The sequence below is a fragment of the Streptomyces sp. NPDC053048 genome, assembly GCF_044547045.1.
In the GTDB taxonomy this organism is placed as follows: domain Bacteria; phylum Actinomycetota; class Actinomycetes; order Streptomycetales; family Streptomycetaceae; genus Streptomyces.
Genome location: NZ_JBITZS010000010.1, coordinates 1 through 49,731, shown reverse-complemented (window position 1 = coordinate 49,731; position 49,731 = coordinate 1). Strand labels below are relative to the sequence as shown.

Annotated in this window: 44 protein-coding genes; 23 read left to right on the top strand and 21 right to left on the bottom strand. The window is 73.4% G+C overall.

The window, feature by feature from the left end; translation table 11 throughout:
- Positions 1–120 precede the first annotated feature (120 nt).
- Positions 121–906: a glucosamine-6-phosphate deaminase gene (gene nagB / locus ACIG36_RS26025; RefSeq protein ID WP_399933366.1), complete on the bottom strand. Its 786-nt coding sequence runs from the start codon at positions 904–906 to the stop codon at positions 121–123.
- Positions 907–1,018: 112 nt separating this feature from the next.
- Between nagB and ACIG36_RS26020 the strand changes: the two genes are divergently transcribed.
- Both ACIG36_RS26020 and ACIG36_RS26015 read left to right on the top strand, forming a co-directional pair.
- A complete protein-coding gene (locus ACIG36_RS26020) occupies positions 1,019–2,068 on the top strand; it encodes an SIS domain-containing protein (RefSeq protein WP_399932460.1) in 1,050 nt (349 codons plus the stop codon).
- Positions 2,069–2,356: 288 nt separating this feature from the next.
- Positions 2,357–3,826: a sensor histidine kinase gene (locus ACIG36_RS26015; protein ID WP_399933364.1), complete on the top strand. Its 1,470-nt coding sequence runs from the start codon at positions 2,357–2,359 to the stop codon at positions 3,824–3,826.
- A gap of 133 nt (positions 3,827–3,959) precedes the next feature.
- On the opposite strand, the gene ACIG36_RS26010 is transcribed toward ACIG36_RS26015, so the two are convergent.
- Together ACIG36_RS26010 and ACIG36_RS26005 are read right to left on the bottom strand one after the other, a co-directional pair.
- The gene (locus tag ACIG36_RS26010) at positions 3,960–4,217 is read right to left on the bottom strand and encodes a WhiB family transcriptional regulator (RefSeq protein ID WP_004937597.1); all 258 of its coding nucleotides are present in this window, start codon (positions 4,215–4,217) and stop codon (positions 3,960–3,962) included.
- A 324-nt stretch (positions 4,218–4,541) separates the two neighbouring features.
- The gene (locus tag ACIG36_RS26005) at positions 4,542–5,510 is read right to left on the bottom strand and encodes a diacylglycerol/lipid kinase family protein (protein WP_399932457.1); all 969 of its coding nucleotides are present in this window, start codon (positions 5,508–5,510) and stop codon (positions 4,542–4,544) included.
- An 82-nt stretch (positions 5,511–5,592) separates the two neighbouring features.
- On the opposite strand from ACIG36_RS26005, the gene ACIG36_RS26000 reads away from it, so the two are divergent.
- Positions 5,593–6,066, top strand: coding sequence for a hypothetical protein (locus ACIG36_RS26000; protein ID WP_399932455.1), 474 nt, complete (start codon positions 5,593–5,595; stop codon positions 6,064–6,066).
- 9 nt (positions 6,067–6,075) lie between these two features.
- Here the strand turns inward: ACIG36_RS26000 and ACIG36_RS25995 are convergent, their stop codons facing one another.
- From ACIG36_RS25995 to ACIG36_RS25980, 4 genes are all read right to left on the bottom strand, one after another.
- Entirely contained in the window at positions 6,076–7,008 is a 933-nt protein-coding gene (locus ACIG36_RS25995) for an RNA polymerase sigma factor SigF (RefSeq protein WP_399932452.1), read from the bottom strand.
- A gap of 16 nt (positions 7,009–7,024) precedes the next feature.
- Complete coding sequence (locus tag ACIG36_RS25990) at positions 7,025–7,441, bottom strand: anti-sigma regulatory factor (RefSeq protein WP_126915983.1); 417 nt, start codon at positions 7,439–7,441, stop codon at positions 7,025–7,027.
- A 198-nt stretch (positions 7,442–7,639) separates the two neighbouring features.
- Positions 7,640–8,197, bottom strand: a complete 558-nt coding sequence (locus ACIG36_RS25985; protein WP_399932449.1) for a GNAT family N-acetyltransferase — start codon at positions 8,195–8,197, stop codon at positions 7,640–7,642.
- Positions 8,198–8,307: 110 nt separating this feature from the next.
- The gene (locus ACIG36_RS25980) at positions 8,308–8,568 is read right to left on the bottom strand and encodes a UBP-type zinc finger domain-containing protein (RefSeq protein ID WP_399932446.1); all 261 of its coding nucleotides are present in this window, start codon (positions 8,566–8,568) and stop codon (positions 8,308–8,310) included.
- Between the two features lie 56 nt (positions 8,569–8,624).
- On the opposite strand from ACIG36_RS25980, the gene ACIG36_RS25975 reads away from it, so the two are divergent.
- Positions 8,625–10,217, top strand: a complete 1,593-nt coding sequence (locus ACIG36_RS25975; protein WP_399933361.1) for a Na+/H+ antiporter — start codon at positions 8,625–8,627, stop codon at positions 10,215–10,217.
- A gap of 368 nt (positions 10,218–10,585) precedes the next feature.
- On the opposite strand, the gene ACIG36_RS25970 is transcribed toward ACIG36_RS25975, so the two are convergent.
- Positions 10,586–11,503, bottom strand: coding sequence for a 1-aminocyclopropane-1-carboxylate deaminase/D-cysteine desulfhydrase (locus ACIG36_RS25970; RefSeq protein ID WP_399932443.1), 918 nt, complete (start codon positions 11,501–11,503; stop codon positions 10,586–10,588).
- A gap of 47 nt (positions 11,504–11,550) precedes the next feature.
- On the opposite strand from ACIG36_RS25970, the gene ACIG36_RS25965 reads away from it, so the two are divergent.
- The gene (locus tag ACIG36_RS25965; protein WP_399932440.1) at positions 11,551–12,462 is read left to right on the top strand and encodes a glutaminase; all 912 of its coding nucleotides are present in this window, start codon (positions 11,551–11,553) and stop codon (positions 12,460–12,462) included.
- Between the two features lie 314 nt (positions 12,463–12,776).
- Here ACIG36_RS25965 and ACIG36_RS25960 read toward each other — a convergent pair whose 3' ends face one another.
- The 3 genes from ACIG36_RS25960 to tatA form a co-directional block, all read right to left on the bottom strand.
- Positions 12,777–13,715, bottom strand: coding sequence for a beta-ketoacyl-ACP synthase III (locus tag ACIG36_RS25960; protein ID WP_399932437.1), 939 nt, complete (start codon positions 13,713–13,715; stop codon positions 12,777–12,779).
- Positions 13,716–13,891: 176 nt separating this feature from the next.
- Positions 13,892–15,262, bottom strand: coding sequence for an alkaline phosphatase (locus ACIG36_RS25955; RefSeq protein ID WP_399932435.1), 1,371 nt, complete (start codon positions 15,260–15,262; stop codon positions 13,892–13,894).
- Positions 15,263–15,356: 94 nt separating this feature from the next.
- Complete coding sequence (gene tatA / locus ACIG36_RS25950) at positions 15,357–15,572, bottom strand: Sec-independent protein translocase subunit TatA (RefSeq protein ID WP_399932433.1); 216 nt, start codon at positions 15,570–15,572, stop codon at positions 15,357–15,359.
- Between the two features lie 156 nt (positions 15,573–15,728).
- Here tatA and ACIG36_RS25945 point away from each other — a divergent pair, with 156 nt between their 5' ends.
- Together ACIG36_RS25945 and ACIG36_RS25940 are read left to right on the top strand one after the other, a co-directional pair.
- The gene (locus ACIG36_RS25945) at positions 15,729–16,988 is read left to right on the top strand and encodes an LCP family protein (protein WP_399932430.1); all 1,260 of its coding nucleotides are present in this window, start codon (positions 15,729–15,731) and stop codon (positions 16,986–16,988) included.
- Between the two features lie 105 nt (positions 16,989–17,093).
- Positions 17,094–18,470 carry a hypothetical protein gene (locus tag ACIG36_RS25940; protein WP_399932427.1) on the top strand — a complete coding sequence of 459 codons (1,377 nt, stop codon included), beginning with the start codon at positions 17,094–17,096 and terminating at the stop codon, positions 18,468–18,470.
- 21 nt (positions 18,471–18,491) lie between these two features.
- On the opposite strand, the gene mgtA is transcribed toward ACIG36_RS25940, so the two are convergent.
- Positions 18,492–21,047, bottom strand: coding sequence for a magnesium-translocating P-type ATPase (gene mgtA / locus ACIG36_RS25935; RefSeq protein WP_399932424.1), 2,556 nt, complete (start codon positions 21,045–21,047; stop codon positions 18,492–18,494).
- Positions 21,031–21,453, bottom strand: coding sequence for an ArsR/SmtB family transcription factor (locus tag ACIG36_RS25930; RefSeq protein WP_399932421.1), 423 nt, complete (start codon positions 21,451–21,453; stop codon positions 21,031–21,033). Before ACIG36_RS25930 ends, mgtA begins: the two co-directional genes overlap by 17 nt.
- Before the next feature lie 142 nt (positions 21,454–21,595).
- Between ACIG36_RS25930 and ACIG36_RS25925 the strand changes: the two genes are divergently transcribed.
- The gene (locus ACIG36_RS25925; protein WP_399932417.1) at positions 21,596–21,859 is read left to right on the top strand and encodes a GlsB/YeaQ/YmgE family stress response membrane protein; all 264 of its coding nucleotides are present in this window, start codon (positions 21,596–21,598) and stop codon (positions 21,857–21,859) included.
- Between the two features lie 26 nt (positions 21,860–21,885).
- On the opposite strand, the gene ACIG36_RS25920 is transcribed toward ACIG36_RS25925, so the two are convergent.
- Positions 21,886–22,521 (bottom strand): HAD family acid phosphatase, encoded by a 636-nt coding sequence (locus ACIG36_RS25920; protein ID WP_399932415.1) that lies wholly within the window; start codon positions 22,519–22,521, stop codon positions 21,886–21,888.
- Between the two features lie 96 nt (positions 22,522–22,617).
- On the bottom strand, positions 22,618–23,778 hold the full coding sequence (locus ACIG36_RS25915; protein ID WP_399932412.1) for an MFS transporter: 1,161 nt from the start codon (positions 23,776–23,778) through the stop codon (positions 22,618–22,620).
- A 100-nt stretch (positions 23,779–23,878) separates the two neighbouring features.
- Here ACIG36_RS25915 and ACIG36_RS25910 point away from each other — a divergent pair, with 100 nt between their 5' ends.
- A complete protein-coding gene (locus ACIG36_RS25910) occupies positions 23,879–24,781 on the top strand; it encodes a LysR family transcriptional regulator (protein ID WP_399932409.1) in 903 nt (300 codons plus the stop codon).
- A 12-nt stretch (positions 24,782–24,793) separates the two neighbouring features.
- Here ACIG36_RS25910 and ACIG36_RS25905 read toward each other — a convergent pair whose 3' ends face one another.
- The 4 genes from ACIG36_RS25905 to ACIG36_RS25890 all read right to left on the bottom strand — a co-directional run bounded on the left by ACIG36_RS25905 (position 24,794) and on the right by ACIG36_RS25890 (position 31,349).
- Positions 24,794–27,445, bottom strand: coding sequence for an ABC transporter substrate-binding protein (locus ACIG36_RS25905; protein ID WP_399932407.1), 2,652 nt, complete (start codon positions 27,443–27,445; stop codon positions 24,794–24,796).
- Positions 27,446–27,586: 141 nt separating this feature from the next.
- Entirely contained in the window at positions 27,587–29,014 is a 1,428-nt protein-coding gene (locus tag ACIG36_RS25900; RefSeq protein WP_399932404.1) for a cellulase family glycosylhydrolase, read from the bottom strand.
- Between the two features lie 7 nt (positions 29,015–29,021).
- A complete protein-coding gene (locus tag ACIG36_RS25895; RefSeq protein WP_399932401.1) occupies positions 29,022–29,984 on the bottom strand; it encodes a zinc-binding dehydrogenase in 963 nt (320 codons plus the stop codon).
- A 150-nt stretch (positions 29,985–30,134) separates the two neighbouring features.
- Positions 30,135–31,349 (bottom strand): NADP-dependent malic enzyme, encoded by a 1,215-nt coding sequence (locus tag ACIG36_RS25890; RefSeq protein ID WP_399932398.1) that lies wholly within the window; start codon positions 31,347–31,349, stop codon positions 30,135–30,137.
- A 581-nt stretch (positions 31,350–31,930) separates the two neighbouring features.
- Here ACIG36_RS25890 and ACIG36_RS25885 point away from each other — a divergent pair.
- The 4 genes from ACIG36_RS25885 to ACIG36_RS25870 all read left to right on the top strand — a co-directional run bounded on the left by ACIG36_RS25885 (position 31,931) and on the right by ACIG36_RS25870 (position 35,790).
- On the top strand, positions 31,931–32,902 hold the full coding sequence (locus tag ACIG36_RS25885) for an ABC transporter substrate-binding protein (protein WP_399932395.1): 972 nt from the start codon (positions 31,931–31,933) through the stop codon (positions 32,900–32,902).
- A gap of 458 nt (positions 32,903–33,360) precedes the next feature.
- Positions 33,361–34,257: an amino acid ABC transporter permease gene (locus tag ACIG36_RS25880; RefSeq protein ID WP_399933358.1), complete on the top strand. Its 897-nt coding sequence runs from the start codon at positions 33,361–33,363 to the stop codon at positions 34,255–34,257.
- Positions 34,254–35,015: an amino acid ABC transporter ATP-binding protein gene (locus tag ACIG36_RS25875; protein WP_399932393.1), complete on the top strand. Its 762-nt coding sequence runs from the start codon at positions 34,254–34,256 to the stop codon at positions 35,013–35,015. Before ACIG36_RS25880 ends, ACIG36_RS25875 begins: the two co-directional genes overlap by 4 nt.
- A gap of 127 nt (positions 35,016–35,142) precedes the next feature.
- Positions 35,143–35,790 (top strand): CGNR zinc finger domain-containing protein, encoded by a 648-nt coding sequence (locus ACIG36_RS25870; RefSeq protein WP_399932389.1) that lies wholly within the window; start codon positions 35,143–35,145, stop codon positions 35,788–35,790.
- Here the strand turns inward: ACIG36_RS25870 and sodX are convergent.
- Positions 35,676–36,146: a nickel-type superoxide dismutase maturation protease gene (gene sodX / locus ACIG36_RS25865; protein WP_399933355.1), complete on the bottom strand. Its 471-nt coding sequence runs from the start codon at positions 36,144–36,146 to the stop codon at positions 35,676–35,678. The two genes, ACIG36_RS25870 and sodX, sit on opposite strands and share 115 nt — an antisense overlap.
- A 149-nt stretch (positions 36,147–36,295) precedes the next feature.
- On the opposite strand from sodX, the gene sodN reads away from it, so the two are divergent.
- The 3 genes from sodN (at position 36,296) to ACIG36_RS25850 (ending at position 38,544) form a co-directional block, all read left to right on the top strand.
- Positions 36,296–36,691 carry a superoxide dismutase, Ni gene (gene sodN / locus ACIG36_RS25860; protein WP_399932386.1) on the top strand — a complete coding sequence of 132 codons (396 nt, stop codon included), beginning with the start codon at positions 36,296–36,298 and terminating at the stop codon, positions 36,689–36,691.
- A 242-nt stretch (positions 36,692–36,933) separates the two neighbouring features.
- Positions 36,934–37,635, top strand: coding sequence for a VC0807 family protein (locus ACIG36_RS25855; RefSeq protein WP_399932383.1), 702 nt, complete (start codon positions 36,934–36,936; stop codon positions 37,633–37,635).
- Positions 37,636–37,713: 78 nt separating this feature from the next.
- Positions 37,714–38,544 (top strand): hypothetical protein, encoded by an 831-nt coding sequence (locus tag ACIG36_RS25850; RefSeq protein WP_399932380.1) that lies wholly within the window; start codon positions 37,714–37,716, stop codon positions 38,542–38,544.
- An 87-nt stretch (positions 38,545–38,631) separates the two neighbouring features.
- Here ACIG36_RS25850 and ACIG36_RS25845 read toward each other — a convergent pair whose 3' ends face one another.
- Complete coding sequence (locus ACIG36_RS25845; protein ID WP_399932378.1) at positions 38,632–38,811, bottom strand: DUF6104 family protein; 180 nt, start codon at positions 38,809–38,811, stop codon at positions 38,632–38,634.
- Positions 38,812–38,971: 160 nt separating this feature from the next.
- On the opposite strand from ACIG36_RS25845, the gene ACIG36_RS25840 reads away from it, so the two are divergent.
- The 7 genes from ACIG36_RS25840 to fxsT all read left to right on the top strand — a co-directional run.
- Positions 38,972–39,424 (top strand): CU044_2847 family protein, encoded by a 453-nt coding sequence (locus tag ACIG36_RS25840; RefSeq protein ID WP_399932375.1) that lies wholly within the window; start codon positions 38,972–38,974, stop codon positions 39,422–39,424.
- Entirely contained in the window at positions 39,421–41,568 is a 2,148-nt protein-coding gene (locus ACIG36_RS25835) for a trypsin-like peptidase domain-containing protein (RefSeq protein WP_399932372.1), read from the top strand. Before ACIG36_RS25840 ends, ACIG36_RS25835 begins: the two co-directional genes overlap by 4 nt.
- 158 nt (positions 41,569–41,726) lie before the next feature.
- On the top strand, positions 41,727–42,734 hold the full coding sequence (locus ACIG36_RS25830) for an AAA family ATPase (RefSeq protein ID WP_399932369.1): 1,008 nt from the start codon (positions 41,727–41,729) through the stop codon (positions 42,732–42,734).
- Positions 42,735–42,740: 6 nt separating this feature from the next.
- Entirely contained in the window at positions 42,741–45,878 is a 3,138-nt protein-coding gene (locus ACIG36_RS25825; protein WP_399932366.1) for an SAV_2336 N-terminal domain-related protein, read from the top strand.
- Between the two features lie 101 nt (positions 45,879–45,979).
- Positions 45,980–46,195 carry a hypothetical protein gene (locus ACIG36_RS25820; protein WP_399932363.1) on the top strand — a complete coding sequence of 72 codons (216 nt, stop codon included), beginning with the start codon at positions 45,980–45,982 and terminating at the stop codon, positions 46,193–46,195.
- Positions 46,196–46,254: 59 nt separating this feature from the next.
- Positions 46,255–47,568, top strand: coding sequence for an aKG-HExxH-type peptide beta-hydroxylase (locus ACIG36_RS25815; RefSeq protein ID WP_399932360.1), 1,314 nt, complete (start codon positions 46,255–46,257; stop codon positions 47,566–47,568).
- Positions 47,569–47,629: 61 nt separating this feature from the next.
- The coding region (fxsT, locus tag ACIG36_RS25810) for an FxSxx-COOH system tetratricopeptide repeat protein (protein WP_399932357.1) at positions 47,630–49,731 on the top strand (2,102 nt) is incomplete at its 3' end.

The following is a 49,731-nucleotide window of genomic DNA, read 5'->3' as shown; positions in this document are numbered from 1 at the left end:
CGGGTTCGAAAGGGGCGAACCGTGCCCCTTTCGAACCCGCCGCGACGGCGTTCGGCCACAACGGCGGAATCCGGCGGTGCCGAACCGTCGGCAGCGCCGGATGTCCCGCCCTGGCAGGGGCTACAGCCCCTGCCAGGCCGGCTTTGCCGCGTACGTGGCGCGGAAGTAGTCGGCGAGCTTCAGCTTCGAGGCCGCCGCCTCGTCGACGACGACCGTCGCGTGCGGGTGCAGCTGCAGCGCGGAGGCCGGCACCAGGGCCGAGACCGGGCCCTCGACGGACGCCGCCACGGCGTCGGCCTTGCCCTCGCCCGTGGCCAGCAGCACCAGGTGGCGGGCCTCCAGGATGGTGCCGATGCCCTGGGTGATGACGTGGTGCGGCACCTGGTCGATGTCGCCGTCGAAGAAGCGCGCGTTGTCGACGCGGGTCTGCTCGGTCAGCGTCTTGATGCGGGTGCGGGAGGCGAGCGAGGAGCACGGCTCGTTGAAGCCGATGTGCCCGTCGGTGCCGATGCCGAGGATCTGCAGGTCCACCCCGCCGGCCTCCGGCAGCGCGCGGTCGTACGCCTCGCACGCGGCCTGGACGTCCTCGGCGGTGCCGTCGGGGCCCAGGAAGGACTCCTCCGTCAGGCCCAGCGGCCGCACGACCTGGCGCAGCACCGTGGAACGGTAGGACTCGGGGTGGTCGGCCGGCAGTCCGACGTACTCGTCGAGCTGGCAGATGCGCGCGCGGGAGGCGTCCACGGCGCCGGCGCGGACCTTGGTCTCCAGCGCCTCGTAGATGGGCAGCGGGGTCGAGCCGGTGGCCACGCCGAGCAGGGCGTCGGGCTTGCGGTTCAGCAGGGCGCCGATTGCCTCCGCGATCAGTTCGCCGCCTGCCTTGGCGTCCGGAACGATGACAATTTCCACGCTGGGCCTGCCGATCTGAAGAAAGAACTCGGTGGTATAGACCAATCTAGCAGAGTGCCGACGGCCCGTTCCCGGCTGGCGGGCGGGCGGCGGCCCGTGGTCGACTGAAGGCATGAGCAGGGAGCGGCCGGGCCTGATCATGTCCGGTGAGATGGCCGAGCAGCCCGTGGTCCTGCGCCGCATCCTCGACGAGGGCGCGCCCGCCGTCCGCGCGACCGCGGAGCGGATCGCCGCACGGGCCCCGCGCTTCGTCCTGCTCACCGCCCGCGGCACCTCCGACAACGCCGCCCTGTACGCCAAGTACCTGCTCGAGGTGCTGCTCGGCAAGCCCTGCGGACTGACCTCGATGTCGACGATCACCGCCTACGGGGCCCGGCCCGACCTGACCGACGTGCTGGCGATCACCGTCAGCCAGTCCGGGGGCTCCCCGGACCTGGTGGCCTCCACCAGGGCGGCCCGGGAGGCCGGGGCCGTGACCCTGGCGGTGACCAACAACCCGGACTCGCCGCTCGCCGCGGTCGCCGAGTTCCACATCGACATCCTGGCCGGACCCGAGAAGGCGCTCCCGGCCACCAAGACGTACACGGCCTCGTTGCTCACCCTCTACCTCTTCGTCGAGGGCCTGCGCGGCGGCGACGGTGCGGCCGCGCGGGTACTCCCCGGGCTGGCCCAGCGGGTGCTGGCGCGGGGTGAGGAGGTCAGGCAGCTCGCGGGCCGCTACCGCTTCGCCGGGCGCATGGTCCTCACCTCGCGCGGCTACGGCTACGCCACCGCCAAGGAGGCGGCGCTGAAGCTGATGGAGACCAGCTACATCCCCGCCCTGTCCTACTCCGGCGCCGACCTGCTGCACGGGCCGCTGGCCATGGTCGACAACGTCTCGCCCGTCATCGCCATCGTGGCCGAGGGCAGGGGCGGCAGGGCCCTCGGGCCGGTGCTCGAGCGACTGCGGGGCAGGGGCGCGGACCTGGTCGTCGTCGGTGACGAGGCCGAGGTGGCCAGGGCGACGGCCGGGTTCGCGCTGCCGACGGAGGGAGTGCCCGAGGAGCTCCAGCCCGTGCTGCAGATCCTGCCGCTGCAACTGCTGGCGTACGAGGTCACCCTCGCGCGGGGACAGGATCCGGACGCGCCGCGGGCGCTGGCGAAGGTGACGGAGACCCGCTAGCCGCGGCCGCGCGGGCCGGGCCCGCAACGAACTACGGGCCGCGGCGCCTGGCCGGGACCCTCAACCCGACCGGCACCGCAGCCCGGAGCGACGTCGGCCGGCGCCCGGTGCCGCGGGGTGTGCGGGCCCCACGGCCGAACGGGCCGACTTCGCCCCCTTGTGCGGAGGGGGCGAAACTTTGCTCGTTCATTGTGGACTAGACCATTCGTCGATGTCCATGCCCATTCACCCCGCCGGGGAAAATCCCCGCCCGCCGGGCCCGCGGGTAGGCTCGGGCCCGTGCCCTCCATGAACGATCTCGTACGCCAGCACACCGCACTCGACGACTCCGACCTGGAGTGGCTGCACCTGCTGGTCTCGGAGTGGCAGCTGCTCTCCGACCTGTCCTTCGCCGACCTCGTCCTGTGGGTGCCCACCCTCGACGGCACCCGCTATGTGTCCGTCGCCCAGATGCGGCCCAACACCGGACCCACCTCCTACCAGGACGACATGGTCGGCCACCTGGTGCCGCGCGGCCGCCGCCCCATGCTGGACGCCGCCCTCGACGAGGGCCGCATCGTGCGCGAGGGCGACCCGGAGTGGCGCGAGGAAGTGCCGGTGCGGGTGGAGTCCATCCCCGTCCGCCGCGAGGGCCGGGTCCTGGGGGTCATCGCGCGCAACACCAACCTGCTGACCGTCCGCACCCCCAGCCGGCTCGAGCTGACCTACCTCCAGAGCGCTTCCGACCTGGCCCAGATGATCGCCGCCGGGGCCTTCCCGTTCCCCGGCCAGCAGGTCGACATGGACGCCTCGCCACGCGCCGGCGACGGGCTGATCAGGCTCGATGCCGACGGCATCGTCCAGTACGCCAGCCCCAACGCGCTCTCCGCCTACCACCGCCTCGGCCTCGCCGCCGATCTCGTCGGCCACCATCTGGGCGAGACCACCGCACAGTTGGCCCCCTCGCGCACCCCCGTCGACGAGGGCCTGGCCAAGCTCGCCAGCGGCTGGGCGCCGCGCGAGTTCGAGGTCGAGGCCAACGACGGGGTCATTCATCTGCGCGCGATCCCGCTCAAACCGAAGGGCAGCCACATCGGTTCGCTCGTGCTGCTGCGCGACGTCACCGAACTGCGACGTCGCGAGCGCGAGTTGATCACCAAGGACGCCACCATCCGGGAGATCCACCACCGGGTGAAGAACAACCTGCAGACCGTGGCCGCCCTGCTGCGCCTCCAGGCCCGCCGGATCGGCTCCGCCGAGGGTCGGGAGGCGCTGGAGGAGGCGGTGCGCCGGGTGGGCTCGATCGCCATCGTCCACGAGACCCTCTCGCAGAATCTGGACGAACGGGTCGAGTTCGACGAGATCGCCGACCGGGTCCTCGCCATGGTCGCCGAGATCTCCCCGGGCCGGGTGGCCGCCCGCCGCACGGGCCGCTTCGGGATACTCGACGCCGAGGTGGCCACGCCCCTGTCGATGGTGCTGACCGAGCTGCTGCAGAACGCCCTCGAGCACGGCTTCGGGCCGGGGGAGCAGGGCACCGTCGAGGTCACCGCCGTGCGCGGCGGCACCCGCAGGGACGCCCGCCTGCTCATCTCCGTCCAGGACGACGGCCGCGGTCTGCCCGAGGGATTCGACCCGCACCGCGCCGGCAATCTCGGACTGCAGATCGTACGGACCCTGGTGGAGGGGGAGTTGGGCGGAAAGTTCGACATGGTGCCCGCTTCCGGGCAGGGAACGCGCGTCGTGCTCGACATCCCCGTGCGGGCGGAGAAGCCGTAACGCTTCACGCGCGGGCGCGAAAAGCACTGAGCCCCGGACCTCTCATGTGAGAGGTCCGGGGCTCAAAGCTTTGTTGTGCTTAGCGCACGGGTGGGGGGTGCTGCGCGCTGCGGCTCGGGGGCCGAGGGGTGGGTCAGGCGGTCGCGTTGCGCGCCCGGTTGCGAGCGGCGCGGCGCTTCATGGCGCGGCGCTCGTCCTCGCTGAGGCCACCCCAGACGCCGGAGTCCTGGCCGGACTCGAGCGCCCACTGCAGGCACTGCTCCATGACGGGGCAGCGGCGGCAGACGGCCTTGGCTTCCTCGATCTGCAGCAGCGCAGGACCGGTGTTGCCGATGGGGAAGAACAGCTCGGGGTCTTCCTCGCGGCAAACGGCGTTGTGACGCCAGTCCATGGCTGCTCCATCTCCTCGTGTTACGGCTACGTGGCTTGTGAATGTGAACGCTTTCACGAATCCCCCCGCAAGGGAAGGGCCGACCTCCAGCCAGGCAGACTGGTGCGGTCCAAGGAAGATAAGGAGGGGGTTCGGGCTCTTCGGGGAAGCCTTGATGGCGGGCTGTCCCGATCGCCATGAAGAGACTCGCAAACCTCGGCGACGGATACAACCCCTTCTGGAAAGTTTTTTTTGATTCCTCGGTGTCGGCTAGGTCACAGCCGTCATTCCAGGGGGTGGAACCCAGTCTAAACGTTCGAGTGGAAGGACTTTAGGCCCTTGCACTCACACAATCACACGCAGTGCACGGCGAACGCCTGTGAACGTCACGCTTCTGCGCAGCCCGAGGTGGTCGCCGTCCATCTGGAAGGGCAGGGGAGCCTGCGATTTCAAGGTGAACGAGTCCTGGTCATGCAGTGACACAGCGTGGCGGCCCTGTGGCCCACGCTCCGGCGTCGAGGTCAGCAGCTGGGTGGCGTACCGGGTGGCCGTCACCGTCGACAGCTTGGTGAATCCCAGCACGTCAAGCGCCGTGTCGAAGGAGGCGTCCGGCAGCGCGTAGACCGGCCGGTTGCCCAGGTAGGTCCATGGCGCGGTGTTGCAGATTATCGACATGACGAGATTCTCGAGTGGCTGCTCGCCAGGCCGTTCGAGGGTGATCGTGCCGTGCCGGCGGTTCGTTTCTCCGAAGAACTGGCGCATCGCCTGTCGCACGTACAGGGCGTGGGTCGAACGCTTGCCGCTCTCCCGCTGCTGCTCCACCCGGCCGACGACCCCCGCGTCGAAGCCGAAGCCCGCGCAGAAGGTGAACCACCGCTCGGGCACCCCCTCGTCCTCCGTCCCCGGGGTGCCGGCCGCCAGGCCGAGGCCGACCGTGCGCTCCGAGCCCTCGCGCAGGGCGTCCAGCAGGGCGCCCGTGGCCTCCACGACGTCGTTGGGCAGCCCCAGGGCGCGGGCGAAGACATTGGTCGAGCCGCCGGGCACCACGGCGAGCCGCGGCAGGCCCTCCGGGTCGGGCCCGCCGTGCAGGAGTCCGTTGACCACCTCGTTGACCGTGCCGTCGCCGCCGAGCGCGACGACGAGCTCGATGTTCCCGCTCTCGGCCGCCCGGCGCGCCAGGTCCCGGGCATGCCCCCGGTACTCCGTGGTGGCGACGTCCAGCTTGAGGTCGCTGGCCAGCGCGTGCGCCAGGACATCACGGGTACGGGCACTGGTGGTGGTGGCCGACGGATTGACCACGAGAAGCGCACGCATGCGCGCCAGCCTACCTACCTGTCGGTACACGACCCATCCCAGGCCCGGCTTCCGAGGATTTGCGTACCGATACCCTGCAGGGGTGAGCAGCAAGCAGTCCGCCCCGAAAACCGCCCGGACGAGCGCCCGCGGGGGCGCCCCCGCGCCGGCCGCCGAGCCCGCCGGGCCCCGCCCGGCCCGGCTGACGGCCGCCGCCGTGCTCGCCGGCCTGGAGGGCGTCGCGCTCGCCGCCTGCGGCGTCTACCTGCTGGTGATGGGCCTGCTCGGCAAGCCCGACAGCCCGCAGCAGGCGGAGACCGGCGGCCTCACCGTGATCGCCCTGGCCGTGCTGCCGCTGGTGGCCGCGCGCGGCCTGTGGCTGCGCCGCCGCTGGAGCCGCGGCCCCGCCATGATCACGCAGATCATGGCGCTCCCGGTGGCCTGGACGCTCTTCAACGGCGGCGGCGCGCTGATCGCGGCCGCCGTGGCCCTGGCGCTGGCCGCCGTGGTCACCCTCGTGCTGCTGGTGAACCCCACGGCGACCGAGGCGCTGGGCATCGGGCCCCGCGAGTCCTGATCCCTCCGCTCACTCCTCGATCAGCAGGCGCTCCCGGAGCTGGGCCAGCGTGCGGGCCAGCAGCCGGGATACGTGCATCTGCGAGATGCCGACCTCCTGGGCGATCTGCGACTGGGTCATGTTGCCGAAGAAACGCAGCAACAGGATCTTCTTCTCGCGCGGCGGCAGATCCTCCAGCAGCGGCTTGAGGGACTCCCGGTACTCCACGCCCTCCAGCGCCTCGTCCTCCGCGCCGAGGGTGTCGGCGACCGCCGGGGACTCGTCGTCCGTGTCCGGCACGTCCAGCGACAGCGTGCTGTAGGCGTTGGCCGACTCCAGCCCCTCCAGCACCTCCTCCTCCGAGATCCCCAGGTGCTCGGCCAGCTCGTGGACCGTCGGCGCGCGGCCGTGCCGCTGGGAGAGCTCGGCGGTGGCCGTCGTCAGCGCCAGGCGCAGCTCCTGCAGCCTGCGCGGCACCCGCACCGCCCAGCCCTTGTCGCGGAAGTGCCGCTTGATCTCGCCGACGACCGTGGGCGTCGCGTACGTGGAGAACTCCACCCCGCGGTCCGGGTCGAACCGGTCGACGGACTTGATCAGGCCGATCGTGGCGACCTGGGTGAGGTCGTCCAGCGGCTCGCCGCGGTTGCGGAACCGCCGCGCCAGGTGCTCCACCAGCGGCAGGTGCATCCGCACCAGGTGATTGCGCAGCTCGGCCCGTTCCGGCGAGCCGTCCGGGAGCGTCCGCAGCGTGACGAACAGGGCGCGGGCACCGCTGCGGTCGTGCGGATCGGGGTGCTGGTGCCGCTGCTGGTGCTGATCCATGTGGTCCGCCCGCTCTGATGGGTCGCCCGCCTGGTCCGGCTCCGGACCCGTGCGGTCCGGCTCGAGTTCCTCCGGGTGCGGCCGGGCAGGCTGCTGCGGGATGGCCGGGGTACGTACTCCCCGCGATGACGCAGTACTCACGGAGCCCCCTCTTCCGTCACGGCTGCCCGGGGCCGGCGCCGCGCTTCTTGTGCAGGCTGATGCTGACCGTCCGGTCCTCCGCGACCGTGGAGTCGACCTCGCCGGCCAGGGCGGAGAGCACCGTCCAGGCGAAGGTGTCGCGCTCGGGCGCGCGGCCGTCCGTGGTGGGCGCCGAGACGGTCACCCGCAGCGCGTCCCCGACCAGGCGGAAGACGCAGCTCAGCACGGAGCCGGGAACGGCCTGTTGCAGCAGGATCGCGCACGCCTCGTCGACGGCGATGCGCAAGTCCTCGATCTCGTCGAGGGTGAAGTCCAAGCGGGCCGCGAGGCCGGCTGTCGCCGTCCGCAGCACCGACAGGTAGGCACCCGCAGCGGGCAGCCGGACTTCCACGAAGTCCTGGGTCGTCCCAGGCTCGCCTGCGATTGGGGACACCCTCACCTCCAAGGTGGCACAAGCTTCTTGAGCTGTCGGAGCGTCGGTCCGCTGCCTTCCGGTGAAGGGCGGGGCGGGCCGGCGCGGCACATGGTCCGGCTGAGACGCTATCGCGATCTGCGGCTCCGCGCCGCAGGCCCACGACTGTCACTCATGGTAAGCCCATGAGCACGGACAGTGGCTAGAGGTCTGCCGGTCTCAATTCGAAAGAGAAGTCGCCCTGTTGGGATTTTCGTCACTCTGCGCGAGCGCCGCAAGGTCCCGGAGGGAATCTCCGGACAATCGCCGCACCGTCCACTCGTCCATCGCTTCCGCGCCGAGGGATTTGTAGAAGGCGATCGACGGCTCGTTCCAGTCCAGGACTGACCACTCGAAACGCTGATAGCCGCGTTCCACGCAGATCCGGGCGAGCTCCGCGAGAAGTGCCTTGCCGTGACCGCCGCCCCGGGCGTGCGGACGCACGTAAAGGTCTTCCAGATAAATACCGTGCGTGCCCGTCCACGTCGAGAAGTTGCGGAACCAGAGCGCGAAGCCGAGCGGTCCGGTGGCGGCCGGGGTGTCGGCCGACGGCGTTTCGCCCGGCGTTTCGTCACTCTCCGCTATCAGCGCGAAGACCGCCGGGTGCTCGCCGAAGAGGGCCTCGCGCAGCTGTTCCTCGGTGGCCTCGGCCTGCTCCAGCGCCCGTTCGTAGTCCGCCAGTTCGCGGATCATCGCGTGGATCGCGGGGACATCGGCCGGAGTCGCGGATCGGATCATGCGTGCATGCTAGCCGGGCGTGGCGGGCGCGCCGGGGCGCGTTCCGATCGGTTCCGGTACGTTCCGGGCGCGTTCCGGGCGCACGGGCGCGCCGGTTCAGGCGCGCCCGTTCAGACGATGTGCTTGTCCACGTAGCACCAGCGCCAGCTCTGCCCCGGCTCGAAGCTGCGCATCACCGCGTGGCCCGTCCGCTCGAAGTGCGCCGTCGCGTGCTTGTACGGCGAGGAGTCGCAACAGCCCACATGACCGCACTCCAGGCACAGCCGCAGCTGCACGGGGTGGCTGCCCGCCGCCTCGCACTCCGGGCACGTGGGGGTCAGCGGCGCCGGTTCGGGGCGCGGCAGCGCGGGAACGTGCGGGCAGTCGATCATGATTGCCAGGTTAGCCGGGGCTGCTGGTTCGACGGGAGTGGTGATCTGTGGACGTCATGCCACTGCTGATGCTCGTGGCCGGTGGTGCCGCCATCGCGGGCGCGGCCCGCCGCACCCCCGTGCCGGCGCCGCTGCTGCTCGTCGCCGCCGGGCTCGTCGCCTCGTACGTGCCCGGGGTGCCGGACTACACACTCGACCCGGACATCGTGCTGCCGCTCCTGCTGCCGCCGCTGCTGCACACGGCCGCGCTCGACAGCTCGTACCTGGACCTGCGGGCCAACATGCGGCCCGTGGCACTGCTGTCCGTCGGCTACGTGCTCTTCGCGACGCTGGCCGTCGGATACGTCGCCGCGCACGTGGTGCCGGGGCTGCCGCCCGCCGCCGCGCTGGTCCTCGGCGCCGTCGTCGCACCGCCCGACGCGGTGGCCGCCACCGCCATCGCGCGGCGGCTGGGACTGCCGTCGCGCATCACCACGATCCTGCAGGGCGAATCCCTCGTGAACGACGCGACCGCCATCACCGCCTACCGGGTGGCACTGGCGGCCGCCCTGGGGGAGGGCGTGGGCTGGGCCGAGGGCATCCGGGAGTTCGCGGTCGCCGCCGCCGGGGGCATCGGGGTCGGGCTGGTGCTGATGGTGCCGATCCACTGGCTGCGCACGCATGTGCGGGAGCCGCTGCTGCAGAACACCCTCTCCCTTCTCATCCCCTTCGCCGCGTACGCGGCCGCCGAACAGGTGGAGGCGTCCGGGGTGCTGGCCGTGGTGGTCGTCGCCCTGTACCTGGGACACCGGTCCTGGCAGGTCGACTTCGCCACGCGGCTGCAGGAGGAGGCCGTGTGGAAGGTGGTGGCCTTCGTCCTGGAGTCCGCCGTGTTCGCGCTGATCGGGCTGCAGCTACCGGTGGTGCTGCGGGGGCTGGGGGAGTACGGGGTGGCGGAGGCCGCCGGGTACGCGGTGGCGGTCTTCGGGGCCGTGGTGGTGATCCGGTACCTGTGGGTGTTTCCCGCCACGTTCGTTCCACGCTGGCTGTCCGGCCGCATCCGGGAGCGGGAACCCGAGACCAACTGGAAGGCGCCGGTGGTCGTGGGATGGGCCGGGATGCGGGGCGTCGTCTCGCTGGCCATCGCCTTCTCGATTCCCGTGGCGACGCATGACGGGGTGCCGTTTCCGGCGCGCAATCTGATCCTGTTCCTCACGTTCACGACCGTGATCGGGACGCTGGTGGTGCAGGGGCTCACGCTGCCGGTGCTGATCCGGTGGCTGCGGTTGCCGCGGCGGGACGCGGGTGCGCTGACGCTGGCGGAGGCGCAGGCGCAGAGCGAGGCGTCGTCGGCGGCGGAACGGAGGCTGGAGGAACTGCTGGCCGACGAGCGGAACGCCCTGCCGGAGCCGCTGGCGGAACGGCTGCGGGCGGTGCTGGAGCGGCGGCGCAACGCGGTGTGGGAGCGGCTGGGGGCGGTCGACGAGCGGACGGGGGAGTCGGTGGACGACACGTACCGGCGGCTGGCGGGGGAGGTGATCGCGGCGGAGCGGGGGGTGTTCGTGGCGCTGCGGGACGCTCGGCGGATCGACGACGAGATGCTGCGGACGTTGTTGCGGCGGTTGGATCTGGAGGAGGCGGCGGCGTATCGGGAGGGTGGGCGGCGGTAGGTGGGGGTGCGGGCTTGTGCGGTGCGGGTGCGTTGTGGGGCGGGGCCGGGTCGGTCTGGGCCGGGCCCTTCTGGGGCTGGATTATTTACGGCCCCCCTCCTGCGCAGACGTGGGCCGGAAGGTCGCCGCAAATAACCCTTACGCCCCTGCCAGGGCCCGTCCCAGCCCGCCCCGGCCCCTCCGGTCCGTACGCCGGGTGCGGGCCGCCGGTGGTCCGGCGACGACGTCGGTTCGTGGGCGGTCACGCCGCCCGTCGGCCGGTTTGTGGGCAATCGTTCCGCAGGGCGGAACGGGTGGGCACAAACCCGACCACCGGGCCGCACCCGGAACTGGGCCGTATCCCGAACAGTGGGCACGGGGCCCGGCCCCTACGGCGCCCCCGTGATCACGGCCACAACCCTCGTGCCGGAGGCGAAGGCCCCCTCTTGGGCCAAGGCCGTCAGGCCGTACAGCATCTTCGCCACGTACAGCGGCTCCGGCTCCAGGCCGTGCCGCGCGGCGAAGTCCGCCGCGAACGTGTCCAGCCCAGCGGAGCGCTTCCCGTAGCCGCCGAAGTGGAAGCGGTCGTCCAGCGTCCATTCGCCCGTCCGCCCGCCGAAGGCGGCCTCCTGCAGGCGGAGCGTTTCGGCGCCCAGGAAGCCGCCCTTCAGTACGGGGAAGCCGATCGCCCGCGCATCCCCGGCCAGGCCGGCCGCCAGGCCCGCCAGCGTGCCGCCCGTGCCGCAGGCGACGCCCACCACGTCGGCCACGCCCCGCAGCTCGCGTCCCAGCTCCGCGCAGCCGCGCGCGGCGGCCGCGTTGCTGCCGCCCTCGGGGATGACGAAGGCCCCCGGCGGAACCAGGGCGGCCAGGACGTCCGGCTCGGTCTTGCGCCGGTACGTCGCGCGGTCGACGAAGCGCAGCCGCATCCCGTCGGCCGCGCAGCGCGCCAGGGACTCGTTGAGCGGGCGGTCCGCCAGTTCGTCGCCGCGCACGACGCCGATGGTCTCGAAGCCCAGCAGCCGGCCCGCCGCGGCCGTCGCGCGCAGGTGGTTGGAGTAGGCGCCGCCGAACGTGAGCAGCGTGCGGGCGCCCGACTCCGCCGCGGCGCGCAGGTTCGGCTCCAGCTTGCGCCACTTGTTGCCCGGCAGGGCCGGGTGTATCAGGTCGTCGCGCTTGAGCAGGAGCCGCAGGCCGTGCCGGGTGAAGCGCTCGTCCGTCACCTCCGTGAGAGGGGAGGGCAGGCAGGGCCGCAGCGACGCCATTTCGGCCGCGCCGGGGGGATTGTCGCTGGTCACGCTACCCATTTTGTACTCTTGCCCGGCCAGCAAGGAGAAACAGGAAGCACACCACCGTGGACTACCAGGCCGTACTCGAGGAAGTCGCCGCTTTCGCGCAGCCGCTGGTCGGCCGTGGACAGGTGGCCGACTACATTCCGGCCTTGGCCGAGGTGGACACCGCCCATTTCGGGATGGCAGTCGCCGACGTCGACGGCGGCGTCTACGGCGTGGGCGACTGGCAGCGGCCGTTCTCCGTGCAGTCCATTTCCAAGGCGTTCAGCCTCGCGCTGGTCCTGGCCGAGGGCGGCGACAAGATCTGGGAGCGGGTCGGGACCGAGCCGTCCGGCAATCCCTTCAACTCCCTGGTGCAGCTCGAGTACGAGCACGGAATTCCGCGCAATCCGTTCATCAACGCCGGTGCGCTCGTCGTGACCGACCGGCTGCAGACGCTGACCGGTGACGCCAGTACGACGATGCTGGAGTTCCTGCGGGCCGAGAGCGGCAATCCCGACGTCGCGTTCGACGCGGCCGTCGCCAAGTCCGAGTCCGAGCACGGCGACCGCAATGCGGCGCTGGCGCACTTCATGGCCAGCTACGGGAACCTGGACAATCCCGTCCCCACGGTGCTGGAGCACTACTTCTGGCAGTGCTCCATCGAAATGAGCTGCCGGGACCTCGCCCTCGCCGGCGGATTCCTGGCCCGCCACGGCCTGCGCGCCGACGGCACGCGCCTGCTGCCCCGCCGCGAGGCCAAGCAGATCAACGCCGTCATGCTGACCTGCGGCACGTACGACGCCGCCGGCGACTTCGCCTATCGGGTGGGACTGCCGGGGAAGAGTGGCGTGGGGGGTGGCATCGTCGCCGTCATACCGGGGCGCTGCACGCTGTGTGTGTGGAGTCCGGGGCTGGATGCGCGGGGGAATTCGGTGGCCGGTGTCGCCGCCCTTGACCACTTCACCACCTTGACCGGGTGGTCCGTTTTCTGAGCACCGGTGCGTTGCCGGGTGCGGCCCGGTGGTCGGGTTGTGCCCACCCTCCCCCAGCTACCGCTGGGAGGTGCCCCCAGCCCAGCGGAACGACTGCCCACAACCCGCGGCTGACAGGCGGCGGGAGGGGCCGGGGCGGGCTGGGACGGGCCCTGGCAGGGGCGTAAGGGTTATTTGCGGCGACCTGCCGGGTGAGCTCAACACGTAACCCGAGGCCGTAAATAATCCAGCCCCAGAAGGGCCCGGCCCAGACCGACCCGGCCCCGCCCCACAACGCACCCCGAACACGGGCCCGCACCGCACCCCCGCCCAAACTACGGGCAGCGAATCACCTGGCCCGCATACGACAGGTTCCCCCCGAACCCGAACAGCAGCACCGGCGCCCCCGGCTCCACCCTGCCGGAGGCAACCAGCTTCGACAGCGCCAGCGGAATGCTCGCCGCCGACGTGTTCCCCGACTCCGTCACATCGCTCGCCACGATCGCGTTGACCGCCCCCAGCTTCCGCGCCACCGGCTCGATGATGCGCAGATTCGCCTGGTGCAGCACCACCGCCGCCAGATCCGCCGGCTCCAGCCCGGCCCGCTCGCACACGCTGCGTGCGATCGGCGGCAGCTGGGTCGTCGCCCAGCGGTAGACGGACTGGCCCTCCTGCGCGAAGCGCGACGGCGTGCCCTCGATGCGTACGGCGTGCCCCATCCCGGGCACCGAGCCCCACACCACCGGGCCGATCTCCGGTTCCGCCGACGCCGTGACGACGGCGGCGCCGGCCCCGTCGCCGACCAGGACGCACGTGGTGCGGTCGGTCCAGTCGGTGACGTCGGTGAACTTCTCCACGCCGACGACCAGCGCGTTCCGGGCCGCCCCGGCCCGGATGGCGTGGTCGGCGCCGGCCAGCGCGTGGGTGAAGCCGGCGCAGACGACGTTGACGTCCATGACGGCGGGCGAGGGCAGCCCCAGCGCGGCGGCGACGCGCGCGGCGGTGTTGGGGCTGCGGTCGACGGCCGTGCAGGTGGCGACGAGGACGAGGTCGATGTCGGCGGCGGCCAGGCCGCTGTTGGCCAGGGCCTTTGCGGCGGCCTCGGTGGCCATGGAGGCGACGGTCTCGTCGGGGCCGGCGACGCGACGGGTGCGGATGCCGACGCGGGTGCGGATCCATTCGTCGCTGGTGTCCACCATGGTGGCCAGCTCGTCGTTGGTGAGCACCCTGGCGGGCTGGTAGTGACCGAGGGCCAGTACGCGAGACCCGGACATCGGCGGTTCCTCCTGCGCGCGAGTGATGCGGAAGCAACAGTCTTGACGCTCGGCGGGCCGTACCGGGTATGTGATCCGCCCAATGTTCCGGCTGGATCAGTGGCCGGTTTTCACAGGAACGCAGGGGAACGCCAATGGCCCCGGCCGCGAAGCGGCCGGGGCCATTGTGATCCTCGTCAGCGCAGCGAGAGGGCCGTGCGGAGGGTGGTGAACAGCTCGGTCTGGTCCGTCAGGCCGAGGACGCGGTGGGCCTGCGGGCCCTGGGCGGCGATGCGGACCTGGGTGCCGGTGTGCTCCTGGGCCTTGCCGGGCGTGTTGCTGGAGTAGTTGACCTTCAGCTGCTGACCCTCGTTGGTGATCAGCGTGGAGGACAGGCCGGGCGGGTTGGCCTCGAGCGGCACGATCTGGCTGGTGTGGCCGTGGTCGGCGGTGGTGACGACCAGGGTGTCGGGGTGCTTGGCGGCGTAGTCGCGGGCGACCTTGACGGCCCGGTCGAACGCGGCGGTCTCGCCGATCTGGCCGCAGGGGTCGGCGGCGTGGTCGCGCTTGTCGATGGAGGCGCCTTCCACCTGCAGGAAGAAACCATTCTTCTTGGCCTTGGGGGTGTCCATGAGGGCCAGGGCCTTGCGGGTCTGCTCCTCGAGCGCGGGGGTGCCCGCCTTGCGCTCGGGGTTGTTCGTCACACAGCGCTGGGCGGCGGTGCCGCCGACGGCCGCGTTCTTGCCGGTCCACTCGACGGGGACGTTGCCGTCGGCGAACAGGCCGAGGAGGGGCGTGCCGGGCTTGGCGGCCTTGAGGCCCTTGGCGTCGGTCACGACCTGGTAGCCGAGCTTCTCGGCCTGCTGGGTGACGGTCAGGCCCCGGTAGCGGCCCTCGGTGATCTTCTGGTCGAAGCGGGCCTTGCCGCCGCCCAGCAGCACGTCCACCTTGTGGTTCACGCTCTGCTCGGCGATGGAGCCGGGGCCGCCCTTGGCGATCGTGTCGTTCGGGCAGGCCTTCATGTCGGCCGGGCCCTGGCAGCTGCGGTCCGTGGCGTGCGAGGCGAGGGCGGCCGGGGTGGCGTCGGTGAGCTCGGCGGTGGTGACGCTGCCGGTGGCCAGGCCCTTCTTCTGGGCGAGCTCCAGGATCGTGGGGATCGCCTTGTCGGTGCCGGGGGTCTTGGAGAGCCGGCCGTTGACCGTCTTCTGGCCGGTTGCCCAGCCGGTGGCGCTGGCGGCGGAGTCGGTGACGTAGTCCGGGCGGCCGTTCTTGTCGACCGCGTAGGTGGTGTACGAGCCGGTCATCGGGAACCGGTCCATGTTGAGGCGGCCGGCCGCCCCCACGGTGTAGTCCCGGGCCAGGGTGATCTCGGAGTCGCCCATGCCGTCGCCTATGAGCAGGATGACGTTCTTGGCCTTCTTGGCGCTCGAGCCGTGGCCGGCGGCGGCCTGCGCCACGTCCGACCGACCGCCCTCCGTCGCGGCGGCCGCGGCCGGGACCGCGACACCGGCGGCGAGGAGTGCGGCGGCGCCCCAGGCGAGACGGCGGCGGTACGGACGAGAACCCATGAATTCCTCCTAGCTGGACCGTGGCGGAGTGCCCGGCAGAAGGAAGCTCACCAGGGGTGGGTGTACCGCGGGGGACGTCCAGGTGAAGTCGAGGTCACCTGGTGCTGTCGACAGTCCGCGGCGGAGTGCCGACCGGAGCGTCGGGCGCGTTGTCGTTGTCGTTCTTCATCGCCTTCGCCTCGCTCCTGAGGATGCGCAGGGACCTGCCCAGCGCGCGGGCCGTGTCGGGCAGGCGCTTCGACCCGAACAGGACGATGACGACGAGCACGACCACGAGGACGTGCCAGGGTTCCAGGGCATTGCGGAGCACGGACGCCCCACCACCTCTCATCCGACGCTTGGACCTGATGCCGTAACGGTGGTCCACACCATACTTGCTAGATTGCGCAACTGGACAACCAAAGTCTCCGGCAGGCCGTCTCACCGGGCGACAGGCACGGAACGGGGGAGCGATGAGGGCGCGGATATGACTGGCAGGCGGAGGAAGCCCAAACACCGGCGGATGCGGGTCGTCCTCGTGGTGGTGGTGTCGTTCGCGGTGCTGGTGGCCGCGGGGGCGGGGTGGTTCTACCTCAAACTCAACGGCAACATCAGCACGTTCGACGCCGGCGGACTCTCCAAGAACCGGCCGGGGGCGAGCGCCGCGGGCAGCAACGTCCTGGTCATCGGCTCCGATTCGCGCTCCGGCGACAACAGTTCGCTGGGCGGTGGCGACGGCGACGTGGGCCGGTCGGACACCGCCTTCCTGCTGCACGTGTACGGCGACGGCCGGCACGCCGTCGCCGTCTCCATCCCCCGGGACACGCTCGTCGACATCCCCTCCTGCAGGAACCCCGACGGCAGTTGGACGGAGGAGCGGCAGCATGCCATGTTCAACTCGGCCTTCTCGGTGGGCGGCTCACCCAAGGGCAACCCCGCCTGCACCCAGAACACCGTCGAGCGGTTGACAGGGCTGCGCGTGGACCACACCGTCGTCGTCGACTTCGCGGGCTTCTCCGCGATGACCTCGGCGGTGGGCGGCGTCGACGTGTGCGTGCCCACCGACGTCTACCAGGGCGACCTCGATCCCCACCGCGGCAGCCGCGGGAACCTGCTCTTCCCCAAGGGCCGGCAGAGCGTCTCGGGGCAGAAGGCGCTGGACTACGTGCGCGTACGGCACGGGATCGGCGACGGCTCCGACATCGGGCGAATACAGCGGCAGCAGGCCTTCGTCTCCGCGATGGTCAAGAAGGTGCGCGCGCAGGGCTTCAACCCCACGACGCTGCTACCGCTCGCCGACGCGGCCACCAAGTCGATGACCGTCGACCCGGGGCTGGGCTCGGCCGACAGGATGCTGTCGTTCGCGATGTCGCTCAAGGACATCGACCTGCACGACATGAAGTTCGTGACCCTGCCCTGGCGCTACGACGGCAACCGCGTCGCGATCGTCCAGCCCGACGCGGACGCCCTGTGGGCCGCGCTGCGGGCGGACCGCACGGTCGACGGCAAGGACGCGGGCAAGGGTGCGGGCAAGCGCGGCGGCGAGAGCGGCGCGCCCTCGGCCCCCGCCTCCCGTCCCACCGCCTCCGATCCCGCCGTCTCCGATCCCGCCGTCTCCGGCGTGACCGCCCCCTCGCCGTCCGGCTCCCCGGTGACCTCCGCGCCGCCCGGAACGTTGTCTTCCGGTGTGGTGGGCGGCGTCCGCTCGGCCGACGACGACCCCTGCGCCAACCTTTCCTACGGCTGACGGGCGCCGGGGAGTGGGCAGCATGGGCGAGCGGGAACGCAAACGCCTGAATAGTCCGTTTTCATGGTAGGTGCAGAGCAATCCGTGACCGCAAGGAGCCATGCCATGTCCGCCACTGCTGTCGCCCGAGGGCTGACCAGGCCGGTACTGGCCCTGATCGTCGTCCTCCTCGCGCTCCTCGCCCCGGTGGGCGTGGCGTCCGGCGCCCCCGCGGCCCCACCCGCCGCGAGCACCACCACCGCCGTGACCGGGCTGGACACCGCGGCCGAGGCGCTGCGCAAGAACCCCGTCTACGTCGACCCGGCCGTCTCCGAGCGGCTCCCGGCCGCCGACGCCGAGGCCCTGGCGAGGAAGATCAAGGACGCGGACAAGCCGGTGTTCGTCGCCGTCCTGCCCGCCACCCCCGAGTACCCCAAGGCCACTGTCCTGCGGGACCTGCGCACCAAGGTCGGGCTCGCCGGCGTCTACGCCGTCCATCTCGGTGACGACGCCTTCAACGCGGCCGCCGACCGCACGGTGATGCCCCGCAGCGCCGTCGCCAACCTCGTCGGAGCCGTCCAGCGGTCCGGCGGTGACACCGCCACCCAGCTGGAGAGCTTCGTCGACCAGGCCGGCCGGCTCGCCAGGGGGCACTCACCCGGCTCCTGGGGCGGCACCACCGACGAGGGCATCGGGGCCACCGGCCTGATCACCGGTGGCGCGATCGTCGTGGCCGGCGGCGCGGGCGCGTACGCCGTCTACCGGCGCACCAAGCGCCGCAGGGAGGAGCGCGAGCGGGCCGAGCTGGACGCGCTGCGCGTGGTGGTCGACGAGGACATCACCGCCTTCGGCGAGGAGCTCGACCGGCTGGACTTCTCGCCGTCCGAGGCCGGCGCCACCGACGAGATGCGGGCGGACTACGAGCGGGCGCTGGACGCCTACGAGGACGCCAAGACGAGGATGGCCGCGGCCACCGGGCCAGGCGACGTCCGCGGGGTGACCGAGGCGCTGGACAACGGGCGGTTCGCCCTCGCCACCCTCGCCGCGCGGCGCGGTGGCGCACCGCTGCCCGAGCGGCGGCTGCCGTGCTTCTTCGACCCGCGGCACGGACCGTCCGTCGAGGACGTGCAGTGGGCGCCGCCCGGCGGCGCGGCGCGCACCGTGCCGGCGTGCGCCGCCGATGCCGCGCGGCTGGCGGACGGCCAGGAGCCCATGTCCCGGCAGGTGCAGACGGCGGAGGGGCCGCAGCCCTACTGGAACGCCGGGCCCGCCTACGCGCCGTGGGCCGGCGGCTACTTCGGCGGCGGGCTGCTGCCGGGTCTGCTGATGGGCACCATGCTGGGCGGGATGCTGCACGGGCCCGCGTACGCGGCCACCCCGGAGGCCGGCCCCGAAGGGGGCGAGTACACCGGTGCCGACTACAACCCGGACGACTTCGGGGGCGGGGGCGACTGGGGCGGCGGCTTTGGCGACGGGGGCGGGTTCGGCGGCGGGGACTGGTGAGCTCCCGGCTCCCCGTTCGCCTCAGGCGCCTGCCCGGCCGGCATCGGCCGGCCGGCGCCTGAGGCCGAAGCGCAGCAGCCCCGCCCCGTACAGCGCCAGCACCACCGCCAGCAGCCCGTAGTACAGCGGCGGCAGCGGTGTCATCGACAGCCATGCCCCCACCGGCGACAGCGGCAGCAGCAGGCCCGCGGCCGCCAGGCCCGCCACCGCGGCCCGCACCGGCCCCGGCGCGCGGGACGGGCGCAGCAGCAGGATCACCATCGCCTGCGTGAGCAGGTTCTCGGTGAACCATCCGGCGTGGAACGCCTCCTCGCCCCCGGCCCCGCCCAGCGAGCGGACCGCCGCGAACAGCACCGCGAACGTCGCGAGGTCCGCGGCGGCGTTCAGCAGGCCGAATCCGGCGACGGAGCGCAGCAGTGCCCGGGGCCGCAGGACCGCCGGGCGGGCGTGGGCCCGCTCGTCCGGGCGGTCGAAGGCCAGGGCCAGCTGGGCGGCGTCGAAGAAGAGGTTCTGCACCAGTACCTGGGCGGGCAGCATCGGCAGGAACGGCAGCAGCAGTCCGGCCACCAGCATCGCGATGACGTTGCCGGCGTTCGACGACAGTGTGATGCGCAGGTACGAGGCGATGTTGGCGGTGCTGCGCCGGCCGGTGACGATGGCCCGGTCCAGGGCGGTGAGGTCCTTCGAGGCCAGGACGACGTCCGCCGCCTCCCGGGCCACCTCCACGCCGCCGCGGGGGCAGACGCCGACGTCGGCGGCGTGCAGGGCTGCCAGGTCGTTGACGCCGTCGCCCAGGAAGCCGGTGGTGTGCCCGCCGGCGCGCAGCGCGCGCACGACGCGGGCCTTGTGCTCGGGAGCGCAGCGGGCGAAGACGGTGGTCCGGGCGGCGAGCGAGGCCAGCGCGGCGTCGTCCAGGGCGTCGATCCGGTCACCGGTGACGGGGTTGCCGGGCTCCAGGCCCAGTTCGCGGCAGGTGCGGGCGGCGGTGCCGGGGTGGTCGCCGGTGAGGACCTTCACCGTGACACCGTGCCGGGTGAGGTCGGCCAGTGCGGTCGCGGCGGTGGGGGCGGGCGCGTCGGCGAGGGCCACGAAGCCGGTGAAGGTCAGGTCGTGTTCGTCCGCGGACGTGTACGGGCGTTCGCGGGCGGGCCGTTCGGCGCGGGCGACGGCCAGGACGCGCAGGCCGTCGGCGGCCAGCGCGTCCGCGCGGCGGGTCAGGCGTGCGCGTTCGGCGTCGTCCAGGGCGCAGCGGGCCAGGATGTCCTCGGCGGCGCCCTTGACGACCAGGGTGTGGGTGCGTGCCAGCGCGAAGCGGGGGTCGCCGGGGCGGCGGACGACGGCGGTGGACAGGGGGCGGCCGGGCCCGCAGGGCAGCGCGTCGACGCCCTCGTACCCGGCGTCGTCGTCCCCGGCGGCGTCGAGGATGGCCTCGTCCAGGGCGTCCGGTACGGGCAGCTCGGCGAGGTGCAGCGTCCACAGGGCGTTGACGGCGGCCCAGTGGAGCACGCCGGGGTCCTCGTGGCCGTCCGCGTCCTCGGCGCGGGCGAGGACGGGCCGGTCCTCGGTGAGGGTGCCGGTCTTGTCCACGCACAGCACGTCGACCGCGCCGAGGTCGTGCAGGGCGGGCAGCCGTCTGACGATCACCTGGCCGTCGCGGGCGAGCAGCGCGGCGCCGCGGGCCAGCGCGGTCGTCACGATCACCGGCAGCATCTCGGGCGTCAGCCCGACCGCCACGGCGACGGCGAACGGCAGTGTCTGCGGCCCGTGGCCGCGCAGCAGCGCGTCGGCGATCAGGAAGAGCGGGGCGGTGAGGAGCATCAGCCGCACGACGGTCCGGGCGATGCCGTTGACGGACCGGTCGAAGGGGCCGGGCGGGCGCGGGCGGTGGGTGTGCCGGGGGAGGGCGCCGGAGAGCAGGGTGTGGCCGCCGGTCGCCACGACGACGGCGCTCGCGGTGCCGGAGACGACGCTGCTGCCCTGGAAGCACACCTCGCCCGCGGCCGCGGACTTCGGGGCCGGTGCCGACTCGCCCGTCAGCGCGGCCTCGTGCACGGTCAGGCCCGTCGCGCGCAGCAGCCGCAGGTCGGCCGGGACGAGGTCGCCCGGGGCGAGCAGGACGACGTCGCCGGGGACGAGCTGGTCGACCGGGACCTCGCGGGTCGTGGCGGGCGTGGTGCCGCTCGCGCGGCGGCGGACCGTCGCCGTGCCGGCCACCAGCTCGCGCAGGGCGGCGGCCGAGCGGTCGGCGCGGTGTTCGCCGGTGGCGCGCAGCACGCAGCTGATCGTGGCCAGGACGGCGATCACGGTGGCCGTGCCCCAGGCGGCGACGGCCGCGGAGACGAGGCCCAGGCCGAGGAGGACGGCGGTGAAGGGGTCGCGCGCGGCGCGGGCGAGGCGGCGGGGCCAGGAGTCGGGGCGGCGGCCGGGGAAGACGTTCTCGCCGTGCCGTGCGAGGCGGGCGTCCGCTTCCGCCTCGGTCAGTCCGCGCGGCCCGCTGTCGAGGGCGCGCAGCACTTCCAGGGTGGTGCCGCCCGCGCCCGTCCGGTGGGCCGTACGGGCCTCAGGCGCCCAGGCCACGGAGGCGTCCGGCGCCGGCCGTGTCCCGGCCGGGCTCGGTGGTCCTGCGGTCGGCGAGCTGGCCGACCATGAGGCGCACGATGGTCACCACGTCGGGGTCGTCCACCAGGTACACCACCCGGCGGCCCTCGCGCCGGGAGCGCACGAGCCCGGCGAGCTTGAGCTTGGCCAGGTGCTGGCTGATCGCCGGCAGCGCGCCGCCCACCCGCTGGGCCAGGCCGCTGACGTCGCTCTCGCCCTGGGCCAGTGCCCAGACCAGGTGCAGGCGGGCGGAGGAGGCGAGCAGGCCGAAGGCGGCGGCGGCCTCGGCCAGCACCTCCGCGGAGGGGTCGGCCTTCTCGCGCGCGTCGCGGGGGTCGTCGAAAGACCCTTCGACACTCTCGAAGCTTCCGACGCCTGCCGTCACTGTCGCTCTCCCGTCCCCAGCGGTCGGGCTCATGCCCGGGAAGGCCCCAGTCTAGGCACCGTGGCCGGGCCCGGCCGTCCGACATGCACCTGCCGCGTACTGGGCAGATGTATCCGCAGGAATCGGTTGTAAGGGGGAGGGTGTGGCAATCTCAGGAATTATCAGTGCGATCGTGATCGGCGCGGTCATCGGGCTCCTGGGCCGGCTGGTCGTGCCGGGCCGCCAGCAGATCGGGGTACTGGCGACGATCGTGGTCGGCATCGTGGCGGCCTTCGTGGGCGCACTGATCGGCCAGGCACTCGGCCTGTACGACTCCAAGGGCATCGTCTGGCTCGTCTGGATCATCCAGATCGGCCTGGCCGCCCTGGGCATCGCGGCGCTGGACCGTCACAAGCGGCGGTCCTGACGCCCCCGGGCCGGCCCCCGCCGCGGTCAGGAGAGCTTGCCGTCGTAGTCCGGCAGCTTGAACGTCCGCTCCGCGTGCCCGCCCACCAGGTCGGTGGTGTTGTTCCCGATGTTGGCGATGATCGTGTAGCCCTTCGCCTCGATCTCCGCCCGCTTGGCGGTCTTGTACGTGCTCACGCCCTGGAAGAGGTCGGGGAGGTGGCGCACGTACAGGCCGCTGACGGGGTAGCCGACCTGCCGCAGGTTCCAGTCGGTGACCGGGTCGAGCACCCCGGGCCGGGCGGTGACGAAGAAGATCGCGGCGCCGCGCGCGTGGGCGTACCGGGTCAGCTCCAGGACGGGCTTGATCGCCGGGGTGGGGATCTTCGTCCAGTGGAAGTCCGTCTCGAGCGAGCTGTTGTCTATGTCGAGCACGATGGCCTGCTTCTGTGTGCCGGCCTCGGCGGTGCGCGCGGCGACGTAGGGGGTCGCCCGGTCGATGACGGCCTGGACGTCGCGCTGCCAGGTGGCGTAGTCGACGCCCTTGAGGCCCGCGGTGCCAGACGTCCGCGCGGGGGCGGGCTCCGCCGCCTCGGCGGAGGGCGTGGTCGCGGCCACCGTGGCGAGGGCGGTGACGGCGACGAGGGCGGCGGCGGTGCGGCGGGTCGTGATCGATTCGCTCATGGATGGCATGCTCACGACGGGTGGTGGCCGGTGGGGAACGGCCCGGTGGAGCGCGGATGGCCGACGGCCGACCTTTCCCCGCCGGTCCGGGCCCCCTCACCCCGTCCGGCGTGCCACCGCTACCGTCACCAGCGCGCCCAGCGCCAGCAGCCCGCCCAGCCACAGCGCCGCCGGCACCGACACCGCGTCCACGGTCCGCCCGCCCAGCAGCGCACCCAGCGCGATCGCCACGTTGAAGGCCGCCACGAACAACGCCGACGCGGCCTCGCGGGCGTGCGGTGCCGCCGCCAGCAGCCGGCTCTGCGTGCCGACCGACACACCCCCGTACGCGAGCCCCCACCCGGTCAGCAGGACGGCCGCCACCAGGGGCGTGGCGCCGTCGGCGAGCGACACCGCCGGGATCACCACTGCCAGCGCGCCGGAGAGCACCAGCAGGACCCGGCGCGGCCGCCGTACCGCCACCGCGCCCGCCAGGAAGTTGCCCGCCACCCCCGCCACGCCGTAGGCGAGCAGCAGCACACCGATCGTGCCACCGGCGGCGCCCGGCACCCGTTCCAGGGCCGGGCGGACGAACGTGTAGCCCGCGAAGTGCCCGCTCACCAGCAGGAGTACGGTCAGCAGCCCGGCCCGCACCGGAGCGTCGCGCAGCAGGGCGAGCAGCGCTCCGCCGCCCGTCGCCGGTTCGGGCGGGAGCGGCGGCAGCAGCACGGCGAGTGCGGCGGACACCGCCAGTGCCACCACGCCGATCACGGCGAAAGGCGCCCGCCAGCCGCCCAGTTCGCCGATCAGGGCACCCGCCGGCACCCCCAGCACCGAGGCCACCGCGATCCCGCTGAAGATCACCGAGGTGGCCGTGCCCACGGACACCGCCGGTACCAGCCGTACCGCCAGCCCGGCGGCGACGGCCCACACGCCCCCGATGCACACCCCCACCAGGACCCGCAGCCCCACCAGCACCTCGATGCCGGGCGCGCAGGCCGTCAGCAGGTCGGCCACCGCCAGCAGCGCCATCAGGCCCACCAGCAGCACGCGCCGGTCCAGCCGCCCCGCCACCGCCGGCACGGCGGGCGCGGCCACCGCGGCCACCAGGCCGGGAACCGTCATCGTCAGCCCGGCCGTGCCCTCCCCGACGCCCAGGTCCGCCCCGATCGGGGTGAGCAGCCCGACCGGCAGCATCTCGGTGGTGACGACCGAGAACGTGCCCGCCGCCAGGGCCAGGACGGCCGGCAGGCCGCCCGCAGACTTGATCTTTGCCATGGCTCCAGCCTCGGCGGCGCGCCCTGCGGGAACAACGGCCGTTCCCTCATGCTTCGATGAGCACCGCTCATCGATCGAACGGGCGGGGGAGGCGGGCACCATGAACGGCGGACCGGTCGGCGGTCTGGAACTGAAGGAACTGGAGTGCTTCCTGGTCCTCGCCGAGGAACTGCACTTCGGCCGCACCGGCGAGCGCCTGTACGTCTCCCAGAGCCGCGTCAGTCAGCTGCTGCGCTCCCTGGAGAGCCGTATCGGCGCCCGCCTCGTCGACCGCACCAGCCGCCGCGTCGCCCTCACCCCGCTCGGCGAACGCCTCCTCGCCGGGCTGCGCCCCGCCTACGCCGCCCTCAGGGAGACGGTCGAGGACGCCCGCCGCACCGCCCGCGGCATCGAGGGCACCCTGCGCGTCGGCTTCCAGGGCACCGCCGGCGACCGCGTCATGACGGCCGTCGCCGCCTTCCAGGCCCGCCACCCCGGCTGCGCCGTCGAGATCACCGAGATCCCGCTCGGCGACCCCTTCGGCGCCCTCCACCGCGGCGAGGTCGACACCGCCGTCGTCCTGCTGCCCGTGCGGGAACCCGCCCTCGTGCTCGGGCTGGTCTTCTCCCGGGAGCACCAGACCCTCGCCGTCTCCGCCCGCCACCCCTTCGCACGGCGGCCCGCCCTGCCGGCCGAGGACCTCGCCGGGTGCCCCCTCGTCACGCCCGCCGCCACCGCCCCCGCGTACTGGCGCGCCGCCCAGGCCCCCGAACTCACCCCCGGCGGCCGGCCGATACCCCGGGGCCCGGTGGTGACCACCCTCCAGGAGGGCATCACCCTGGCCGCCGCCGGCCGCGGCGGGATGCTCCTGTGCCGGCCGACGGCCGACTACCACGGCCGCCGGGACGTCGCCTTCGTCCCGGTCACCGGGCTGCCCGAGTCGGCCCTCGGGCTCGTCTGGCACCGGGACGCCGAGACGGCACGGGTACGGGCGTTCAGCGGGTTCGTCGCGGAGGCCGGATGACGGGCCCCGCCCTCACCTCCGCTCGGGCCGGTCGCGCACGCAGGGGAACTCGCCGTGCGGGCCCCACGACGTCCTGCGCACCTTGCTGTCCAGAACCCCGCACTCCAGCGCCACCTCGGGGCCGTTCTGCGTGTCGTGCAGGATCAACAGCCGCTTGTCCTCCGGCACTTTGCCGCCCGTCTCGAACGTCAGCATCCCCGTGGCACCGCGCTTGCCCTCCTCGCCACCGACCCCCGTCTCCAGGACGGTCTGCACCGTGCCGCGCACGATGGCGTCCGTGTGCGAGTCCTGGCGCGCGGTGTTGACCGCGCCCGCCAGCAGCCGCAGCGCGTCCCAGGCCAGCGGCGCGCGGCCGTCGTTGCCCCACAGGTCCCGGGAGCCGTGGGCCCGCGCGTACGCCCTGCGGAAGGTGTGGCCGTTGTCGTTGGGCCAGTAACTCCTGGGCACCGCATGGGCCGCGTAGTACAGCCGCAGCCCCGGGTGCTTCGCACTGGGCTGCTCCGAGTCGACGACCGCGCTGGTCAGCGTGTTGCCGCCGAGCACCGTCAGCCGGCCCTGGCAGTTCGTGCCGGCCTGGAACTCGTCCAGGAACGCCGCGAACTCCTTCTCCCGGCTCGTCCAGTACACCACCGTCCGCTCGTCCGCCTCGATCTGCCGGCAGACGATCCCGGCCACCTCCGACCACTGGTCCGCCCACTGCGTCCGGTCGTCCTGCGGCACCGGGCGGCCGGGCTTGCGGTCGGGGTCGTACCAGACGGTCGTGGTGTCCTCGAACTCTCCGGTGAAGCGCTTGCTCAGGTTGTCGCTGAAGCTGTCGGTGGGATCGGCGACGACCACCGCCCGGCGGGCCGGGGCGCACCGGCCCGGCGAGGTCTCCACCATGTTGCTGCGCCGGGCGAAGTCGGCGGCGATCCTGGCCTCGCGCCTGTTGTCGGGCGCCACCTGCCGGTACATGACGTTGTCCTGCATCTGCTCGGCGGTGGCCACCGTGCCGATCATCGGCACCCGGGCCTCGCCGAGGATGTCCCGGGCCCGCAGGGTGTCCTTGCGGCTCTGCCCGAGCCCGACGACGCCCATCAGCTGCTGGTCGCCCTTCTCCTCCCGCACCCCCTGGGCGATCCGCTCGGCCACCGCCGGCGCCTTGGAGAACCCGGGGCCCGCGTCCTCGGCGACGACCCTCAGCAGCACCTTGTTGCGCACGTCCCGCGTCGCCTCCGCGTTGACCTGCGCCTGGGCGAGCGCGATCCCGCGCACCTCCGGGATGGAGCCGTTGTACAGGCCGTCGGCCCAGTTCTCCACGGTGACGGCCGGGCCCAGGTAGACGACGGTGCGCACCGGCATCCCGAGCCGTTTCGCCGCCGCCTCCGCCCACGCGTTCTGGCCTTTGATGTCCGCCAGCGCCTGCTCGTACAGCTCCTTGGGGCTCCGGTCGCCGACCGTGCCCGGCGTCGCCGGCTCCGGCATGGTGACGGTCGCGTCGACGCACCGGGTGCTGTTCTCCTTCAGCAGCGGCACCACCCCGTAGTGGCCCACCAGCGACAGCGCCGCCACCCCCGCCACCACCATGCCCAGCGCCTCGACGCGCGGCGGGCCGTCGGAGAAGACCTTGCCGGGCTGGATCTCCGGATAGCCGCGCAGCCGGCTCTCGGCCTCCTCGTCGGGGCTCCCGTCGAACGGCGGCACCGCCACCGTGACGGACCGGCCCCGGCCGCGCCCCGGACTGCGGGTCCAGGAGTCGACCGTGGTCGTGGCCGCCGCGAGCGTCTGCGCGCTCTCCTCACCGCTCCGGCCCACCGCGAGCAGCACCACGGCGGTGCTGCCGGTCTGCTCGACAGCCTTCGGGAACCCCCGCACCAGGCCCTCGGTGAGCGACCCGGCCACCCCGGCACGCGGCAGGACCAGGACGAACCGGCTCCGCCGCCGCCTCACCCACGGCGACAGCCCGCGCCCGCGGACGGCGGCCTCCAGATCGCTCAGCAGGGCGCACAGCAACGCGTCGTCCCGCTCCCGGACGACCGCCTCGTGGTGGGCGAAGAAATCGCCGCGCCCCGGCTGGGCGCCCGCCCAGCGCCGGAACCAGCCGCCCTTGCGCATCATGCGCCGCTGCTGCGCCCGCCCGTACAGCCAGCGCGGCAGCAGCCCGAACAGGGGCCGGCGCGTCCAGTGCCACACCCAGCCCGGGATGCTCGAGGGCACCTGGTCGCCCCCGCTGATCGCGTGCAGGGCCTTGAGGACGTGGGAGTCCTTGCGGCGCTCGGTCCAGCACTGGTTGCGCAGGTCCCGGGCGCGCACCGCCGCCTGGTCCTCGGTGGACCGGGCGTCGGCGAACGCGCGCAGCAGCCGGTAACGCGGCAGCCGCAGCCGGCCGAAGCCGCCGGGCCGGTTCTCCAGCAGGCCCTCCTCGATCTGCTCGAAGACGTCCTTCACCCGCACGCCGTCGCCGCGCGGCCGCGCCTCCTGCACGCGCGCGTACGGGACGAGCGCCCGCCCCCGGACCCGCAGCCGCAGGCACTCGCCCTCGGCGACGTCCTGCGCCTCGCCGCCGCGGCCCAGCGGGACGAGCACGATCCTGGCGGAGGGCCCGCGCCGGGCCGGCGGCACCAGGACGAATTCCTCGAACGCGGTGACGAAGTCCCCGGCCGACGGCAATGGTGGAATCGACACAGCCACGCCTCACCCCCGTGCGGCCCGGCGCCGGGCCGCCAACAGCCGTGCGCAGCACCGCATTGCGCGGCGCTTCGGGGCAGGACGACTGCCCCGCGGCCCATCATCCTCGGACCGCCGGTGGTGTGCCAGCGCTCCGGCTCACTTCGCCGTGGCGGTCACCACCACCCGCGCCCCGGCCCGCTGCTCGGCGTGCACGTACACCGTGGCGCGCTCCCCCGGGGGCACGGTCCGGGTGCCCGTCCGGGCCGGGCCGCCGACCGCGATCCGCCAGCCGCGTGGTGACGGCGGCAGGAAGAGCTCCGTGGTGCCCGACGGTCGCGGCGCGTAGGACAGCCGGTACCCGCCCGGCCGGTACGTGTCGGAGTGCACCACTCCCGCCACGGCGGGCGCGTAGGGCCGTACCGTGCGCTCCTTGTTGGGCTGGAAGCGCCCGTCCGCCTCGAGGGCGCAGTAGCCGCCCCCGTAGCACCACTGCCAGCTCGCCCAGCCCGACGCGTACCGGCCGATGGAGGAGATGGCGTCCTCGTAGAACCGGCCCATGTGGGGCAGCGAGCTGTTCAGCGGCCCCCACTCGCCGACGACGACCGGGATGCGCTGCTGCCGCGGGTAGTGCACGATCTCGCGTTCGTAGGCCTCCAGCCAGCCGGAGGCGGGGTCGTAGTCGCGGCCCGCCTCCATCGCCGCGTTGTAGAAGTGCGGGGCGTAGACCACCTTGGGGTCGTGCACGCGGCCCAGGCCCGTGGGCCGGCCCTCGCCCGCGGCCGGGGTGGGCTCGACGAACAGCCAGGTGCGCTTGTCGACGCGGCGGATGGCGTCGGCGATGCGGTTGTACATCGGGGTGACCTGGGTGGCCTCGATGCGGCGGGCGGCGGCGAACATGTCCTCGCCGGGGCGGATGCGCCCCATCGGCTCGTTGATCAGGTCGTAGCCGAACACGGCGGGATGGCCGGCGAGCCGTGCGGCCAGCACCTGCCACATGCGGGTCTGGGCCTCGCGCAGGTCGGCGTCCTCGTAGAGGTGCTCGAAGGCGGCCTGCACGGCGGGCTCGAAGTACTCGGCGAACCAGTCGTCCGGATGCGGGCGGTAGGGCAGCCCGTCCGTGCGCGTGGCCCACGCGGGAATGCCGCGGTGGTCGCCGAAGGCGGGCCCGTAGATGTCCTGGTGGGCGTCGACGACGACCCGGACGCGGTAGGTGTGCGCCCAGTCCAGGACGCGCTCGATCTTGCGGAGGTAGCGCTCGCTGTACTGCCCGCGCCGGGGCTCCAGGTCGTCCCAGAACACCGCCAGGCGGGCGAAGTTGAAGCCCCGCCCGGCCAGGTCCCGCAGGGAGCGTTCGGTGATGTCCTCCAGGGCCCGCTCGCCGCGGTGCTCCTTGTCGGCGAGGTTCCAGCCGCGCAGGGTCAGGGCGCGGCCCCACTCGTCGGTCAGGCGGGGGATGCCGCCCTCCGCGGCGGCGGGGGAGGGACCGGCGGAGGGCGAGGCCCCGGCGGAGGGCGTGAGGAGGGCGGCCAGGACAGCGGCGGTTACGGCGAGGAACGCCGCCTTGCGCAAGCGTCTCTTCGGCATCCCTGGTTCATACCGTCAGCACGACCTTCCCGAACAGGTCACCGCTGGACATCTTCTCGAAGCCCTCGCGCGCCCGGTCCAGCGGCAGCACCGAGTCGATCACCGGCCGCACGCCCGTGGCCGCGCAGAAGCTCAGCAGGTCCGCCAGCTCCTCCTTGGTGCCCATGGTCGAGCCGACCACGTTCAGCTCCAGGAAGAAGATCCGGGTCAGCTCGGCGGCCGGCGGCCTGTCGCCGCTGGTCGCACCGGAGATGACGAGCGTCCCGCCGGGCCGCAGGGACTTCACCGAGTGCGACCACGTCGCCGCCCCGACCGTCTCGATCACGGCGTCCACGCGGTGCGGCAGCCGTGCCCCCGGCGCGTACGCCTCCTCGGCCCCCAGCTCCAGGGCGCGCTTGCGCTTGACCTCGTCGCGGCTGGTGGCGAAGACCCGCAGCCCGGCCGCCGCGCCCAGCACGACCGCCGCCGTGGCCACCCCACCGCCCGCGCCCTGCACCAGGACGCTCTGCCCCGGCCGCAGCCCGGCCTTGGTGAACAGCATCCGGTAGGCGGTCAGCCAGGCGGTCGGCAGACAGGCCGCCTCCTCGAAGCTGAGCTGTCCCGGCTTGGGCAGCACGTTCCACGCCGGGACGGCGACGCGCTCGGCGAAGGTGCCCTGGTAGCGCTCGGTGAGGATGGAACGGGGCTCGTCCGGGCCGACACCGTGACCGCTCTGGCCGATCACGGAGTGGACGACGACCTCGTTGCCGTCCTCGTCGATCCCGGCGGCGTCGCAGCCGAGGATCATCGGCAGCGCCTCCTCGCCCAGCCCCACCCCGCGCAGCGACCACAGGTCGTGGTGGTTGAGGGAGGCGGCCCTGACGGTCACGGTCGTCCAGCCGGGCCGCACCTCGGGCTCGGGGCGCTCCCCCAACTCGAGGCCGCGCAGCGGCTGGTCACGGTCGATGCGGGCGGCATAGGCGGCGAACATGAGCCGAACCTAACCCCGGGGGCGGGACGAGGGAACCTCGCGGCGGTGTGACACGCGCATCTCTTGCGGAGGCCGTCCGTCCCCGAACGCGACGGGGGCCGGACCGCGACCGGTCCGGCCCCCGCACCACGGCCGGGTGGTGCCGGCGCGCTAGCGGCGCGCCACGCCCTCGGCGCGCGCCGCCGCCGCGACGGCGGCGGTCACGGCCGGGGCGACCCGCTCGTCGAACGGCGAGGGGATCACGCACTCGGCGCTGAGCTCGTCGGCGACCACGGCGGCCAGCGCGTCCGCCGCCGCGAGCTTCATGCCCTCGGTGATCCGCGACGCCCGCACCTGCAGGGCGCCGGCGAAGATGCCGGGGAAGGCCAGCACGTTGTTGATCTGGTTCGGGAAGTCGCTGCGGCCGGTGGCGACCACCGCCGCGTACTTGTGGGCGACGTCCGGGTGGATCTCCGGCGTCGGGTTGGCCATGGCGAAGATCAGCGCGTCCTTGGCCATCTTCGCGACCGCCGGCTCCGGGACCGTACCGCCGGAGACGCCGATGAAGACGTCGGCGCCGTCCAGCGCGGCCTCCAACGAACCGGACAGACCGGCCTTGTTGGTGAAACCGGCCAGCTCGCGCTTGACGTCGGTGAGGTCCTCGCGGTCCTGGGAGACGATGCCCTTGCGGTCGCACACGGCCACGTCGCCGATGCCGGCCTCCACCAGGATCCGGGCGATGGCGACGCCCGCGGCGCCCGCGCCCGAGATCACGGCGCGCAGCTCGCCGAGCGTACGTCCCGTCAGGCGCGCGGCGTTGCGCAGCGCGGCGAGGGTGACGACGGCGGTGCCGTGCTGGTCGTCGTGGAAGATCGGGATGTCCACCCGCTCCTGCAGCCTGCGCTCGATCTCGAAGCAGCGCGGGGCGGAGATGTCCTCCAGGTTGATGCCGCCGAAGGACGGCGCGAGCCGGGCGACGGTGTCGACGATCTCGTCGACGCCCCGGCAGTCGAGCGCGATCGGCACCGCGTCCACGCCGCCGAACTGCTTGAAGAGGATGGCCTTGCCCTCCATCACGGGCAGGGACGCCTCGGGACCGATGTCGCCGAGGCCCAGCACCGCGCTGCCGTCCGTCACGACCGCGACGACCTGGGACTTCCACGTGTAGTCGTGGACCAGGTCGGGTTGTTCGGCGATGGCGCTGCACACCTTGGCGACGCCCGGCGTGTAGGCGAGGGACAAGTCGTCCTTGTCCCGCACCGGGACGGTCGCCTGAACCGCCATCTTGCCGCCACGGTGCAGCGCGAAAGCCGGATCGAAGAGCTCGTCCTGAGCCCTGTCGTCCGCACCGCCGTCGCTGCGAGGATTCACGATCTCCGCTGCCACTTTTATTGACCCCTTTGTCGAAAGTGCTCATCGAGGGTAACCGCCCCTGGGTTTGTGGAGCGGGTCGGGCACATGTCCGCGGACCGGACGGAGGATGGCCACCGTGCGACGGAACCGGTACGGACAAAGCGGGCGCGCCGCACACGCGCGCCCTGAGCCCCGGGTGAGGGGTTGTATCTGGTCTTTCTACCGGATGAGCGCTACGGCCGACGAGTGAGTTCCGGGCCGGTGAGCGCCGACTGGGGGAGTGTGATCCGGCCGGAAACGTGTGAACCGGTCTCCGGGGGGCCAATGTGTCCACAGAGTGAGACGGAACGGGCGTGACGTGGGTCTCGTGCCAGGAAGTCATCCAGAAGAGACACCGCAGCCCAAAGGGTGCGAACCGGCCGGTAGTGCCTGGCGATCACCCGTTATCCGATTTTGACATCGCTGGCCCCCCGAATGGGGCAGTCCGGATGGCAAGATGCGCAGACCGCACGAGGTCGCGGCCCACGAGGAAGTGTGCTGCGGCGTCGGCCGTGTTTTTGCGTGATTGCCGAGTTACCAGTCGGATACCCCCTCGACCGCAGGAGGAACGAGCAATGACCGCAAGCACCACCCCCCGCCCGGCTGCTGCCAGGAGTCGTTTGGCCGCCGTCGGCGCGATCGCGGTCGCCGGCACCCTGCTGCTGACCGGCTGTGGCGACCAGCGTGACATCAAGACCGGTGGCAACGGTGCCGCCGACACCGCCGCGGGCTCCAACGCTCCTCTCTTCGCCAAGCTGCCGAAGAAGATCCAGGACGCCAAGGTCATCAAGGTGGGCTCCGACATCGCCTACCCGCCCGTCGAATTCAAGAAGGACGGCAAGGTCGTCGGTATCGACCCGGACATCGCCGCGGCCATGGGCAAGGAGCTCGGGGTCAAGGTCCAGTTCGAGAACGGCACCTTCGACGCCCTGCTGACCGGTCTGCGATCCAAGCGTTACGACATCGCGATGTCCGCGATGACCGACACCAAGGACCGCCAGGAAGGCATCGACCCCAAGACCAAGAAGAAGGTCGCCGAGGGCGTCGACTTCGTCGACTACTTCCAGGCCGGTGTCTCGCTCTACACGAAGAAGGGCGACACCAAGGACATCGGCGGCTGGTCCGACCTGTGCGGCAAGAAGATCGGCGTGCAGCGCGGCACGGTCTCGCACGACCTCGCGAAGTCCGAGTCGGAGAAGTGCGAGAAGGACGACAAGGACGCCATCGAGATGGAGGCGTTCGACACCGACCTCGAGGCGCAGACCCGCCTGAAGGCCGGCGGCGTCGACGCCGTCTCCAGCGACTTCCCGGTCGCCGCGTACGCGGTGAAGACCTCGGGCGGCGGCAAGGACTTCGAGCTGGTCGGCGAGCAGGTCGAGGCGGCCCCGTACGGCATCGCAGTCTCGAAGGAGAACACGCAGCTGCGGGACGCCCTCAAGGAGGCCCTCGAGGCGATCATCAAGAACGGCGCGTACGAGAAGGTCATCAAGACCTGGGGCGTCGACGCGGGCGCCGTCAAGGAAGCCAGGATCAACGGCGGCTCCTGACCCCTTCTCGTCCTGACCTCGTACGGCAACGCTGAAAGGCATCACCCGTGACTGACTCCCCCGACAAGCCGGGTTCCGGCAAGCCGGAGCCCGGGAAGGGCGCCGCAGGCGCCGAGGGCACCCCTGAGAGCGGCAAGGCCGAGGCCGCCGAGCCGGCCAAGGCCGGCAAGGCGGAGGGCGCCGAGCCCGAGCCGGCCGACAAGCCGGAGCCGGCCGAGCCGGCGGCTGACGAGCCCGCGTCGGACGCACCGGCGGCTGGCGAGTCCGCCGCTGACGAGCCGGCCTCCGACGAGGCCGAGCCCGCCAAGGCCGAGCCCGCCGAGCCCGCCAAGACCGAGCTCACCAAGTCGGACAAGTCCGAGAACCCCGGCAAGTCCGAGAAGCCCGGCCCGGACGCCCCCGGCGAGGGCGGCGGCGAGGCCGAGAAGAAGCCCGCCGGGGCCACGGCGGCCGGCACGTTGCCCGAGGCCGTCAAGGCGATCCCCGTCCGGCACTACGGCCGGTGGATCTCCGCCGTGCTCGTGGTGGCGCTGCTCGGCCTGCTGGTCAACGCGTTCGCCACGGCGAACGTCAACTACAGCGCGATCCCGGACTACCTCTTCGACTCGTCCGTGATCTCCGGCCTCGGCAAGACGGTCCTGATCTCGGTGCTCGCCATGGTGCTGGGCCTGGTACTCGGCATCCTGCTGGCCGTCATGCGGCTGTCGAAGAACCCGGTGACGTCATCGGTCTCCTGGCTCTACATCTGGTTCTTCCGGGGCACCCCGGTCTACGTCCAGCTGCTGCTGTGGTTCAACCTCGCGCTGATCTTCCCGTACATCAACCTCGGCCCGATCTACCGGGACGAGATGAGCGACTTCATGACCCCCTTCATGGCCGCGCTGCTCGGCCTGGGACTCAATGAGGCCGCCTACATGTCGGAGATCGTCCGGGCGGGCATCCAGTCCGTCGACGAGGGCCAGACCGAGGCCGCGCACGCGCTGGGCATGAGCCAGGGCAAGACGCTGCGCCGGATCGTGCTGCCGCAGGCGATGCGCGTGATCGTGCCGCCGACCGGCAACGAGTTCATCAACATGCTCAAGACCTCGTCGCTGGCGGCGAGCGCGGCCCAGTACCTCGAGCTGCTGCGGTCCACGTCCGACATCGGGCAGACCACCGGTGCGACAGTGGAGATGCTGTTCCTGGCGGCCACCTGGTACCTGATCCTGACCAGCGTCTTCAGCGTCGGCCAGTTCTACCTCGAGCGGCGTTACGCCCGTGGCTCGCTGCGCAGCCTGCCGCTCACCCCGTGGCAGAAGGTCAAGAAGAACCTGTCCACCTTCAGCCACCGTTCCCCCGGAGGTGTCAGCGCATGACCGCGATGGTGAAGGCCGAGGGCGTCCACAAGTCCTACGGCGCGGTCCAGGTCCTCAAGGGCATCGACCTCGAGGTCGCCCCGCGCGAGGTGTTCTGCCTCATCGGCCCCTCCGGTTCGGGCAAGTCCACCTTCCTGCGGTGCATCAACCACCTCGAGCAGGTGAACGCCGGACGGCTGTACGTCGACGGCCGGCTGGTCGGCTACCGCGAGCAGGGCAACAAGCTCTACGAGCTGAAGGACAGCGAGGTGGCCCGCAACCGCCGGGACATCGGCATGGTGTTCCAGCGCTTCAACCTCTTCCCGCACATGACGGCGCTGGCCAACGTCATGGAGGCGCCGATGCAGGTCAAGGGCGAGACCAAGGCCGTGGCCCGGGAGCGCGCCAAGAAGCTGCTCGACCGCGTCGGCCTCGCCGACAAGGCCGGCAACTACCCCTCCCAGCTCTCCGGCGGCCAGCAGCAGAGGGTCGCGATCGCGCGGGCGCTGGCGATGGAGCCGAAGCTGATGCTCTTCGACGAGCCGACCTCGGCCCTCGACCCCGAGCTGGTGGGCGACGTCCTGGACGTCATGCGCGGCCTCGCCGAGGACGGCATGACGATGATCGTGGTCACCCACGAGATGGGCTTCGCGCGCGAGGTCGGCGACTCGGTGGTCTTCATGGACCAGGGCGTCGTCGTCGAATCGGGCAACCCGCGCGACGTGCTGACGAACCCGCAGCACGAGCGGACCCAGTCGTTCCTGTCCAAGGTGCTGTAGCGGGAGCGCGACCCGGTGATGCGGGGCGGTACGGGCGGTGGCCCGTACCGCCCCGCGGCCGTGTAATACCCTCGATTCACAGGGGGCTATTACTGACGACTGACCGACGGTTGCGTAAGGACCACACGTGGAACTGGCCTACTACTCGGACTACGCCGTGCGGCTGGTCAACACCGAGGTACCCTCCCGCGGCACCGACGTGCTCACCTCGCTCGACGCGGTGCGCGAGCTGCTGGGCCCCGACTCCCAGTCGGCCCGCCGGCTGACCGACGGCGACCTGACCCGCCTGCGCGGCGTACGCGCCCGGCTGCGCGCCGTGTTCGAGGCGGCGTCGGAGGGCGACGAGGTACGGGCCGTCGACCTGCTCAACGCGCTGCTGATGGAGTTCCCGGTCAGCCCGCAGATCTCCGGCCACGAGTACCGGGACGAGGACGGCCGCCCCAAGTGGCACATGCACATCGCCGACCACGCCGTCAGCGCCGCCGCCTCCTACACCGCCACCGCCTGCATGGGACTGGCCGTCCACCTCACCGAGCTGGGCGTCGACCGCCTGGGCATCTGCCAGGCCGCGCCCTGCCGCAACGCCTACCTCGACACCTCCACCAACCGCTCGCGCCGCTACTGCTCCGACCGCTGCGCGACCCGCGCCAACGTCGCCGCCTACCGGGCCCGCAAGCGCCTGGGGAACGGCCGCTCGGAGGAGCGCGCGGAGGACGCCCGTACGGGCCGGAGCGCCGAGACCGCCCACGACAGCAGCGCGGTCGCCGAGCGCTGACCGCGCCCGGGGGGCCGGCGCAGCCGCACCCAGGCGCGGGCCACCACGAACTCGTCCGGCACCGTGCCGAACTCCCGGCTGTCGTTCTCCACCAGCGGATTGTCGCCCGTCACCCACCAGCCGCCCTCGCGCCGTTCCACCGCGCGCTTGACGATCAGCAGGTCCTGGCGGAACGGATGCCGCATCACGACCACGTCACCCGGCCGCACCGCCGCCCCGTACCGCACGACCAGCTGGTCCCCGGGATTGAGGGTCGGGACCATCGACGGGTTGTAGACCTCGGCGAGCCCGATCCGCAGCAGTCCGCGACGTTCACGGTCCAGCTCGTGCCCGCGTTCGTCCACCTGCTCCTGCACCACGGCACCTCCGCGTCCTTCCGCAACCAGTCCTCCGGTCCCAGCCTGACACCGGACTTTCGTCTTAAGCCCCCCGGGGCACCCGAGAAAAGCCTTCCCGCACCGAGTAATCTCGCACCTGAGAAGACGATCACGAGGAAGGACAGCACATGCTCTCCCGCCTGTTCGCCCCCAAGGTGAAGGTCAGCGCCCACTGCGACCTGCCCTGCGGTGTGTACGACCCGGCCCAGGCCCGCATCGAGGCGGAGTCGGTCAAGGCCGTCCAGGAGAAGTACCAGGCCAACGAGGACGCGGCGTTCCGCGCCCGTGCCATCATCATCAAGGAGCAGCGCGCCGAGCTGGCCAAGCACCACGTCTCGGTGCTGTGGAGCGACTACTTCAAGCCCCCGCACTTCGAGAAGTACCCGCAGCTGCACCAGCTGGTCAACGACACCCTGAAGGCCCTGAGCGCCGCCAAGGCGTCCACGGACCCGAAGACGGGCGAGAAGGCGCTGGAGCTCATCGCCGAGATCGACCGGATCTTCTGGGAGACCAAGAAGGCCTGAGCCCGGCTCACGCCCCCCGGGGCGCCCCGGCATTCCGACCGCGCCCGGTCCCGTCGTCCACGCCGACGGGACCGGGCGCGGTCCGTTGTTCCGCGGCCTCCCGCATCGGCCCCGGATGCCCGATGTCTGACAAAAGTCATGCCGGACCGTGGACAGACTGCTCTGCCGCGGCACGGGGCCGGCCGGTGATTCTGTATCCGTCCCCAGAAGGGGCGACTGCAGAACGACGGGGGAGCCCAGCCATGCACACGGCCACGACGACCGAATCCATCCGGAAACCCGCGGTGCGCGAAGCGGCCGACCGCCGCAGGGCGCTGGCGGAGAGCCTGGCGCCGCTGCTGGTGGACGCCGTGCTGCCGATGGTGGCGTACTACGTGCTGCGGGACGGCTTCGGTATGAGCACGCTGGCCGCACTGGCCTGGAGCAGCACGCTGCCGGCGGTCCGCACGGTCTGGTCCGTCGTCAGGCACCGCCGCCTCAACGGCCTGGCCGCGCTCATCCTGACCGTCAACGCCATGGGCCTCCTGCTCACCATGGTCACCGGCGATGTGCGCCTGATGCTCGCCAAGGAGAGCGCGGGAACGGGCGTGGTCGGCGCGGTGGTCCTGGCCTCGGTCGTCGCCGGGCGGCCGCTGATGACGGTGGCGATACGCCCGTGGGTCACCCGGGGCGAGGCCGTGAAGCAGGCGGCCTGGGACCGGCTGATATCCCGCTCGGCCCGCTTCCGCCGAGCCGAGCGGTTGTTCTCGACGGTATGGGGCGCGGCGCTGCTCGCGGAGGCGGTGGCCCGGGTGGTGGGCGCCTACACCCTGCCGGTGGACACCATGGTGTGGCTGGGCAATGTGATTCTGGCAGTGGCGATCTTCCTGGCGGTCGTGGTCTCGGGCCGCACGTCGATCGACCCGATGGAGAAGATGATCGAGGCCGAGACGGCCACGCCCTGACCGTCGGCAGGAGGACGCCGCTGACCGGCTCGCGTCCTCGGGACGTCAAGGTCCGTCCGCGTGGCTTAGCGTTGACACATGTCCGCAATTGATCAAAGCCGGGCGGCGGGGGTACTGCTGCTCTGCCGGGCCGAGCCCGACCGTGTCCGTCCGTCCGCGCAGCTCCTGCGCGAGCCGCTGTTCCTCGCCCCGGCGGGCGAGGAGTGGAGCGTGCTGGTGCCGGGGGAGGAAGCCTGGCGCACGGAGGGGACGAACCTCGCCGCGGTCACGGCCGAGTGGGCGCACGCCCTGACGGTCGCCGAGGCCTGGCCCACGGTCGGGCTGTGGTGGGACGAGGAGGGCGCGGGCTTCGTGGTGGCGGCCGGCTTCCGCCGGACGGTGGGCTACACCTGGCTCGCGGACGGCGCCCCGCTGGGGGAGGAGGGCGCGATGACGGCCCTGCGGAGCCGGCTCGGTCTCGACCCGGTGCTGGACGCCGAGGCCATCGACCGGCTGACGCAGCCGGACTCCGACGCGGACGCCGCGGCGCGCGTGCTCGGGCTGATCGCGGTACTGGCCCGCGTCGGCCTGCACCTGCCGGCCGGCATCGGGCCGGGCACGAGCGCCGCGGCGCTGCGCGCGGCGGCCCAGGCGGCGCCGTCGGCCGAGGCCGTGGAGTGGCCGGGCTGGCGGGAGGCGGTGCGCAGCGGGCTCGACGTGTCGGAACAGGGCTTCCTGGGCGACTGGATACGGGGCCCGAAGGCGCGCGCCCTGGGGGCCGCGGAGATCGCGGCCGGTGTCTCGCTGCTGGTGTTCGCGCGGCGCCGGTCCGGTGGTTCGCGCCGGAGGTGGGCCGCGGCCGGGTCGGTGCTCGTCGCGGACGGGGCGCTGACGATCGCGTACGACGCCTGGCGCTCGCGCCGGGGGTGACCCGTTCCCCTCGTGGGGTTCTTCGAGGCGGCCGGGGGACGGGGCGTGCCCCGGCCCCCGGCCTGACTCAGGGTGGTCCTACGAGTCCTATTCGTCGTCCTCGTCGTCCAGCCGCGCCAGCCACGTCGCCAGGCGCTCGACCGGGACCTCGAAGTCGGGGTTGAGGTCGACGAACTCGCGGAAGCGCTCGGCGATCCAGGCGAGCGAGACCTCCTCGTCGCCCCGCCGGTTCTCCAGTTCCTCGATGCCGCGGTCGGTGAAGTACAACGTGATCTCCGTTGGGAATGGTGGGCAAGGCTGCACTGCAGCCCAGGATAGGCGGCGGCCCCGCCGGCCTTGGCCAGGACCTCTCGCGCCGGTGCGATCAGAGGACTAGCCTGCTGCATCCATCGCGGCGACGCCGCGAACGCGGTAACGGGGGTGGCGCGTGACCGAGGGGATCACTCAGCTCCGGCTCGACGACGGAACGGTCGTCTGGGCACGGATCACCGAAGCTCAGGAGCTCGCGGGCGAGCCGTCCGCGAGCCCGTACGAGGACTCGAGCGCGGCGCGGCGCGTGGCCGACATGGCGGGTGGTCTCGCCGACGTCGTACGCGGCGTCACCGGCTCGCTGCGCATGGGCCTGGCGGCAGCGCGGCCCGACGAGGTCACCGTCCAGTTCGGCATCGAGCTGGCCGCCCAGGCGGGCCGGGTCGTCAGCCTCCTCGCCGACGGCACCGGCAAGGCGTCCCTCACCGTGTCGCTGACCTGGAACGAACGTACCCGGCAGACCGAAGCCACCGACCGGACCGAAGGCGTCGACCGGGCCGAAGAGAGGGAACGGACCGGACGGGCCGCGCGGACCGAGCCGGGGCCCGCACCGGCCCCCGCCGTTCCTTGAGCGCCCTGGAGGGGACCGCGCGCCGTGCCGTCGTCCGCATCTCCGAGCGCGACGGCGGGTATGACCGAAGCGGCGCCCGGTTCTGGGGCAGCGGGTTCTTCATCGCCCCCGGATGGGTCCTGACCTGCGCCCATGTCGTGGGGAACGGGGGTGGCGACGTGCTCCGCGGCGAGAGGGCCGTCGACGTCACCGACTGGCACGACCGCACCACCGAGGGCCGGGTCGCCCTCGCCCTGCCCATGCCGGAGGAGCCCGACCGACCGCCGAGGCCCTGGGCCATGCCCGACCTGGCGCTGCTGAAGGTCGACGACGCCGACGACGCCGAGTGCCTGTGGCTGAGCGACCGTTCCACGATCGTGCCCGCCGACATCAGCCTGCACGGCTGGTCGCGGGACACCGGCGAACTCGCCCCGCGTCACGGCATCGGCACCGCCAGCGGCGGTGACGGCCGCGACGGCACCGCCATGCTGCTGCGCGGCGAGATCCCGGTCGCCGGCTGCTCGGGCGGCCCGGTGGTGGACACCGGACGGGGCGCGGTCATCGGCGTCAGCAAGGGACGGGGCAAGGACACCGCCGGCCTGGCCGTGCCGATCACCGCGCTGCGCCGCATCGCCGACGACCGGCCCGGCCGGGACCGGCTGCACGCCATCGTCCGCGCCCACGACCGCCACCACTTCGACCGCTACCGCGCCCTCGGCACCGGCGGCAGCTGGCCCGGCCTCCAGCAGCGCCTGCGCGAGGCGGCGCTGCGGGCCCCGGCGGGCGGCTTCACCCCGCGCCTGCGCACCCACCTCTTCGCCCGGCTCGCCGAACTGACCCCGCCCGGCACGCCCGGCGAGGTCATGCAGCTGGTCGGGGACACCAAGCGCCGGGTCATCCAGGACCCGTACCAGCCGGGCGTCGAGCACGACCCGCGCACCTGGCGGGAAGGCGTGGGGCTGCTGTACGACCTGCGGGACGGCGGCCGCGCCAAGGAGCCCGCCCCCGAACGGGACCTGGAACTGGAGGCCGTCCTGCTGTACGCGGCCCGGGTGGCCGCCGCCGTCAGCCGCCTGGGCCACGACCGGGACGTGCCGCACCTGCGCGACCTGAGCGGCTGGCTGACCGGGGAGGCCGAACCGCTGCCGGACGTCATACGCGAGGAGATCCAGCAGATACTGCACGGCGGCTCCGCCGCCCCCGCCGCACTCCTCGAGCCCGCCCCGGCCGGCACGGTCGAGCTGCGCAAGCCCGAGCGCCGGGACGTCGCCCCGGGCCCCCGCCGCGATCCCTCCCGCCGCCGGGGCGACGTGATCGTCGAGATCGACACCCTCCTCTACGGCGACCGCTACCCCTGGCGCGTCAAACTCCTGCTGGAGGACGGGGTGATCACCCCGCTGCGTTCCGACGAGGAGGGCGTGCCGCGGGCCGGGCTGCGCGAGGCGCTGCGCGAGCCGGTCGCCGCCGCGCTGCTGCAGGGGGACGTCGGCGAGCACCTGGCGGAGCTGCGGGTGGTGCTGCCGCGCGAGCTGTTCGACGAGGCGCTGGACGAGTGGCGGCTACTGCCGCCCGGCGCCGGCGAGCACGGGTTCGACCCGCACACCATGCCGCTCGGCCACCGCCGCGTGGTGGTCCTCCAGGACCGCAAGCGCCGCGACCGCCCGGCGACCCCCGAGTGGCGCAGGCGTTTCAACGGTACGAACCAGGGTCCGATGACCGCCGTACCGCTGCGCCGCGAGGCGCCGGTGCAGGGGCACGACGGCCCGCGCCGGGAGGGCGGCCACGCGGCGTACGGACGGCTGTCCGAGGCGGCCGTCACCGCCGTGCCCGTGTACTGCGGCGAGGTGGCCCAGGGGGCCGGGGCCATGGCGATGGACGCGGCGCTGGCCGCCGGGCACGCGGTCGTGCTCTGGCGCAGATGCGCCCCGGGCCATACGGATTGCGCCGAATTCCACGAGCGGGCCGCCCGACTGGTGTGCGAGGCCGGGACCGCCGAAGGGCTCCACCGGCGCATCCGCAACCTCCGCATCCGCTGCGGCGACCCCGACTTCCCCGACCCCGACGCCCTGTGGGCGCGTTCGGTCGCACTGCTGTCCGACGATCCGGATCGTCCGCCGGGGTCCGACACGCCGTTGCGCGCCCCCGGCGCCCGGTGGGACCCATGACCGTGAAGCAACGTCAAGTCCATGCCAGGGGAATCCGAAAGGGGTCGGCAGGGCAGTGTCGTGACGGTACCTTCGAGCAGGGACGGCAGCGGTCGCGGCGGGGGCGAGGCCCGGGTACGGCAGGCATCGAGGTCATCACCAGCTACGAGGAGCCCAGTGTGAACGATTGGCGCATCTATCGGGGAGCCGGCCTGCCGCACGACGGAATCCGCCGCCTGCCGCCGCCCCCGCCCTGGCGCGACTTCGCCTCCTCCGGACCCGACGCCGGAGCCGGCACCGACCCCAGCGCCGCCCGCCGGCTCGGGGTGCTGCGCAGGCTGGTGGAGAACCACCACCCGCGCCCCGAAGAGGTGGAGGCCGTCAACGCCGCCCTCTACCTGCGCCGCCCGCTGCTGGTGACCGGCACCCCCGGAACGGGAAAGTCCACCCTCGCCCACGCCGTCGCCCACGAGCTGGGCCTGGGCCGGGTGCTGCGCTGGCCCATCGTCAGCCGCACCACGCTGCGCGACGGCCTCTACCACTACGACGCCATAGCCCGCCTGCAGGACGTCCAGCTGGAACGGGCGGGCGGCGACGGCGGCGGCGAGCGGCGCTCCATCGGCTCCTACGTCCGGCTCGGCCCGCTCGGCACGGCCCTGCTGCCCGTGCCGCAGCCCCGGGTGCTGCTGATCGACGAGCTCGACAAGGGCGACCTCGACCTGCCCAACGACCTCCTCAACGCCCTGGAGGAAGGCGAGTTCCGCCTCCCGGAGCTGGAGCGGATCGCCGACCGCGAACCGGTCGTCGAGGTGCTCACCGACGACAGCGAACGGGCGGAGATCCACGGCGGCCGGGTGCGCTGCACCACCTTCCCGCTGATCGTCCTCACCTCCAACGGCGAGCGCGACTTCCCCGCCGCGCTGCTGCGCCGCTGCATCCAGCTCGACCTCGAGCCGCCGCGCGAGGAACAGGTGACGGCCATGGTCCGGGCCCACCTGGGCGACGACGCGGTGAGCGACGACGACGGCCTCATCCAGCGGTTCCTGGAACGGGAGCCCGGCGAGGTCATCGCCGCCGACCAGCTGCTCAACGCCCTCTTCCTCACGCAGCACGCGCCCCGCACCGAACGCGTCACGCGCGACCGGCTCGCCGACATGCTCATGCAGCCACTGGACCGTCCGAGGTGATGAGAGATGACGGCGCCCCCCGACCATCGGCTGGGGGAACTGGTCGCCCGGCTGCGGGCCGCGGCCTGGGACCTCACCGCGGAAGAGCTCGCCGACGCCGTGTGGCTGGCCCAGTGGGTCACCCCCGGCGCCGGGCACGAGGAGACGGCGGCCGGTGAGCCCCCGGCCGGCGCGTCCCCCCGGCCGCCCGGCCGCACCGCCGGAGCGGACGCGGCGGGACGTCCCGGGACGCCGGAGACCGGGCGCGCGTCCGGCGCCGCGACCGGCGGAGGCGAGGAACGGACGGGCGGGCGCCGGGCGGAGCGGTCCGGCCCGGTGGCCCTCTACGCCCGGGGCGGCCGGCGCGCGGGCCACGGCGACGAGCCGGGCGGGCAGCGCGGCGGGACGCGGGGCGAGACCTTCCCGATACGCATACCGATGGCCGCGTCCCTGCCCGGCCTGCTCGGCCTCCAGCGTGCCCTGCGCCCCCTGCGCGGCTACCGCGTCCCCGGCGCCCCCGTCCGGGGCCCGCTCGACGAGAACGCCACCGCCGAGGGCGGCGCCTCCTCCGGCGTCCTGGAGCCCGTCTACCGGCCCGGCGAGCCGCGGGCGGCCACCATGCACCTGCTGATGGACGCCTCCGCCTCGATGGTCGTCTGGGAGCGCATGCTGGAGGAACTGCGCCAGACCTGCGCCCAGTTGGGCCTCTTCCGCGACGTACGCGTGCGCTACCTGCACCGCGGCGCCGACGGCGAACCGCTGATCGGCACCACCGCCGTGCCCGGCGGCGCCGGCCGGCCGCACCCGCGCGCCGCCCAGCAGTTCCGCGACCCCACCGGACGCAGCCTCACCCTGGTCATCAGCGACTGCGTGGGCCGGCTGTGGCAGGAGGGGCGCGCCCAGCGGCTGCTGCACGACTGGGCGCGCACCGCGCCGCTGGCCGTCGTCCAGCCCCTGCCGCCCCGCCTGTGGCCGCGCACCGCCCTGCCCGCCGAGGCCGGGACGCTCACGCGCGACGCCTCCACCGGCGGCCGGACGCGCTTCGAACCCGAGGACTACGGCCCGCCCCGCCCCGCCGCCGCCCTGCCCGTACCGGTGCTGCTGCCCACCCGGGACGCGCTGGGCACTTGGGCCCGGCTGCTGTCCGGGCCCCACCGGTCCGCCGTACGGGCCGCCGCCGCGTGGCTGCTGCCCGACCACCCGCCCCGGACCGCGCCACTGCCCGCTCCCGGCGAGCGCGACCGGCGCGAGGCCGGCGAACTGCTGCGCGCCTTCCGGGGCGGCGCCTCGCCCGGCGCCCTGCGGCTGGCCGTGCACCTGGCGGCCGTGCCGCTGACGCTGCCGGTCATGCAGGTCGTCCAGCGCGCCATGCTGCCCGACACCGGCCCCATGGAACTGGCCGAGGTCCTGCTGAGCGGCCTGCTGCGGCGGCTCCCCGACGACAGCACCGCCACCGATGCCGGAACCGGCCAGGAGGCCGGGCAGTCCTACGAGTTCGCCGACGGCGTCCGCGAGATCCTGCTGCAGTCGCTGGACCAGAGCGCCGCCGCACTCGTCCTCAAGCACTGCTCCGACTACGTCGAACGCCACTACGGCAAGGGCGCCCGCAACTTCTCCGCGCTCGCCGCCGCCGCGCTGTCCGGCCGCCCCGTCCAGGACGACGACCCCGACCCCTCCGCGCCCGTCCGCGCGGAGGCGGCGGCCGAGCCCGAGCTGTTCGCCGAGGTCCCCGCGCGCGTGGTGCGCTGGTACCAGCCGGCGCCCACCGGCAGCGGCCCGGTCGACGAGGCCGAACGGCTGCTGCGCCTGTGGCACGTCCAGGCCGACCCCACCCTGCTGCACGAGGCCCGCGACCGCGCGGGCCCCCTCGCGGCCGCCCCGCTCACCGCCACCGGCCCCGGCGGCCCCGCCGACGGGATACGGGCCCGGCTCGTCCTCGGCCGGGTGCTGCGCGCGCTGGCCGGCACCGAGTCCGTACGCCATGACCCCACCCAACGGCACACGATGCTGACGGAGGCCGTCGCCCTGCTCACCGAGGCCCACGACCACACCGACCCCGCGAGCGAGCCGCACACCGAGGCCGCCCTCGAACTGGCGGCCACCCAGCACGCCGCCTGGCTGGCCGACGGCGACCGCGAACGCCTCCTCGCCGCCGAACGTGTCCTGCGCGCCCTGCCCCCCGGCACCCCGGCCCGCCACCTGCGCCTGGGCCGCGTCCTGCTGGCCCTCGCCCAGGCGGGCGACCCGCCGCACGCCACCGAGGCGGCCGCCGAACTCCTGGACGCCTGCCGACTGCTGGAGGCCGCCGACGCCCCGGACATCCGCCGCTGCGCCGCCCTCCTGGACCTCGCGCGCGCCCAGCGGCTGTCCGGCGCGCCCGCCGGCACCACACTCGCCACCCTCGAGCGCGCCGCCGCTGCCGCCGTCGACGCACCCCAGCGGCTGGACTGCCGCACCGAGCAGGCCCGCGCCCACGCCGCCGCCGGCCACTGGCCCGAGGCGGACGAGGCCTACGCCGCGGCCGTCGCCCTCACCGGGACGCACAGCCCCCGCCGCTGCGAACTGCTGGCGGAGTGGGGCGAGTCGCTGCTGCGCCGCGCCGAGGCCGCGGGCGATCAGGGCCCGGTGGAGGGCGTCGGACGGGCCGAGGCCGTACTGCGCGAGGCGTTCGCCGTCAGCCCCGGCCGCTCGCCCCGGCGCTCGTACACCCAGCTGCTGCTGGGCCGCGCCCTGGTGCTGCGGTTCGGCCGGCAGGGCTTCCTGCCCGACCTCTACGAGAGCTGCCACCTGCTGGAACAGGCGGCCCGCCGCGCCCCGGACGGCGCCACCCGCGCCGAGGCCTGGCTGGCGCTGGGCACCGCCCGGCTGACGCTGAGCGAGCACTCCGCCGCGATGCCCGTCGCCGACGCGGCCGCCGCCTTCGACACCGCGGCCAAGGAGGCCCGGCGCCTGCCCGCCGGCGACGGACCGGGCTCGGTGACCGCCGCGCGCGCCCTGCACCGCTACGGGCAGGCCCTGGAACGCATGCGCATGCCCCGCGCGGCACTGGCCGCCTACCGCGACGCCCGGCGCGAATGGCAGGACCTCACCGGGCGGCTGGCCGAGGTGCCCTGGGACGAGGTCCGGGCGACCCGGGAGAGCGTGGCGCGCCTCGACGGCGGATGACCGGACCCGGCGCCACCGTGTTTCTGCGACACGGGCCCTGGGAAGAACCGTGCAGCCGCGGGGGCCACTCCCCGGCGGAAGGCGGCAGGAGGGAGAAGCAGGTGCCAGAGCACGAGAACGCCGCTGAGGCCGTACGGGACGAGGCACCGTGGGTGCCCGCGCTGCCCGACCTCACCGGCACCGGCCTGCGGGCCTTGCGCGAGACGGCGGACCCCCTCCTCGCGGCCGCGGTGGAGCACGCGCTCTCCCGTCCGGCGGAACTGGCGGAGACCTGGTTCTCCGGCGGCGGCGAGACCCACGCGCCCGACGCCACCTGACCCCGGCCGCGACACGCCCGTTCCGGACAAAGCGCTCCGGCAGGCGGAATGAGGTGTGGATGACCGTCGCACGGCTGCCGCACGCGGCCCTGGCACGCCTGGCCCGGACCCGCTCCGCCCCCGGCGACCTGGCCCTCCTGCGCGACGGCGCGCACAGCCGCCGCCTGGTGCTGCTCAAGTCCCTGCTGACCCGGCTCGAACGGCGGCCCGGCGCGGTGCCCGGTCCCGTCCGCGAACGCTTCGAGGCGCACTGGCGGTTACTCGAGCGCATCGAGGCCCGCTGTCCGGGCCCGGTGCGCGACACCCTCGGCTACCCCTCCGTGGGCCACTGGCTGGCCCGCACCCTGGCCGCCCCCGACGGCGACGCCCTCGCCCGCGGCCTCGGCCACTTCGGCGCCGTCACGGCCGCCGCCGCGCTGCGCGCCCCAGGCCCGTTCACCCTCGAGACGGCCTCCCCGGACGGCACGCTCGCCCTCCCCGGAGCCGGCCTCCTCGAGACCGGCGCGCCGGAGGTCCGGCTGACCTCCCACGGCCGCACCGCCCGCCTGACGGCCGCAGGCCGGCGCACCGGGCCCGTCCTGCTGCGCGCCCCCGGCCGGATCACCGGCACCGGGCCCGGCTGGCGTGGCCTGAGCGCCCTGCCGGGCAGCGACGCCGTCCTGGACGACCTCGACCCCTACCGGGCCCCGCCCGAGGGCGTGGGCCACGCCCTGCTGCCCGCCGCACCCCGGTCCGCGACCGCCCGCGAGCCCTGGGCGCGGCACTTCGGGGCGGCACTGGAGCTGATGCGCGCCGCCGACCCGGCCCGCGCGGCGGAGGTGGGGGCCCTGCTGCGCTGCCTGGTGCCGCTGGCCCGCTCGGGCCCCTACGGACCGGCCGCCGGCGGGGTGAGCGCCACCCACCGGGCCGCGCCCGGCGCCGTGCTCGCCTCGCCGCCGGACACCCCGGCCCACCTCGCCGAGGTCCTCGTCCACGAGACGCAGCACAGCAAACTCGCCGTCCTCCACGACCTCCTGCCGCTGCACACGGCACCGCCGCACGCCGTGCACCACGTGGCCTGGCGCGCCGACCCGCGGCCGCTGGCCGGGGTCCTGCAGGGCACCTACGCGCACCTGGCGCTGGCCGACTTCTGGGCGCGGGCCGCCCGCGGCGGCGCGAACGCGCGGGTGGCCCGGCGCGACGCCGGGACGCGCCGCGATTCCTGCCTCGAGCAGGTCGCGGAAGCCCTGCCCATCCTGCTTGAATCAGCTGAACTGACTCCCGCGGGCCGGGAGTTCACCCACGGCATGGAACGGCACCTCGCGGACCTGGGGCGGTGGCGCGATCCGTCCGCGGCAATCGGCGCTACGTCACCACGCCGTGACGTACAGTGAATTCGCGTCCGTGCCGGCTCCTCGGCCGGCGCAGCGCGAAGGAACAGAGGGAGACGTGCGGATGGCCACGCAAGGGCAGGTCAGCGAGCATTTCGTCGTCGTCTTTGCCGGATACCACCGGCCCTGGGCCACCTGGATCGGCCACCGGCTCGAGAGCCATGGCCACCGGGTCACCCTGCAGCGCTGGGATCCGCGCCGGGACGTGCCGCTGGAGACCGCGCTCGGCGACCTGCTGCTGGCCTCCGGCCGGATACTGCTGGTCCTCAGCGACTGGTTCTTCCAGCTGGGCCCGCGCCGCGAGGGGGAGTGGAACGAGGCCCTGCGCGGCGTCGTCGCCGCCAACGCCCAGCGCTTCGCCGCCGTCAACCTCACCAACCGCACCCTGCCGCCCGCCACCGCCGTCCTGGAACCGGTGGACCTGTGGAGCGTGGGCGCCCAGGAGGCCGAGCGCCGCCTGCTGACCCGCCTCGGCCTGCCGGCCGGGCCCGCCCGCCGCCCGCTGCCCGCCGGCCCCGGCTCCCGCTACCCCAACGACCCGCCGGCCGTCTGGGGCGAGGTGCCCCGCCGCAACGTCCGCTTCACCGGCCGCGACGACCTCCTCAACGGCCTCCAGCAGCACTTCATGGACGCCGAGCAGGGCACCGCCGTCGTCACGCTCCTGGGCATGTCCGGCATCGGCAAGACCCAGATGGCCGCCGAGTACGCCCACCGCTTCAGCTCCGACTACGACGTCGTGTGGTGGGTGAACTCCGACACCCGCGGCACCCTGCGCGAACGCCTGGGCGAGCTCGCCCCCGAGCTCGGCCTGGCCAGCGGATCCGAACCCGGCGAACGCATCCGGGCCGTCGGCGAGGCGCTGCGCCGCGGCGACCCCTACGGACGCTGGCTGCTGATCTTCGACGGCTGGGACGACATCGACGGCGCCGAGGACATGCTGCCCGAGGGCCCCGGCCACGTACTGATCACCTCCCGCAACCGCAGCTGGAACGACAGCCGCACCACCCTGGTGGAGGTGCCCGGCTTCGACCGCCACGAGAGCACCGGCTACCTGATGCGCCGCGCGCCCCGCATCACCGCCCCCCAGGCCGACGAGGTCGCCGCCGAGCTCGGCGACATCCCCCTCGCGCTCGTCCAGGCCGCCGCCTGGCTGGGGGAGTCCGACATGGACGTCGAGGACTACCTGCGCATGGTGCGCGACGGGGAGCTGTCCGAACTCGCCGACCAGGCGGGCTTCGACGGCGTCCCCCGCTCCTCCCTCACCTCCTGGTCGATACTGATCAACCGGCTCCGCGAGTCCCAGCCGCACGCCGTCGAACTGCTGTCCCTGTGCACCTCGTTCGCCCCCGGCCGCATCCCCATCGGCCTGGTCCGCCACCTCGCCGCCGCCGACCTGCCCGAGAGCCTGGGCTGGCTCGCCACCGACCTCGCCGGCTGGACCCGCGCCCTGGACACCCTCGTCAACTACTCGGTCTTCACCCGCGACACCCGCAGCGCCCTCCCCGGCGAGGAACCGGGCCCCGAGCAGGAGTCGGTGCACATGCACCGGATCGTCCACGACATCGTCGGCCGCCTCACCTCGCCCGAGGACCGCAAGCTCCACCGCCTCGTCGTCCGCCGCATGCTGGCCGCCGCCGACCCCGGCAACCCCCAGGACTCCCGCCTGTGGCCCCGCTACGCCGAGCTGCTGCCGCACCTCGAGCCGTCCGGCGCGCTCGGCAGCCGCGACGAGCGCGTCCAGGAGACCGTCCTGAACCTGCTGCGCTACTGCTTCCGCAGCGGCGAGTTCCGCACCGGCGTCGAGCTGGCCGAGCAGGTGCGCGAGCACTGGTCGGAGCTCTACCCGCCCGAGCACCCGCGCATGGTCGAGCTCACCAACCAGCAGGGCAACATCCTGCGCGCCGACGGCCGCTTCCGCCCCGCCTACGAACTCGACCGCGACCTCCTGGAACGCCTGCGGGCCACCCCCGACGCCGACGGCACCGCCACCATGACCGCCACCAGCTGCCTGGCGGCCGACCAGCGCTACCTCGGCCAGTACACCGAGGCCCTGCAGATGCAGCGCGAGGTTCTGGAGACCTCCCTCGAGCTGCTGGGCCCCGACGACTACCTGACCCTCCTCGCCCAGCACAACCTCGGCGTCGGCCTGCGCCTGGTCGGCCGCTA

Excerpts from the sequence above, each read along its gene's own strand:
- ACIG36_RS26020 (WP_399932460.1), top strand. The coding sequence starts at position 1,019 with ATGAGCAGGGAGCGGCCGGGCCTGATCATGTCCGGTGAGATGGCCGAG.
- ACIG36_RS26015 (WP_399933364.1), top strand. The coding sequence starts at position 2,357 with ATGAACGATCTCGTACGCCAGCACACCGCACTCGACGACTCCGACCTG.
- ACIG36_RS26010 (WP_004937597.1), bottom strand. The coding sequence starts at position 4,217 with ATGGACTGGCGTCACAACGCCGTTTGCCGCGAGGAAGACCCCGAGCTG.
- ACIG36_RS26005 (WP_399932457.1), bottom strand. The coding sequence starts at position 5,510 with ATGCGTGCGCTTCTCGTGGTCAATCCGTCGGCCACCACCACCAGTGCC.
- ACIG36_RS25985 (WP_399932449.1), bottom strand. The coding sequence starts at position 8,197 with ATGATCCGATCCGCGACTCCGGCCGATGTCCCCGCGATCCACGCGATG.
- ACIG36_RS25980 (WP_399932446.1), bottom strand. The coding sequence starts at position 8,568 with ATGATCGACTGCCCGCACGTTCCCGCGCTGCCGCGCCCCGAACCGGCG.
- ACIG36_RS25975 (WP_399933361.1), top strand. The coding sequence starts at position 8,625 with ATGCCACTGCTGATGCTCGTGGCCGGTGGTGCCGCCATCGCGGGCGCG.
- ACIG36_RS25970 (WP_399932443.1), bottom strand. The coding sequence starts at position 11,503 with ATGGGTAGCGTGACCAGCGACAATCCCCCCGGCGCGGCCGAAATGGCG.
- ACIG36_RS25960 (WP_399932437.1), bottom strand. The coding sequence starts at position 13,715 with ATGTCCGGGTCTCGCGTACTGGCCCTCGGTCACTACCAGCCCGCCAGG.
- ACIG36_RS25955 (WP_399932435.1), bottom strand. The coding sequence starts at position 15,262 with ATGGGTTCTCGTCCGTACCGCCGCCGTCTCGCCTGGGGCGCCGCCGCA.
- ACIG36_RS25945 (WP_399932430.1), top strand. The coding sequence starts at position 15,729 with ATGACTGGCAGGCGGAGGAAGCCCAAACACCGGCGGATGCGGGTCGTC.
- ACIG36_RS25940 (WP_399932427.1), top strand. The coding sequence starts at position 17,094 with ATGTCCGCCACTGCTGTCGCCCGAGGGCTGACCAGGCCGGTACTGGCC.
- ACIG36_RS25920 (WP_399932415.1), bottom strand. The coding sequence starts at position 22,521 with ATGAGCGAATCGATCACGACCCGCCGCACCGCCGCCGCCCTCGTCGCC.
- ACIG36_RS25915 (WP_399932412.1), bottom strand. The coding sequence starts at position 23,778 with ATGGCAAAGATCAAGTCTGCGGGCGGCCTGCCGGCCGTCCTGGCCCTG.
- ACIG36_RS25910 (WP_399932409.1), top strand. The coding sequence starts at position 23,879 with ATGAACGGCGGACCGGTCGGCGGTCTGGAACTGAAGGAACTGGAGTGC.
- ACIG36_RS25900 (WP_399932404.1), bottom strand. The coding sequence starts at position 29,014 with ATGCCGAAGAGACGCTTGCGCAAGGCGGCGTTCCTCGCCGTAACCGCC.
- ACIG36_RS25895 (WP_399932401.1), bottom strand. The coding sequence starts at position 29,984 with ATGTTCGCCGCCTATGCCGCCCGCATCGACCGTGACCAGCCGCTGCGC.
- ACIG36_RS25885 (WP_399932395.1), top strand. The coding sequence starts at position 31,931 with ATGACCGCAAGCACCACCCCCCGCCCGGCTGCTGCCAGGAGTCGTTTG.
- ACIG36_RS25875 (WP_399932393.1), top strand. The coding sequence starts at position 34,254 with ATGACCGCGATGGTGAAGGCCGAGGGCGTCCACAAGTCCTACGGCGCG.
- sodN (WP_399932386.1), top strand. The coding sequence starts at position 36,296 with ATGCTCTCCCGCCTGTTCGCCCCCAAGGTGAAGGTCAGCGCCCACTGC.
- ACIG36_RS25855 (WP_399932383.1), top strand. The coding sequence starts at position 36,934 with ATGCACACGGCCACGACGACCGAATCCATCCGGAAACCCGCGGTGCGC.
- ACIG36_RS25850 (WP_399932380.1), top strand. The coding sequence starts at position 37,714 with ATGTCCGCAATTGATCAAAGCCGGGCGGCGGGGGTACTGCTGCTCTGC.
- ACIG36_RS25825 (WP_399932366.1), top strand. The coding sequence starts at position 42,741 with ATGACGGCGCCCCCCGACCATCGGCTGGGGGAACTGGTCGCCCGGCTG.
- ACIG36_RS25815 (WP_399932360.1), top strand. The coding sequence starts at position 46,255 with ATGACCGTCGCACGGCTGCCGCACGCGGCCCTGGCACGCCTGGCCCGG.